This is a genomic window from Micromonospora sp. NPDC048930, assembly GCF_043197935.1.
Classification (GTDB): Bacteria; Actinomycetota; Actinomycetes; order Mycobacteriales; family Micromonosporaceae; genus Micromonospora.
This window is the reverse complement of sequence record NZ_JBICUB010000004.1, coordinates 480568-538238: the sequence shown is the minus strand read 5'-3', so window position 1 is coordinate 538238 and position 57671 is coordinate 480568. Positions and strand designations below refer to the sequence as shown.

Sequence of the window (57671 nt, the reverse complement as noted above, 5' to 3'; positions counted from 1 at the left end):
CAGCGCGTCCGAGGGCGTACGGATGCCGCCGGTGAGCACCACGGTCTGGTCGGGGCGCGGGTTCTGGTAGAGCACGTCGGCGACCGGGATGGAGTTGGTGACCACGGTGAGGCCACGGACGTCGGCGAGCCGGGCGGCCAGGGCGGCGGTGGTGGTGCCGGCGGAGAGCGCGATCGCCATGCCGGGCTCGACCAGGCCGGCGGCCCGCTCCGCGATGGCCCGCTTCTCGGCCTGCTGCCGGATCGACTTGGCGGCGAAGCCCGGCTCGTCGGCCGAGCCGGGGCCGGCCAGCGTCGCTCCCCCGTGGACCTTGTCGACCAGGCCCCGTTCGGCGAGCACCTCGAGGTCCCGCCGGATCGTCATGTCCGAGACGCCGAAGCGGCTGACCAGGTGGCTGACCCGGACGCCGCCGCGCTGGCGGATCAGCTCCAGGATGGCGCTCTGCCGTTGCTGGGCGAGCATGGACCCTCCTTTGGGTGCGCGGGGCACGATCAGGCGGCCTCGGCCGTCCGCGCCGTCGGGTCGTCGCCCGCCACCCCGGCCGGTACCGACTGGCGGGCGGCGCGGTCCGGCGTCTCGCGGACCACCGCCACCTCGCCGGCCGGGACGACCAGTTCGCCGTCGCTGCGCCCGCCGCCGAGCAGTTCGGCGCCAGTGACCGCGAGCCGGGCCTCGGCGTCGGTGTGGTTGACGACGAACAGCCAGCTCCGCCCGTCGTCGGCCCGGCGGCGGACCACCTCCACGCCGGCGGGGGCGGCCACCGGCGGGCGGACGCCGGACTCGGCGAGCAGCCGGGCGACGAGCCGGTCGGTGGCCGCGTCGTCGAGCCGGGTGCCGACGTACCAGGCGGCGCCGTCGCCGACCGCGTGCCGGGTCAGCGCGGGCACCCCGGGCAGCGGACCGTCGGCGTACGCGGCGAGCACCTCCGCGCCCTCGGCGTGCAGCCACTCGGTCCACACGTCGGCGGTCGCGCCGTCGTCCAGGCGGACCCGCTCGCCCGCGCGGAGCGGGAAGAACTCCTCGGTACGCACCCCGAGCAGGTCCCGGAACGCGCCCGGGTAGCCGCCCAGCCGGATGTGGTCGTGCTCGTCGACGATGCCGCTGAAGTAGGTGACCAGCGCCGTGCCGCCGGCTTCGACGTACCGGCGCAGCGCCGCGGCGTCGGCGTCACGGACCAGGTAGAGGGTGGGCACCAGGACGAGCCGGTACCGGGACAGGTCGGTGGACGGGTGCACCACGTCGGCGGTGCCCCCGGCCCGCCAGAGCGCGCCGTGCAGGGCGGCGAGCCGATCGGTGTAGGTGACGTCGACGCTGGGGTGGGAGTCGAGTTCGGCGCCCCACCAGGCCTCGTAGTCGAAGAGGATCGCCACGTCGGCCTCGACCCGGCTGCCGCGTACCTCGGCGAGGGCCTTCAGGTCGGCGCCCAGCCGGCAGACCTCGCGGAACACCTTCGTCTCCGGGCCGGCATGCGGGACCAGCGCGGAGTGGAACTTCTCCGCGCCGGCTCGGGAGGCCCGCCACTGGAAGAAGAGCACGCCGTCGGCGCCGCGTGCCACGTGCGCGAGGCTGTTGCGGCGCAGCTGGCCGGGCGCCTTGGCGACGTTGCGCGGCTGCCAGTTGACCGCGCTGGTGGAGTGCTCCATCAGCAGCCACGGCGCGCCGCCGGCGACGCCGCGGGTGTGGTCGGCGGCGAGGGCCAGGTCGACCTGCGGCTGCGGGTGGGCGGCGATGAGGTAGTGGTCGTTGGCGACCAGGTCCACATCGGGCGCCCACGAGTGGTAGTCGAGGTGCTTGATGCCGGTGCCGATCATGAAGTTGGTGGTGACGGGCTGCGGGGCGAGCCGGGCCAGCAGCTCCCGCTCGGCGCGCAGCTGGGCGCGCTGCTCGTCGGAGGAGAAGCGCAGGAAGTCGAGCTGCTGGGTCGGGTTGGCGAAGGTCGGGGCGGTACGCGGCGGGTTGATCTCGGCCCAGTCGTGGTAGCGCTGGCTCCAGAACGCGGTGCCCCAGGCGGCGTTGAGCGCCTCCAGGTCGCCGTAGCGGTCGCGCAGCCAGCGACGGAACGCCTCGGCGCTGACGTCGCAGTAGCAGTGCACGTTGTGGCAGCCCAGCTCGTTGGAGACGTGCCACATCACCACGGCCGGGTGCGCGGCGTACCGGCCGGCGACGGCCTCGACCAGGGCGAGCGAGCGCTCCCGGAAGATCGGTGAGCTGGGGCAGTACGCCTGCCGTCCGCCCGGCCAGAGCACGGTTCCGTCGGCGCGGCGGGGCAGCGTCTCCGGGTGCCGGTGGGCCAGCCACGGCGGCGGGCTGGCGGTGGCGGTGGCCAGGTCCACGCTGATCCCGCCGTCGTGCAGCAGGTCCAGCGCCCGGTCCAGCCAGTCGAACTCGAAGCGCCCGGGGGCGGGCTCCAGCAGTGCCCAGGAGAAGATCCCGACCGAGACCAGGTTGACGCCGGCCCGGCGCATCAGCGCGACGTCCTCGGTCCAGGTCTCCTCGGGCCACTGCTCCGGGTTGTAGTCGGCGCCGTACCAGATGCTCTCGCCGTGCCAGGTCCGCATGGGTGCAGAGCGTGCCCCCGAACACCACCCAAGTCAACGCTTTCCAACATCGACAGAAATTTCAACGTTTACTTGGTCGCGCCCTTGTCACAACTGGGTTATCGCTCTCCATCCGCCCTCTTGACAGGGCGAAACCAAGGGGTAGCTTCAACCGCCACCGGCTGCTTGTGTTCGGACATGTGGATTCACGGTGAATCTACCGCTGCCGGCACGAACACCGATCGCCGCCACCACTCACGGCCCTTGGGCGCAGCGCACCTCTTCCATGCAGGAGGCACAATGTCCCGTCCCCGCTCGCAAGCCGAGTACCTCGCCCGACTCGTACCCCCGTCCGTCGCCGGCCTGAACCGCCGCTCGCTGCTCGCCGGCGCGGCCGGCGCAGGTGCGCTGCTGGGCACGGGACTGCTGGCCGGCTGCGGCTCCGACTCCGACTCCGGCGCCGGCTCGAAGACGGTCTCGGTCGGCTCCAACGCCTCGGACCCGACGCCGAAGGACGTCCTCGCCAAGCTGGCGGCCGGCTTCCAGAGCTCCTCCGGGGTCCAGGTCAACATCAACACGGTCGACCACAACACGTTCCAGGAGAACATCAACAACTACCTGCAGGGCAAGCCGGACGACGTGTTCACCTGGTTCGCCGGCTACCGGATGCGGTTCTTCGCGGCGAAGGGCCTGGCCGGGGACGTCAGCGACGTCTGGGGCAAGCTCTCCGGCTTGTCGGACGCGTTCAAGAAGGCGTCGACGGGCGACGACGGCAAGCAGTACTTCGTGCCGGCGTCGTACTACCCGTGGGCGGTCTTCTACCGCAAGTCGGTCTGGCAGCAGCACGGCTACCAGGTGCCGAAGACGCTCGACGACTTCACCACGCTCGCGGGGCAGATGAAGAAGGACGGCCTGGTCCCGATCGCCTTCGCCGACAAGGACGGCTGGCCGGCGATGGGCACCTTCGACATCCTCAACCTGCGGATCAACGGCTACCAGTTCCACGTCGACCTGATGGCCGGCAAGGAGGCGTGGACCTCCGACAAGGTCAAGAAGGTCTTCGACACCTGGGCCGGGCTGCTGCCGCTGCACCAGCCCGACGCGCTGGGCCGCACCTGGCAGGAGGCCGCCCAGTCGCTGCAGCAGAAGAAGAGCGGCATGTACCTGCTCGGCCTCTTCGTCGCCCAGCAGTTCAACAACGACGAGCAGGACGACATCGACTTCTTCACCTTCCCCGAGATCGACTCGACCATCGGGGCCAAGGCCCTGGACGCGCCCATCGACGGCTACATGATGGCCCGCAAGCCGAAGTCCGAGGCGAACGCCAAGAAGCTGCTGGAGTACATCGGCGGCGTCGACGCCGCGAACATCATGGTGAAGGGCGACCCCGGCACCCTGGTGGCCAACACCGGCGCGGACACCAGCGGCTACACCGCGCTGAAGAAGAAGGCCGCCGAGCTGGTCGGCTCGGCGACCGAGATCGCCCAGTTCCTCGACCGCGACACCCGGCCGGACTTCGCCTCGACGGTGATGATCCCGGCGTTGCAGCAGTTCATCAAGAACCCGAAGGACATCGGCGGGCTGCTGACCAGCATCGAGAACCAGAAGAAGTCGATCTTCACCAGCTGACGGCGGAAAGGGGGAGGACACCATGTCCGACCTGCCCCTGATCCAAGCGGATCGCGCCGTACCGCCGCCGGCCACGACCACCACCGCGCGTGGTCGTGGCCGCCGGCTACGGCTCCTGTCCCGCACCGACCGCGTGGTGATCACGCTGATGGTGCTCGTACCCCTGCTGCTGGTGGTCGGCCTGGTCTGGCTGCCGGCGGCGGCAACGGTGCTGCTGTCCGGCACCAACTGGGACGGCATCGGCCCGCTCGGCGACATCAACTGGGTCGGCCTGAAGAACTACGACGACGTGGTGAACATCTACCCGCCGTTCGTGCCGGCGATCCAGAACAACCTGCTCTGGCTGGTCGCGCTCTTCGTGGTGGCCACGCCGTTCGGCATGTTCCTCGCCGTGCTGCTCGACAAGGAGCTGCGCGGCAGCCGGTTCTACCAGACCGCGCTCTACCTGCCGGTGGTGCTCTCGCTGGCCCTGATCGGCTTCGTCTGGCAGCTCATCTACAGCCGTGACCAGGGCCTGCTCAACGCGCTGCTCGGCGGCGACACCGACTGGTACGGCGACCCGCACGTCAACATCTGGGCGGTGCTCGTCGCCTCCGGCTGGCGGCACGTCGGCTACATCATGCTGCTCTACCTGGCCGGCCTGAAGGGCGTCGACCCGTCGCTGCGCGAGGCCGCCGCCGTGGACGGGTCCTCGGAGACCAGCACCTTCTTCCGGGTGGTCTTCCCGGTGATGCGTCCCATCAACATCATCGTGCTGGTGGTGACGGTGATCGAGTCGCTGCGCGCGTTCGACCTGGTCTGGGTCGTCAACAAGGGACGCAACGGGCTGGAACTGATCTCCGCGCTGGTCACCGCGAACGTGGTGGGCGAGGCCAGCCGGATCGGCTTCGGTTCGGCGCTGGCGACGATCATGCTGGTCGTCTCCCTGGTCTTCATCACCCTCTACCTGGCCACCGTGATGCGGGAGGACAAGCGATGACGGCCGCGACCCTGACCCGCGAGAGCTCGGCCGCCGCGCCGGCCGGGCGCCGCCGGCCGCTGCGGCCCGCCCGGGTGGTCCTGCACCTCTTCCTGGGTACGGTGGCCGTCGGCTGGCTCTTCCCGATCCTCTGGGCGGTGCTCACCTCGCTCCGGTCGTACGAGTACACCGCCAGCCACGGCTACGTCTCGCTCGGCGGCTGGACCGTCGACAATTACCTCACCGCCTGGCGGACCGCGGAGTTCGGCAAGCACTTCCTCAACTCGATCTACATCACCGTCCCGGCGGTGCTGCTGACGCTCTTCCTGGCCTCCTGCGTGGCGTTCGTGATCGCCCGGTTCAGCTGGAAGTTCAACATCGCCCTGCTCGGCCTCTTCACCGCGGCGAACCTGCTGCCGCAGCAGGCCCTGCTGATCCCGCTGTTCCGGATGTTCACCGAGATCCCGCTGCCCGCCTGGATGAGCGACTCCGAGCTGCTGTACGACAGCTACTGGGGGCTGATCCTGGTCAACGTCGCCTTCCAGTGCGGCTTCTGCGTCTTCGTGCTGAGCAACTACATGAAAGCCCTGCCGCACGAGCTGTACGAGGCGGCGATGGTCGACGGGGCGAGCGTCTGGCGGCAGTACTGGCAGGTCACCATGCCGCTGTGCCGGCCGGCCCTGGCCGCCCTGGCCACCCTGGAGGTGACCTGGATCTACAACGAGTTCTTCTGGGCCACCGTGCTGATGCGCACCGGCGACAAGTTCCCGGTCACCAGCTCGCTGAACAACCTGCGCGGCGAGTTCTTCACCGACAACAACCTGGTCTCGGCCGGCTCGGTGCTGGTCGCGATCCCCACCCTGGTGATCTTCTTCCTGTTGCAGAAGCAGTTCGTCCGGGGCCTGACCCTGGGGGCGTCCAAGGGATGACCATCGTCCACCTGCGCCGCGCGCGGACCAGCCTGGTGCTCGACGCGCGCGGGCCGGGACTGCCCCGGATCCTGCACTGGGGCGCCGACCTCGGCCCGCTGCCCGCCGACGAGCTGCCCGCCCTGGTCGACGCCACGATCCCGCCCGTGGTCCCGAGCAGCTTCGACGCGCCCACCGTGCTGTCGCTGCTGCCCGAGGCGAGCGCCGGCTGGAGCGGCCGGCCCGGCCTGGCCGGGCACCGCGACGGCCGGGACTGGTCCACCGCCTTCCGCCTCGACGGGGTGGACGTGGTCGACGGCGCCCCGGCACCCGGTCGCGTGGCGGTGGGCGGGGAGGCGGTGCGCGTATCCGATGAGGAGCGGGACCGCGACGGGGCCGGCGCCGCGCGGGTGACCGTGCGGGCGGCGGACCCGGGCGCGGGGTTGTCGCTGACCGTCGAGATCACCCTGGACGCGGCGGGGCTGCTGACCCTGCGGCACCGGCTGCGCAACGACGGCGACGCCCCCTACGAGGTACGGGAGCTGACCCCGGTGCTGCCGGTCCCGGCGGTCGCCACCGAACTGCTCGACCTGACCGGCCGCTGGTGCCGGGAACGGACCCCGCAGCGGCACCCGTGGCCGATGGGCGCCTGGGTCCGGGAGGGCCGGCACGGCCGCACCGGGCACGACGCCACGCTGCTGCTGGTCGCCGGCACGCCCGGCTTCGGCTTCGGGCACGGCGAGGTGTGGGCGGTGCACACCGCGTGGAGCGGCGACCACGTCACCGTCGCCGAGCGCCGCCCGACCGGCGAGTCCACCCTGGGCGGCGGTGAGCTGCTCGCCCCGGGCGAGATCGTGCTCGCCCCCGGCGACGAGTACGCCACTCCCCTGCTCTACGCGGTGCACTCCGCCGCCGGGCTGGACGGGCTCAGCGACGTGCTGCACACCCACCTGCGGGCCCGCCCGCAGCACCCGCGCACCCCGCGCCCGGTGACCCTGAACGTCTGGGAGGCGGTCTACTTCGACCACGACCTGGACCGGCTCACGGGTCTCGCCGACCGGGCCGCCGAGGTGGGCGTGGAACGCTTCGTGCTGGACGACGGTTGGTTCCGGGGGCGCCGGCACGACCGGGCCGGGCTGGGCGACTGGTGGGTCGACGCCGACGTCTGGCCCGACGGGCTGCAACCGCTGATCGACCACGTCCGCAAGCACGGGATGCAGTTCGGGCTCTGGGTCGAGCCGGAGATGGTGAATCCGGACTCGGACCTGTTCCGGGCCCACCCGGACTGGCTGCTCCAGACCCCCGGCCGGCTGCCGCCGGAGTGGCGGCACCAGCAGGTGCTCGACCTGGCGCACCCCGACGCGTACGCCCACCTGCTCGACCGGCTGGACGCGGTGCTGTCGGAGCACGACGGGATCGCCTACCTGAAGTGGGACCACAACCGGGACCTCACCGAGGCCGGGCACGCCGGCCGGCCCGGGGTGCACGCGCAGACCGTGGCGGTCTACCGGCTGCTGGACGAGCTGCGCGCCCGGCACCCGGGCGTGGAGATCGAGAGCTGCTCCTCCGGCGGGGCCCGGGTCGACCTGGAGATCCTGCGCCGCACCGACCGGGTCTGGGCCAGCGACTGCAACGACGCCCTGGAGCGGCTGTCGATCCAGCGCTGGACCGGCCTGCTGCTCCCGCCCGAGCTGATCGGCACCCACATCGGACCGGAGCGCTCGCACACCACCCACCGGGTGCACGACCTGGGCTTCCGGGCGACCACCGCGCTCTTCGGCCACCACGGCATCGAGTGGGACATCAGCGGCATCACCGCGACAGAGCGGGCCGAACTCGCCGCCTGGGTGGCGCTGCACAAGCGGCTCCGCCCGCTGCTGCACGCTGGCCGGGTGGTCCGGGTGGACCACCCCGACCCGGCCGTCCAGGCGCACGGCGTGGTCGCCCACGACCGCTCCCACGCCGTGTACGCGGTCTCCCGGCTGGCCACCTCGGTGGCGCAGACGCCGGGGGTGGTGCGCCTGCCGGGGCTGGACCCGTCCCGGCGTTATGCCGTACGACCGCCGGCCGGGGTGCCGGAGCCGGCGGTGCTCCAGTTCACCGAGCCGGGCTGGCTGGCCTCGGGCGACGGGGTGACGCTGAGCGGGTCGGTGCTGGGCGTGGTGGGGTTGCAGGTGCCCGCGCTGCATCCCGAACAGGCGCTGCTGCTGGAGGTCACCGCCGTCTGAGGGGCGGTCCGGGTGCGGTCGACGCGGGCGGCACAAGAATTTCGGAAATTCTTCCCCGGCGGATGTCGAGAACCGGGGTGGCGGCTTCTACCTGCGGGTGGAAGCACCGAGAATCGGTGCACGGACGTGAGGAGCGAACCGTGAAGTACATGCTGCTGATGCAGTTCAGCGCCGCCGGGGCCGACTTCCCGTCGATCGACACCTGGACGCCGGAGGAGATCCAGGCGCACATCGGCTTCATGCGGGAGGTCAACGCGAAGCTCGCCGCCGACGGGGAGTGGGTCCAGGGCGAGGGCCTGGGCGGCCCGCAGCAGGCGCGGATCGTCCGGGCCGGGGAGAACGGCGCCCCGGTGGTCACCGAGGGGCCGTTCGCGGAGACCAAGGAGTTCCTCGCCGGCTGGTGGATCGTGGACTGCGAGACCCCGGAGCGGGCGGTCGAGATCGCCGCGCACATCTCCACCGCGCCCGGGCCGGGCGGGCGACCGCTGAACATGCCGATCGAGGTGCACCCCGTCATGTCCGCCCCACCGCAGGAGATCTGACCTGGGCATACCGGATCACACCGTCGAGGACCTGCTGCGCGAGCTGGCGCCGCAGGTCCTCGGCGTGCTCGCCCGCCGGTTCGGTGACTTCGCCACCGCCGAGGACGCGGTGCAGGAGGCGCTGCTGGACGCGGCCACCCAGTGGCCGGCCGAGGGGCTGCCGGACAATCCGCGCGGCTGGCTCGTCCAGGTCGCGTACCGCCGGATGATCGAGCTGGTCCGGGCCGAGACGGCCCGCCGGGACCGGGAGGACCGCGCGGCCCGGCGGGAGGGCGACGACCGGCGGACCGCGCCGGCCGCGGACGAGCCGCTGGCCGCGGACCGGGACGACACCCTGGTCCTGCTCTTCCTCTGCTGCCATCCGACGCTCTCCACCGCGTCGGCGATCGCGCTGACCCTGCGGGCGGTGGGCGGGCTCAGCACGGCCGAGATCGCCAACGCCTTCCTCGTCCCCGAGGCCACCATGGCGCAACGGATCAGCCGGGCCAAGCAGCGCATCAGGAGTTCCGGGCTGCCGTTCCGGATGCCCGACGACGGGGAACGGCAGGCCCGGCTCGCCACCGTGCTGCACGTGCTCTACCTGATCTTCACCGAGGGGCACACCGCCAGCCTCGGCGCCGACCTGCGCCGGGTGGACCTGGCCGAGGAGGCGATCCGGCTGGCCCGGGCGATGCACGCGCTGCTGCCCGACGACAGCGAGGTGGCCGGCCTGCTCGCCCTGATGCTGCTCACCGAGGCCCGGGCCGCCGCCCGGACCGGACCGTCCGGCGAGCTGATCTCCCTGGCCGACCAGGACCGCAGCCGGTGGGACGCGGCGGCGATCGCCGAGGGGACCGCGCTGGTCACCCGGGCGATGGCCCGCGGACCGGTCGGGCCGTACCAGCTCCAGGCCGCCATCGCCGCGCTGCACGACGAGGCGCCGAGCGCCGAGCAGACCGACTGGCCGCAGATCCTCGCCCTCTACCAGGTGCTGGAACGGATCTCCGGCAACCCGGTGGTGTCGCTCAACCGGGCGGTGGCGACCGCGATGGTGCACGGCCCGGCCGCCGGGCTGGACGCCCTGGGCACGCTGGCCGGCGACCCGCGGCTGGCCGGGCACCACCGGCTCGACGCGGCCCGGGCGCACCTGCACGAGATGGCCGGCGACCGGGAGGCCGCGGTGGCGCACTACCGGGCCGCCGCCGGGCGGACCACCAGCCGGCCCGAGCAGGAGTACCTGCTCCTGCGGGCGGCGCGACTGGCGACCCGTTGATCCGCCCCACCTCGGCGAGGTGGCGGGGTCCGGGGGTGGATGGACACCGCCAGGTCGCCGAACCGGTGTCAGTGCACGACCAGACTGAGCCCGAAACCGGCGAGCAGCGCGGCCAGCATGATGCCGGCGACGGCCGCGACCACGCCGAGCACGGAGGGGTCCCGGTACTGCCGTTCGACGTACCGGACCGGCGCGCTCCGGTCGACCCGCTGCCACTTCTGGCCGTTGGCGTCGGTGAAGATGATCTCGATGGCGGAGAAGTCGTCGAGCGCCTGGAGCACCTCCGGCTCGAGTTCGTCGGGGAACCGGAGCTCGCCCTTCTCCTCACCCACCAGGACCGGAACGTGGTGGGTCGGTCCGATCGAACCGCCGGCCCACACGTACCGGATCAGCACGTCCAGGACCGGTGCGCCGCTGAAGTTCAGCAGCCGGTAGCCCACCTGGGCGGGGAGGGCCCGCGCGCCGGGGGCCCGGAACGGCTCCGGCTGGTCGAGGACGGCGAGGACCAGCCGCGCCTGGGCCGCCTCGGCGTCCCGCTTCTCCTCCCGGCGTACCCGCACCTCATGCCGGAAGAGCAGTCCGGTGAACAGCACGGCGACCGTCGACATCAGCAGGCCGGCCAGACTCCCCCAGGCCTGCATCCAGTCGGTGACCTTCGGCGCTTCCTCGGCGAGCACCGGGCCAGGGTAGAGGAGTCGATCACCTCGGTGCGTACCGCGGAAGGGGGGTGGCCGGGTCCGCGCGGACCCGGCCACCGGTGGTACGGCGGTGGTCAGCTCGCGGTGCAGGTCACCGCCGGCACCGCGTTGCTGCCGGTCCAGCTGCCGAGGAAGCCGAAGGTGGTGCTGGCCCCGGCGCCGAGCCGGCCGTTGTAGTCCACGTTGCGGGCGGTGTACGTCGACCCGCTGCTGCTGATCGTGGCGTTCCACGACTGGGTGACGGTCTGGCCGTTGGCGAAGGTCCACTTCGTCGTCCAGCCGTTGATGGCGGCCGCGCCGACGGTCACCTTGACCTCACCCTGGAAGCCGCCCTGCCACGAGTTGACGATGGTGTAGCTGGCGGTGCAGCCGCCGGGGGGCGGGGTGGTCGGGCTCGGGCTGGTGGTGGGGCTGGTCGTCGGGCTCGGCGAGGTGGTGCCGGAGTAGACCGACGCCTCCTTGGCGGTGGCCTTGATCCCGTTGGCGCCGTTGAAGATGCGCTGGCCCCAGCTGGTCAGCTGGTTCGGGTCGAAGTTGGTGGCCATGTCCAGGTACTCGACGCCACCGCCGTTGCCGCTCCACGACCAGCCGAGGTAGCCGATCCCGTTGGCCTGGCTGTACGCCATGATGGTGTCCTCGTCCGGGTTGCCGTCGGAGTGGTTGAAGCCGAACTCACCGACCACGATGGGCAGTCCGGCGGTGCGGAACCGGCCCAGGTAGTCGGTGATCTCCGCGGCGGTGTCGAAGACGCCGTACATGTGGATGGAGAAGACGGTGTTCTTCTGCGGGTCGGCGGTGAAGACGGTGCCGGCGTTGTCCCGCATGGTGAAGGACCAGTCCTGCCCCCAGTTCGGGCCGTCCACCATGATGGTGTGGGTGAGGCCGCCGGCGCGCAGCCGCTTGATGGCGTTGGCGGTGTCGGTGGCCCAGGTGGCGTAGCCCTGGTTGCCGTACGGCTCGTTGCCGATGTTGACGATGACGTACTTCTCCTGGCCCTGGAGCGCGCTGGCGATGCTCAGCCAGTAGTCCACCGCCCGGTCCAAGGTGATCGCCCCGCTCTGCTCGCCGTAGCCGGTGGTGTCGTGCACCTCCAGCACGCAGATCAGCTTGTTGGCCTTGCAGAGCGAGATGACGTTGGCGACGTCGGCGGTGTCGTTCTTGGCCCACCGGTCGCCGCTGGCCAGCACCACCCGGACGGTGTTCGCGCCGAGCCGCTTGATGTTGGCGAACGAGCTGGTCTGCTGCGGGTACCAGGTGTGCGCGTGGTTGACCCCGCGCATGACGAACTCGGTGCCGTTGGCGTCGTAGAGCCGCCCGTTCGAGACGGAGAACCCCGCGGCGGCGTGCGCCGGCTGCCCGTAGGCGAAGACGCCGGCGAGGACCGTCAGCAGGGCGGCGCCCGCGACGGAGAGCAACTTCTTCATGGTTGTCCTCAGGGAGGTCTCCCCCGTGCCCAGGTGGGGGTGCGGTGGTGGTGACGTAGGCGAAGGCGGCTGAGCCCGACAGCCGCCGCCCGACTCCCGGCGGACGCAGGCATCAGCGTAGGGCGATGGAACGCGGAAGGCAACCGGTTAAGTTCATCGATGGCCAAGGCGTTGTCCTGTGGCGACCCGTGTCGCCACGGGCCGCCACAGGGGCGGTCATCCCCACCACAGGATTTGCGCCACCCGGGTCTGAACCGGTTAAGCCCGGAACTGTAGGCATCCTCCCCCGCGCCGTCAAGACATCCGGCGGCAGCGGAAGTGGACACCAGGGTTGACCCCCACGGGTCGGGGTATCCGGTGACGATCCGCCCGGAAGGAGAAGCGCATGGTCCACGTCGGCTACACGCTCATGTGCGAACAGGCCGGCCCGAAGCAGCTGGTCGACTACGCCGTCCGCGCCGAGGCCGCCGGCTTCGACCATCTCGTGATCTCCGACCACTACAACCCCTGGCTCGACACCCAGGGTCACTCCCCGTACGCCTGGTCGGTGCTCGGGGCGGTCGCGCACGCGACCAGCCGGGCCGAGCTGCTCTCCTTCGTCACCTGCCCGATCCGGCGCTACCACCCGGCCGTGGTGGCGCAGAAGGCCAGCACGGTCGGGGTGCTCTCGGACGGCCGGTTCACCCTCGGTCTGGGCGCCGGGGAGAACCTCAACGAGCACGTGGTCGGCGGCTGGCCGCACGTCCAGCAGCGGCACGAGATGTTCGAGGAGGCGCTCCAGATCATCCGGCCCCTGCTGAACGGGGAGACGCTGACCTTCTCCGGCAACCACTTCGACGTGCCCGACGCGTACGTCTGGGACCGGCCGGACCGCCCGGTGCCGATGGCCGTCGCCGCGTCCGGCCGGCAGTCGGCCACCCTCGCCGCCGAGTACGCCGACGCCCTCATCGCCACCGACCCGCTGCCGCACCTGGTCGAGATGTACGAGGAGGCCGGCGGCGCGGGCCGCCCCCGCTACGGCCAGGTGGCGATCTGCTACGGCCCCGACGAGGCCGAGTGCCGCAAGATCGCGCACGACCAGTTCCGGTGGTTCGGCATGGGCTGGAAGGTCAACGCGGACCTGCCCGACCCGGGCGCGTTCGAGGCGGCCACCCAGTTCGTCCGGGAGGACGACGTGGCGCAGGGCATCTCCCTGGGGCCGGACGTGGACAAGCACGTCGAGGCGGTCAAGAAGTTCGTCGACGCCGGCTTCACCCACGTGGCGGTCGTGCAGATCGGCGGCGACAGCCAGCCGATGTTCCTCGACTGGGCGCAGGAGCAGCTGCTGCCCCGGCTGCGCGCGCTGTGACGAGGCCACCCGCCCGGCCCTCGCCGCCGGGCCGCTTCGGGCCGGCGGAACTCCGCCTCGCCCTGGCCGCGCCCCGGCCGGCCGCCGGGCTGACCAGCGAGTTCCGGCTCGTCGACGGGCTGCGGACGCACACCCGCCGCTCGGCCGACCCGGGCGGCGGGGCGCCGGCCATGGTGCTGGTGCACGGGCTCGCCGTCTCGCACCGCTACCTCACCCCGCTGGCCGTCGCCCTCTCCCCCACCCATCCCGTGTACGTGCCGGACCTGCCCGGCTTCGGCCTGACCGAGCGCCCCGGCACGGCGTACGACGTGCCCCGGCACGCCGCGCACCTGGCGGCCTGGCTGGCGACGTACCGCCTGGACCGGGTCTGCCTGGTCGGGCACTCGTTCGGCGCGGAGGTGGCGGCCGCCCTCGCCGCCCGCCGTCCCGACCTGGTCCGCGCCCTGGTGCTGGCCGGCCCGACCAGCGACCCGGCCGCCCGCAGCCGCCGTGGTCAGCTCGGCCGCTGGCTGGTGGACAGCCTGCGGGAGGCCAAGTTCCAGGCGCCGATCCTGCTGCGGGACGTGTGGGACGCCCGGCTCTGGCGGGTCCTCGCCACCCTGTCCCACTCGGTGCACAACCCGATCGAGGCGGACCTGGTCCGGGTCACCGCCCCGACGCTGGTGCTGACCGGGTCCCGCGACCCGGTCGTCCCGACCGGCTGGCGGGAGGAGGCGGCCCGGCTGCTCCCCGACGGCCGGTCGGCCGTGGTGCCGGGTGCCGCGCACAACGTCGCCACCACCGCGCCCGCGCAGGTCGCCGACGCGATCCGCACCCTGCTGGCGCCCGCCCTGCGAAGGTGAGTCCATGCGTATCGGGAACACCGAGATCCGTCCCGCCGGAGGCGGCCTCGGCTGCCTGCTGATGATCCTCTTCTCGATTCTGGCCTCGGTGGTGCTGACCGTGCTGCTGAACCTGATCCTCTGACCGCAGCGTCACCGTAGTCAGCGGCGGCAACGCGACGGTGATCGACTCGGGTTGCGGCATGGCGCGGGATCACCGGGCCGCAAGGCCGCCCCTTGCGGAATCCCGAGCCGGGCCACCGCCACCTGCCGGCGCCGCCGAGCCGGGCCAACGACGGCCCGGCCAGCTGTGACGCCGGTCAGGCCGGGTCCAGCGCCAGGTCGGCCAGGACCGGATAGTGGTCGGAGGCGGTGTCGGCCGGGTCGTCGCGGACCACCCGGACCGCGCGGGTCAGGGCCGCCAGCTCCGGGGTGGCGAGCAGGTAGTCCAGCCGCATCGCGGCGAACTCCGCCCCACCGTGCCGGGTCGGCACGGTCAGCCCGGCCGGCTCGGCCCCACCGGCGTACGGCCAAAGGTCGACCAGGCCGGCGTCGAGCAGCCGGGCCACCGCGCGGGTGTCGACGGTACGGCTGTCCCGGCGCAGGTGCCGCCGCCGGTAGAGATCGGCGAGGCCGGCCAGCCGGGCGGTGTGGTCGACGGTCGGCTCGAGGGTGTTCAGGTCCCCGACGAGCAGCGCCAACCGACCCCCGGTTCGCCGGAGGGTCGACGCCAGCCACTCGGCCTCCATCCGCCGCCGGCCGCCGGAGTACGGGTCGAGGTGGGTGCTGAACACGGTCAGCGGGCCCGCGGACGTGGCCACCTCGACCCGGATCGCGGCGTGGTGGAAGGGCCGGCGCACCCGGCCGGACCGGAGCACCCGCAGCGGCGCCCGGACCAGCACCGCCACCGGCTGCCCGAAACAGGACCGGGCCAGGTGGGGCAGCATGCCCACCCGGCCCGCCAGCTCGGCCATCCGCCCGTCCCGGTCGAGCCCACGCAGCTCCTGCAGGGCCAGCACGTCGGGGCGCTGGGCGGTGACGACCGCGACGATCCCGTCCCACCGGTCGGTCCCGTCACGGTCCCGCCCGCCGGTACGGATGTTCCAGGTCATCACCCGCAGCATCGACGCCAGGTCACTCCTCCCGGCCGGCCTTGGCCAGCTCGTCGTCCAGTTCGTGCACCTGGTCCGACTCGATGGCCGGCTTGTTGCCCTGCTGCACGTCGGCGTTCGGGCGGACCACCCAGTAGAGCAGGGAGATCCACAGCGCGCCGAGCAGGATCGCGCCCATGAAGTCGGTGGGGTGGTGCATGCCCCGGTACATCCGTGAGGTAGCCACCCCGACCGGCATGATCACGGCCATCGCCACGAAGAGCCACCGCCACCAGCGGTCCGTCCGGGCGAACACGATGATCGCCATCGCGCTCCACAGGCAGATGGTGGCCGCGATGTGCCCGGACGGGAAGGACGAGGTCGGCATGTGGCCGTCCAGGTTCGGCACCGGCGGGCGGGGCCGCTCGACCACCCGGGCGCTGGCGAGGAAGAGGCTCAGCTCGCCGAACATCGCCAGCACCACGAAGAGCACCGGCCGCCAGCGCTTCCAGACCGCCAGCACGAGGGGGCAGAAGACCAGCGAGACCAGCAGGATCGCGTGGGTGTCGCCGAACTTGCTCCACCACCAGCTCAGCTCGGTGAGCTGGTCGGTGCGCCGGGCGGCGAACCACTGCGGGACCTCGGTGTCCAGGGCGTCGAGGAAGGTGCCCTTGGCGTGGTAGCTGACGACCATGCCGAAGCCGTAGAGCGCGCCGAACACGATCACCCAGCCGACCAGCAGCTCGGCCACGGCGGAGCGGGGATGCTCCAGCACGTGCTCCTCGGCCGGCGCGGGCTTGATCTCCTGCCCCGCCTCCGGCTCCAGTCCCTCGCTGATCGGCGGCACCGGCCGGCCCCGCTCGCGCCGCCAGAGCCGGAAGGCGTACGCGGTGACGCCGAGCCAGGCCGCGCCGAGCAGCCAGCCGCCGAGCACGTCGGAGACGAAGTGCACGCCCAGCGCGATCCGGGTCAGCCCGATCAGGAGGACCAGCACGCCGACGATCGCGATGGCCGGCCTGCGCCAGCGGGGCGCCAGGGCCGGCAGGAAGACCAGCAGCAGCGCCCCGTACGCGACGAACGAGCCGAGCGCGTGCCCGCTCGGGAAGCTGTTGCCGGGGGCGTGGGTGATCGGCACGTCGACCACCGGGCGGAGCCGTCCGACCAGCGCCTTCAGCGACGGGTCGAGGATCAGCCCGCCCGCCCCGGTGACGATCAGGTAGGCCGCCAGCCGGGACTGGCGGCGGATGAGCAGGCTGATCACGGCGATGGTGACCAGCCAGATCAGCACCGGCCGGCCGCCCAGGTCGGTGATCGCCTGGAGCACGGTGACCAGGGGGTGGTGCGGGGCCACGAGCTGGTTGAACCACTCGGCGGCCTCGTGGTCGGCGTGGTAGAGCGGCCCCCAGTGGAACCGGACGAGCATGAGCAGCACGCCGAACCCGACGCCCGCGCCGGCGACGGCGAGCAGCCCCGCGACGCTGCGCTCGGCGAAATGGCCGAGTGGCCGGCGGGCCGTCTCCTTGACCGCGGTCACCGCAGCACCTCCCTTGTCGTCCGCGAGGCGCGCTGTACCCGATTCCGGGCCCGCGTACACGCGGGGGCGGCGTCAGAGGGCGGTCATGTCGCCGGTGTCGAGCAGTTCCTCCCGCTCGGCCTCCGGCTCCCAGAGGTCGGGCTGGGCGGGCTCCTCCACGCCGATCCGCATCGCCTCCAACTGGGCGGCGAAGGCCAGCCCGCCGAAGAGCGCCATCCCGGTCAGGTTGGCCCACAGCAGCAGCGCCATCATCCCGGTCAGCGCCCCGTACGTCTGCCCGAAGCCGGCGCTGTACTTGACGTAGCCGGCGAGCAGCACGCTGGCCAGCCACCAGAGCACGGTGGCGATGCCGGCGCCGAAGAAGAGCCAGGACAGGCCGGGCTGCTTGCGCCGGGGCGCGTGCCGGAACAGCACCGCCACGGCCAGCACGGTCAGGCCGAGGCTGAGCGGCCAGCGGACCACGTCCCAGGCGGCGTTGGCGAAGCTGCCCCACTCGTAGTGCCGCCGCACCGACTCGCCCATCGCCCGGCCGCCCACCAGGATCAGGAACCCGGCCAGCGCGGGCACGCCGGCGGTCAGCGCGAGGACGGCGGCGCGGGCGTACTTGGCCAGCGCGGGCCGGTCGCGCTCGACGCCGTAGATCCGGTTGGCCCCCCGCTCGATCTGGGCCATCACCGTGGTGAGCGCGACCAGCCCGGTGAGCAGGCCGAGGGTCAGCGCCAGCTCGCCGGCCCGCTCGGCGTGCTCGGAGTCGACGAGGAGCTCCTGCACCACGGACTCGCTCTGCCCGGGGGTGAGCGCGAGCACGGTGTCGGCGACCACCCGACCGCCCTCGTCGGCCCCGAGATCGGTGATCAGGCCGGTGAGCGCGATCAGGAACGGCACCACGGCCAGGCAGAGCTGCAGGGCGAAGGCCCGGGAGTGGCTGAAGCCGTCGCCGTAGCGGAACCGGATGAAGGCGTCCCGGAGCAGGCACCAGCCCCCGTGCCGGCGCAGGGTGTGCCAGGCGTCGTCGGCGGAGAGTTCCTCCGCCGCCATCAGCCGGGTCTCGGGCACCAGCTTGGTGCTACTCACGGCGAGTCTCCTCGACCAACCGTTCGCCGCGCTCGCCCGCCGCTTCGGCGTCCACGGACAGGTCGGGGTGACGCGCCGGTCGCGGCACGCAGAGCCAGAGCGACTCGGGCCGGATCTCGGCCTTCAGCGACCGGCCCGGCTCGATCAGGTCGCCGTCGAGCTGCCGGGGCTGGGCGCGGTTGCTGGTGATCTCGACCTTGCGCCCCCGGAGCACCTCCATCCGGGGCACGCTGCCCCGGCGGCGTACCAGGGCCCAGCCCATCGCCAGCCAGTGCCCGAGGGTCCGCGGGGTGAGCACCGCGACGTCGAGCCAGCCGTCGTCCGGCTCGGCGTCGCCGAGCAGGCGTACGCCGCCCTGGAGCCGGCCGACGTTGGCGACCAGGACCGAACGGGCCCGGCGGCGCAGCGGCGGCCCGCCGTCGATCCGGATCGACACCCGCATCGGCCGGTCCCGCAGGTGCCGGGCCGCCCCCACGAGGTACGCCGGCCAGCCGATCCGCTGCTTGGTCGTCTCGGAGGTGGAGTCGAGCATCTGGGCGTCGAAGCCCATCCCGGCCATCACCGCGAAGCAACTGTCGCCCACGACGCCGACGTCGAGCCGCCGCATGCCCCGCTCGATGGCGACCTCCAACCCGGCGGCCAGGTCGTTGGAGAGGCCGAGGTTGGCGGCGAGCAGGTTGCCGGTGCCCTGGGGCAGCACGGCGAGCGCGACTTCCGTGCCGGCGAGCGCGGTGACGCAGGCCATCACGGTGCCGTCGCCGCCACAGGCGAAGACCACCTCGGCGCCGGACTTGACGGCGGCCTCGGTCTGCCCGCGGCCCGGGTCCTCGACCGTGGTCTCGTACCAGCTCGGCGCGGGCCAGCCGGCGGCGTCGAGGGCGTCGTTCACGGTCCGGCGGAAGTCGTCGAGATCGGTCACCTTGGTGGGGTTGACCACCACCGCGGAGCGTGGCGCAGGGTTGTCCGCGGTCACCGGGCGCTTGTCCTGTCCACCGTCCACGGCGTCAGTGTGCAGCAACTCAGGCGGGTCAGCGAGCCGACGGAGACCGACGTTGCGTGGACCGCAAACAGGTTTGACCGCGGGCCGTACGGGTTAGCCCGGCCGGGCCGGGTGTCAGGCCGCCGTCCGCAGCGCGGCCTCCACCCGCCGGCGCAGGTCGTCCAGGTCGGCGCCGGCCTCGGTGAGCACCAGCGCGGCCAGGCCGTTCCCCTCCCGCAGCAGCCCGAGCAGGAGGTGTTCGGTGCCGATGTGGTGGTGCCGCAGCCGGATCGCCTCGCGCAGGGACAGCTCCAGCACCTTCTTCGCCCGGGGCGAGAACCGTCCGTCGTCGGGCCGGCGGCGCCCGCCCCACCAGCGCCGCGGGGCCGGTGACGCCTCGCGCAGCGCGTCGGGACCGAACGACTCCTCGATCCGCGCGACGATCGCGGCGAGGTCGATGCCGATCTCGCGCAGCGCCGCGGCGTCCGCCTCGCCGAGGCCGTCGACGCCGCCGGCGGTGTGCCGGGCCACGGCGGCGCGCAGTTCGTCGGCCCGCACGCCCGCCGCCGCCAGCACCCGGACGGCCAGGTTGTCGCCGTCGGCGAGGACGCCGAGCAGCAGGTGCTCGGTGCCGACCGGGCGCCGGCCCTCGGCTCGGGCCTCGTCGATCGCGTGCCGGACCACGGCCCGGGCCCGGTCGGTGAACCGTTCGAACATCACGCCTCCCAGCTTCCTCGGACCGCCGGTCGCCCGGCGTGCTTCTTGTGGACCGCCTGCCGGCTGACCTCGAGCGCGTCGGCGATCTCCTGCCAGGACCAGCCCTGCCGACGGGCGTTGTCCACCTGGACCACCTCGAGTCGCTCGAGCAGCCGGCGCAGGGCGAGCACCGCCCGGAGCCCGACCTTCGGGTCGGTGCTGCCGGCGGCCGCCGCGAGTTCCGTCGCCTGACTCATGCTGTCAACGTAGGTTGACATCGCTCTTCTGTCAACCCCGGTTGACAGAAGACACGAACTCCGACGCGCCGGGCGGCACCCGGAGCGGTGCTACGGTCCGCTGGTGTTCCGCCGTCGCCCCCCGGACCGACCCGTCGAGGCCCGCCGACCGACCGTCGGGCAGCTCACCCTGGAGATCGCCGGTGGCAGCGTGGTCGGGCACCGCTACCCGGAGAACTTCGACGTGCTGCACCTCGACCCGGAGCTGCCGTTCGCGGCGGTCGCCGACGGGATGGGCGACGGCGAGGGCAGCCGGGTCGCCGGCGCCACCGCGATGGGCACCTTCGTCGAGCAGGTCCGCGCCGGCTGGCCCGCCGTCGGCGCGGACCTGCTGCGCGCCGCCACGGCGGAGACCCAACTTCGGGTACGCCGGGCCGGGGCGGCCGTCGCCGGGCTCACCGGTTGCACGTTGACGGCACTGGTCGCCGAGCCGGAGGGCGGCCAGGGGTGGCTCGTCCAGCTCGGCGACTCGCGGGCGTACCGGCTGCGCGACGGGCTCCTGGAGCTGATCACCGTCGACCACACCATGGCCTGGCTGGGCGTGGTGCACGGCTGGTGGCCGGCGGACTCCCCGGAGGCAGCCCGGGCGCGGTACCAGCTGCTGCGCTACGTCGGCCACCCGGACAAGCCGGAACCGGACCTGCTGGCCGTGCCGCTGCGCACCGGTGACACCTGGCTGCTCTGCACCGACGGGGTGAGCGACCAGCTCGGCTACCACCGGCTGCGGGACCTGCTGGCGGCGCGGCGGGACCCGGCGCGGACCGTCGAGGCCCTGCTCGCCGCCACCCTCGACGAGGGCGGCGATGACAATGCCACCGCGGCCGTCATCCGCGTCCACCCCACGCTCCCCACCCCCCGCTGACCGGCCCGTCCGGTTCCCCGCCGCGGTGAACCGGCTCCAGTTCCGCCGACCCGGTCCGGGCCGGGCCGGGCCACGACTACCGTGAGTGAGGGCTACGCGGTCGGGAGGTGAGGCGGGATGGCCGCACCCACCCACGGCGCGGTGGTGGTCGGCGTCGGCCGGTCGGAGGAGGACCTCCAGGTGGTCCGGACCGCCGTCGGGGAGGCGGCCGCCCACGACCGCCCGCTGCACCTGCTGCACGCCTTCAACTGGGCGGCGGCCCTGGAGGCGGCCACGGTCGGCGCGCCGCGCGACGCCGCCGAGGAGCTGCTGGAGCGGGCCGGGCAGATGGCCCACGACGCCGAACCGGCGGTGCCCGTGACGTCCGAGATCGTCGAGGGCTCACCGGTCGAGGCGCTGGTCCGGGCCGCCGATTCGGCGTTCCTGCTGGCGATCGGCGACGGCGGCATGGCCGACTGCGCGACCTGCGTACCGAGCGACGTGCCCGCCGTGCAGCTCGCCGCCCGGGCCGGCTGCCCGGTCCTGGTCGGCCGGTCCACGCCTCCGCCGCAGGGGCCGCTGCTGGTCGGGTTCGACGGATCGGAGAGCGGCCGGGCGGCGCTCGGCTACGCCTTCGACTGCGCGGAGCGGCGCGGCACCCGGCTGCTCGCCATCCGGGTCGTCGAGCCCGACCACCCGGACGACGACCGCCTGCTCGACGAGGCGGTGGCCCGGTACGCCCCGCGACACCCGGCGGTGGCCGCCGAGTGCCACACCGTCCGCGGCGATCCGGGCACCGTCCTGGTCGAACAGTCCCGCTCGGCGCAGCTGGCCCTGGTCGGGGCGCGGGGCGAGGAGCCGTGGCGGGGCATGCTGGGCGCGGTCAGCCAGTCCCTGCTCTACCACTCGCCCGCCCCGGTGATCGTCGTCCGTGGACTCGACCCCGAAGGCGAGGACGGGCCATGACGCCCGCGGGTACCGGGACCAACGGCCCTGATCGATTCCGGTCCGAGCGACGAGGCTGGACTTGCCCGGGGCGGAAATCCGCCTCCCGGGTGGCAGAAGACCCCGAGCCGCGAGAGGCTAATGCAGCATGGACACCGCTCTCGACCTGCACAGCCCACTGACCGAAGACGAGCTGCGCCGGCTTGACGCCTACTGGCGAGCGGCCAACTACCTCACCGTCGGGCAGATCTACCTGCTCGACAACCCGCTGCTGCGCGAACCGCTCAAGCCCGAGCACGTCAAGCCGCGCCTGCTGGGGCACTGGGGCACCAGCCCCGGCCTCAACCTCATCTACGCGCACCTCAACCGGGTCATCGTCAACCGGGACCTGTCCGCCATCTTCGTCACCGGTCCGGGGCACGGCGGACCGGCGATCGTCGCGAACACCTGGCTGGAGGGCACCTACAGCGAGCTCTACCACTCCGTGGGCCGGGACGAGACGGGGATGGCCCGGCTGTTCCGCCAGTTCTCCTTCCCCGGGGGCATCCCCAGCCACGTCGCCGCCGAGGTGCCGGGGTCGATCCACGAGGGCGGTGAGCTGGGATACGCGCTGAGCCACGCGTACGGGGCCGCGTTCGACAACCCGGACCTGCTGGTGGCCTGCGTGATCGGTGACGGCGAGGCGGAGACCGGCCCCCTCGCCGGCAGCTGGCTGTCCAACGTCTTCCTCAACCCGGCCCGGGACGGGGCGGTGCTGCCCATCCTGCACCTCAACGGCTACAAGATCGCCAGCCCGACGGTGCTGGACCGGATCCCCGCCGAGGACCTGCTCGGCATGATGCGCGGCTACGGCTACCAGCCGTACATCGTCGAGGGCGACGACCCGGCGCGGGTGCACCAGGACCTCGCCGCGACCCTGGACCGGGTGCTCGACGAGATCACCGAGATCCAGCGCCGGGCCCGCTCCGGGGGCCCGGTCGAGCGCCCCCGCTGGCCGATGATCGTCCTGCGTACGCCGAAGGGCTGGACCGGCCCGAAGCAGGTCGACAACAAGCAGGTCGAGGGCACCTTCCGCGCCCATCAGGTGCCCATCGACGAGGTACGCGACAACCCGGCGCACCTGGCCGAGCTGGAGCGCTGGCTGCGCAGCTACCGGCCGGAGGACCTCTTCGACGCCACCGGCGCCCCGGTCGCCGAGCTGACCGCCCTGCCGCCGAAGGGTGACCGGCGGATGAGCGCCAACCCGGTGGCCAACGGCGGCCGGCTGCTGCGCGACCTGGAACTGCCCGACTTCCGCGACTACGCGGTGGACGTGAGGCAGCCGGGCGAGCCGGTGGCCGGCGCGGCCGGCGCGCTGGGCCCCTGGGTACGCGACGTGATCGCCCGCAACCCGCAGACGTTCCGCCTGTTCGGGCCGGACGAGGTCGCCTCGAACCGGCTCGGCGCCGCCTTCGAGGTCACCGACCGGGCCTTCGTCGGCAGCGAGATCCCCGGCGATGACCATCTCTCCCCCGACGGCCGGGTCATGGAGGTGCTCTCCGAGCACCTGTGCCAGGGCTGGCTGGAGGGCTACCTGCTGACCGGCCGGCACGGCATCTTCACCAGCTACGAGGCGTTCATCCACATCGTCGACTCGATGGTCAACCAGCACGCCAAGTGGCTGAAGGTGACCCGGCACATCCCCTGGCGGGCGCCGGTGGCGTCGCTGAACTACCTGCTCTCCAGCCACGTCTGGCGGCAGGACCACAACGGCTTCTCGCACCAGGACCCGGGCTTCATCGACCACGTGGTGAACAAGAAGGCCGAGGTGGTCCGGGTCTACCTGCCGCCGGACGGCAACACCCTGCTCTCCACCATGGACCACTGCCTGCGCAGCCGGCACTACATCAATGTGGTGGTCGCCGGGAAGCAGCCGGCGCCGAACTGGCTGGCCATGGACGAGGCGATCCAGCACTGCCGGCGCGGCCTGGGCATCTGGGACTGGGCCAGCAGCGACGACGGCAGCGAGCCGGACGTGGTGCTCGCCTGCGCCGGCGACGTGCCGACGCTGGAGACCCTCGCCGCCGCCGACCTGCTCCGCCAGCACCTGCCCGAGCTGAAGGTGCGGGTGGTCAACGTGGTCGACCTGATGCGCCTGCAGCCGCCGTCGGAGCACCCGCACGGCCTGCCGGACAGCGAGTTCGACACCATCTTCACCCGCGACAAGCAGGTCATCTTCGCCTACCACGGCTACCCGTGGCTGATCCACCGGCTCACCTACCGGCGCACCAACCACGACAACCTGCACGTACGCGGGTACAAGGAGGAGGGCACCACCACCACGCCGTTCGACATGGTGATGCTCAACGACCTGGACCGCTTCCACCTGGTCATCGACGTCATCGACCGGGTGCCGGGGCTGGCCGCGCGCGCCGCGCACCTGCGCCAGGAGATGGTCGACGCCCGCCAGGCCTGCCGCGACTACACCCGCCAGTACGGCGAGGACGACCCCCGGGTCGCCGAGTGGCGCTGGATCCGGGAGACCGATCCCGCGGTACGGAGCGGGCGGTGACCACCGACGAGATCCTGGTCGGCTACGACGGCTCCGCCGACGCGACGGTCGCCCTCGACTGGGCGCTGGACGAGGCGGGCCGCTCGGGCCGGCCCGTCCGGCTGGCGTACGTCTTCGAGTGGCTGACCGTGGCCGGCTGGATCGGCCCCGGGGTGGCGCCCGGCATCTGGCCGGACGAGACCGCGCGCCGGCAGGTGGAGGACCTGGTCCGCAAGGCGGCGGCGGACGCCGCCGCCGAGCGGCCCGGCCTCACCGTGCAGGGCGAGGTCTTCGACGGGCCGCCCGCCCTGGTGCTGCAGGAGCGCTCCGCGGAGGCGGGGATGCTGGTGCTCGGCAGCCGGGGGCACGGCGGCTTCGGCGGCCTGCTCGCCGGCTCCACCACGGTCTCCGTCAGCGCCCACGCCCACTGCCCGGTCGTGGTGATCCGGGACGGGCAGGTACCCACCTCCGGCCCGGTGGTGGTCGGCGTCGACGGCTCCGAGACCTCGCTCCGGGCGCTCAGCTTCGCCATCGAGCGGGCCGCGCAGCGGGACGTGCCACTGCGGGTGCTCCGGGTCTGGGAGGCGCCCGGCGAGCGCTGGGTGCCGCCGGGCTTCGACCCGGAGGAGACCACCGTCCGCGAACGGGCCGCCGCCGAGGCGGACCTCGCCCAGTGGCGGGCGGCCTTCCCAGACGTACCGGTCGAGGTCCAGGTGAGCCCGGGCAACCCGGCCGCGCTGCTGGTGGAGGCGAGCCGGCAGGCCCAGCTCGTGGTGGTCGGCACCCGGGGCCGGGGCGGGCTGCGGGGCATGCTGCTCGGGTCGGTCAGCCAGCAGCTCATCCACCACGCGCACTGCCCGGTCGCGGTGGTCCGGGAACGCTGAGCCCGCGCCCCGAGCCGGGCTGCCGCTCAGCTCCGTGACGCTGGGTGCCGGCAGCTGGCGGCGAAGCCTTCTCGTTTCGATATGCCTCCGAGGCATGGATATGCCTGAGAGGCATATCGCTCAAGAGGAGTTGGCCGGGTGGCCGCCGACACGCGCCCCGACCCCGACAAGCGGGGCTGCCGCAGCCGGGCTGCCGCAGCCGGGCCGCCCGCCGGGCCACGGCCCCGGTCACCGGCCGGCGGCCTGCCCCTCCTCGGGGTTGAGCGAAAAGTAGTCCTCCTCTTCCTGGGCGAGATGCAGCCGCAGCACGGCGTCCAGGCCGTACAGGGCGGCGAGCAGGTCCGGGAGCTCGTCGCGGCGCAGCCGGCCGTCGGGGTGCTGGGCGAGGTGCCCGCCGATCCGGTCCACCAGGCGGCTGATCTCCACGTGCGCGCGGCTCATCGTCGAGGTCGCCTCGTCGCTGCCGAGCGGGCCGGCCAGGGCGGGGTAGAGCTGCCGTTCCTCGGCCGCCTCGTGCGGCAGCACCTCGTCGACCAGCCGGCGGTGCACGTCCCGCAGGGCCGGTACGCACTCCGCCGCGTCCGGGCGGGTGGTCACCAGGTCGGCGGTGTCCCGCAGCCGGTCCAGCACGTCACGCACCCCGCCGTGCTCGCCGGCGTACCGGTCGAGGAGCGCCCGGGTCTCCGGCGTGACGTCACGGCGGCGCACACCGCCCCCGAGGGCGCGCAGCGCGTTGAGGATCACCAGCACGTCGATGCCCTCCTGGAGGAAGGCACCGGCCACCGGGGGCAGCCCGCCGGCGGCGGCGACCACCATCGCGACGACGGCGAGGCCCATCCCGGCGGTGGCGCTCTGCACCGCGATGCGGCGCGCGTACCGGGCGATCTCGACGGCGTCGGCGAGCCGGTCCAGCCGGTCCACGGTGAGCACCGCGTCGGCCACGTCGGCGGAGGCGGTCGCCCCGGTCGCGCCCATCGCCACCCCGACGTGCGCCTCGGCCAGCGCGGGCGCGTCGTTGACCCCGTCGCCGACCATCACCGTGACCGCCTGGCCCGACTCCTCCTTCACCCGGTCGACCTTCGTCTGCGGCGAGCACTGCGCCCAGACGTCGTCCACGCCGACGGTCTGCGCCACCTGCCGGGCGGTGCGCGGCCGGTCCCCGGTGACCATGACCAGGCGGTTCAGGCCGGCCTCGCGCAGCCGCCGGACGGTGCGCCGGGCGTCGGGGCGCACCGGGTCCTCGAGCAGGATCGCGCCGAGCGGGCCCCGGTCGTCGCTGACCCAGACGGTGGAGCGGCCGGCCAGCTCGGCGCGCTCGCGGACCCGGTGGGCCCACTCGGGCGGCTCGCCGGGGAGCTGGCCGACCCGCACCCGGCGGCCGTCCACCCGGCCGGTCACCCCGCGCCCCGGCTCCTCCGTCACGTCGGTCGGCTCGGCCAGCGGCAGCCCCTGCTCGCGGGCCTGCCGGACCAGGGCGGCGGCCAGCACGTGCGGGGAGAGCTGCTCGACCGAGGCGGCCAGCCGCAGCACCTCGTCCCGGTCGCCGCCGGGCGCGACCACCGTCTCGGCGGCGCGCGGGCGGCCGGCGGTGAGCGTGCCGGTCTTGTCCATCAACAGCGTACGGGCACGGCCCAGCAGCTCAAGCGAGCCGCCGTCGCGGACCAGCACGCCGCGCCGGGCCACCCGGGACAGCCCGGAGACGATGGCGATCGGGGTGGCCAGCAGCAGCGGGCAGGGGGTGGCCACCACCAGCACCGCCACCGCCCGGATGAACTGGCCGGTGAGCAGCCAGGCCGCGCCGGCCAGCAGCAGCGTGAACGGCACGAACGCGGCCGCGTACCGGTCGGCCAGCCGGACCATCGGGGCCTTGCGCGCGGTGGCCTCCTCGGCCAGCCGGACGATCCCGGCGTACGTGCTCTCCGCCGCGTTCTTCCGGGCCCGCAGCCCGAAGCCGGCGCCGGCGTTGACCACGCCGCTGGCCACCGGCTCGCCCGCGGCCCGGGTGACCAGCTGCGACTCGCCCGTGACCACCGACTCGTCCAGCGTCGCGGCCGCCTCGACCGTGCCGTCCACCGGCACCACGTCGCCGGGGCCGACCACCAGCCGGTCCCCCACCGCGACCCGGTCCAGCGGCACCACCTCGATCCCGCCGTCCGGGGTCCGCCGCCGGGCCTGCCGTGGCGCGCGTTCCAGCAGCGCCCGCAGGTCCCGGGTCGCCCGGCGCTGGGCGTAGTTCTCCAGCGCCTGCCCGGTGGCCACCATCACGGCGATCACCGCGCCGGCCAGGTACTCCCGGACCAGCAGCGCACCGACCAGCGCCAGCACGGCGATGACGTCCACCCCGAACTGCCGCCGCCGGAGCTGCCGCAGGGTGGTCCAGACGGCGGGCACCAGGGCCACCAGGGTCACCGCCGCCCAGACGGACTGGGCCGCCCCACGCAGCCCGGCGAACCACAACCCGGCGCCGAGCAGCACGGCCAGGGTGAGCAGGGTCAACGGCGCCCACTGCCGCCAATCCACCCGATGCCCCGGCACCGGCCGCTCCGGCACGCACTCGCGCGGTTCCACCCCCACCTGCGGATCGTCTCAACGGCGGAGTGGGACGGGTAGGGCAAACCCGGGTAATCCGAGAGGCCGAAGGACCCGGGCGTACGGGGCGAGCGACGCCTGCGGCCGGACCGGGGATGCCCGAGGATGGAGCGGCAACCCCGCCCGGCCCGCCCCCGCGTGGGGCACGATGGGGAGAAACAGGAAAGGTCGTGACGATGAGCCACGAGACGTCGGCTGCGGAGCGTTCGCTGACCACCGCCCTCGCGGAAGCCGCCGGGATGGCCGGCCACGCCCCCTCGGTGCACAACACCCAGCCATGGCACTGGAAGGTGTTGCCCGACGCGCTGGAGCTGCGGGTGGTCCGGGAGCGTCACCTCAGCGCCATGGACCCGGAGGGCCGGCTGCTGGTGGTCAGCTGCGGCGCCGCGCTGCACCACGCCCGGATGGCGCTGGCCGCCGAGGGCTGGACGGCGATGGTGGACCGGCTGCCCGATCCGGCCGAGCCGGACCTGCTGGCCCGCCTCAGCGGCTTCCGGCACACCGGCGCGGACCCGGACGCGATGCACGTGGTGCAGTGCATGCGGGTGCGGCACACCGACCGACGCCCGGTCAGCGACGAGCCGGTGCCCGCCGCCGCGCTCGCCGAGATCGAGCAGGCGGCCACCCGGGAGGGGGTGAACCTCCAGGTGCTCGACAGCACCCAGAAGATCCAGTTGGCCAGCGCGGCCCAGCAGGCGGCGGCGGTCGAGGCGGAGAGTCCGGAGCTGCAGGAGGAGCTGGCGTACTGGACCAGCCGGGCCGGCACCGGCACCGGGCTGCCGCCGGAGGTGCTGCCGCAGGAGGCTCCGCAGACCACGGTGCCGGCGCGCGACTTCGGGCGGACCGGCACCCTGCCGGTGGGTCCGGGGCACGACCGGGCCGCCGCCTACGGGATCCTCTGGGGCACCGAGGACGAGCCGGACAGCTGGCTGCGGGCCGGCGAGGGCCTCTCCGCCGCCTGGCTCGCCGCCACCCGGCTCGGGGTGTCCGTGGTGCCGCTCAGCGGCGTGGTGGAGGTCGAGACCACCCGGCTGGCGCTCCGGCGCATGCTCTCCGAGCTGGGTTACCCGTACATCTCGATGCGGCTGGGCATCGCCGACCCGACGCACGCCGGCCCCCCGCACACCCCGCGGCTGGACGCCGCGGAGACCGTCGACACCTCGGCGGTCCGCGGTCACCTCGCGTAACCAGGCTCGTCCGGTCCGGCCAGCGGGCGATAAGATCGCCTGGTGGCCAGCGCACCGAATCCCCGGAACGAGCACGTCACTCCGTCGCTCGGCCTGACCCCGCTGTCCCGGGTGCGGCTCGACGAGCTGCTGCAGGAGATGCTCGACCGGGTCGGCGAGGTGGTCACCAGCCGGGAGCGGCTGCGGGCCCTGCTCGATGCCGTGGTCGGCATCGGCTCCGACCTCGACCTGCGCAGCACCCTGCAACGGATCGTGGAGTCGGCGTGCGAGCTGGTCGGCGCGAAGTACGGCGCGCTCGGCGTGATCGGCCCCGACCGGATGCTGCACGACTTCATCATCCACGGCATCAGCGAGGAGCTGCACGCCAAGATCGGTGAGCTGCCGCACGGGCGGGGCGTGCTCGGCCTGCTCATCGACGACCCCCGCCCGCTGCGGATGCCGGACATCACCCAGCACCCCAAGTCGTACGGCTTCCCGAAGCACCACCCGCCCATGCACAGCTTCCTCGGCGTGCCGGTCCGCATCCGCGACCACGTCTTCGGCAACCTCTACCTGGCCGAGAAGCAGGGCGCGGCGGAGTTCACCGAGGACGACGAGGAGATCGTGGTGGCGCTGGCCGCGGCGGCCGGCGTGGCGATCGAGAACGCCCGCCTCTACGCGCTCGCCCACCGGCGGGAACGCTGGCTGGCCGCAACCGCCGAGATCACCTCCGTGCTGCTCGGCGAGGTGCGCCGCACCGACGCGCTGGCCCTCGTGGCCCGGCGGGCCCGCGAGGTCGCCGAGGCGGAGCTGGCCCTGGTGCTGCTCTACGACGAGGACGAGGGTCAGTTCACGGTCGAGGTGGTAGACGGCGCCGACGAGGCCGCGCGGGAGCTGGTCGGCACGGTGCTGCCGGCCAACGAGACCACCTTCGCCGGGTCGGTCACCGAACGCCGACACGAGATGGTGGAGAACCTCGCCGAGGCGGCGCCCTGGCCGCGGCCGGTGATCGCCGGGCCGGCGGTGGTCTCCCCGCTCGCCGCGGCGGACGTCCTGCACGGCGTCCTGGTGATCGCCCACCGGCCCGACCGCGGTCCGGCCGCCGAGGACGACGTGGCGCTGCTGGGCAGCTTCGCCGGCCAGGCCGCGCTCGCCATGGAACGGGCCCGCGGCCAGGAGGAGCGGGAGCTGCTGGTGGTCCTGGAGGACCGCGAACGGATCGCCCGCGACCTGCACGACGTGGTGATCCAGCGGCTCTTCGCCACCGGCCTGCAGTTGCAGAGCGGGGCGATGAACACCCGCCCCGAGGTGGCCAAGCGGATCAACCAGGCCGTCGACGACCTGGACGCCACCATCCGCGACATCCGCCGGACCATCTTCGAGCTGCGCACCCCGATGAGCGCCGCGCTGCGTACCGAGATCCGCGAAGCGATCGAGGTGGCCGCCGAGTCGCTGGGCTACCGCCCCGACCTGGAGCTGGTCGGCCCGATCGACAGCGCCGTCCCGGACGCCCTGCGGCCCGACCTCACCGCCGTGCTCCGCGAGGCGCTCTCCAACGCCGTACGCCACGCGCACGCCGACCGGGTGGCGGTGACGGTGAAGGTCGAGGCCGGCTGGGTCACGGTCACCGTCACCGACGACGGGGTGGGCTGCGACCCGGAGGCGGCCCGCAGCGGCCTGGTCAACCTGCGCGAGCGGGCCGAACGGCTCGGCGGCGACTTCCAGCTCAGCCGGGGGGTCCCGCGCGGCACCGAGCTGCGCTGGAGCGTCCCGCTGCGCGACTGAGCGGGCGGGGCGCTCCGCCCCGCCTCGCCGCCTCAGTGGGTCTTGCCGAGCAACCGGGTGGCGAGCACCGCGGCCTGGGTACGCCGCTCCAGGCCGAGCTTCGCCAGCACGCTGGAGACGTAGTTCTTCACCGTCTTCTCGGCCAGGAACATCCGGCCGGCGATCTCCCGGTTGGTCAGGCCCTCGGCCACGTACTCCAGGATCCGCCGCTCCTGCTCGGTGAGGCTCTTCAACTCGCGCGGCTGCTCCACGCCGCTGCGGATGCGCTCCAGCACCCGGGTGGTGATCGCCGGGTCGAGCAGGGACTGCCCGGCCGCGACCCGGCGAACCGCGTCCACCAGATCGGTGCCGCGGATCTGCTTGAGCACGTACCCGGCGGCACCCGCCATGATCGCCGCGAAGAGCGCCTCGTCGTCCTCGTACGAGGTGAGGATCAGCCCCTTGATCGAGGAGTCCACGGCGCGGATGTCCCGGCACACGTCGATGCCGTTGCCGTCGGGCAGCCGGGCGTCGAGGATGGCCACGTCGGGGCGGAGCGCCGGGATACGCCGGGCCGCCTCCTGGGCGGAGCCGGACTCACCGACCACCTCGATGTCGCCGCTGCTGGTGAGCAGGTCGGCAAGGCCACGACGGACGACCTCGTGGTCGTCGAGCAGGAACACCCGGATCATTCGTCCTTTCTACCCCCTGCCCGCGGGGTCGTGCAGGGGCCGAAGGTCCCTACCGCGACGCGCCGCCCCGGGTAGACGGGCCCGGCGAGGAGGGGACCTCCGGCCCTGCGCGCGAAGTCCCTGGTTGACGCACCGTGGGAGTACACCAACCGGGGGGCGGCACGGCCCGCACGGAAGGAGCAGCACCATGACCACCGGCTTCACCGTCGCGCAGCTCAGAGCCGCCGCGACCGACGCCGTCCGGGCGCCGTCCCTGCACAACACGCAGCCCTGGCGGTTCCGGCTGCGCGACGGCGGGATCGAGGTCGCCGTCGACCCGCGGCGGCGGCTCCCGGCCACCGACCCGACTGGCTGGGGCACCCGGATCGCCTGCGGCGCGGCACTGTTCAACCTGCGGCTGGCGCTCGCCGTCGCGGCCACCCCGGCCACCGTCCGGCTCCGCCCGTACCCGGCCGACCCGGACGTGGTGGCCCGGCTCGTCCCGGACCTCCCGCGCCGTCCCACCCCGACCGAGCAGAGCCTGCACGCCGCCATCGACCGCCGGTTCAGCAACCGGGCCCCGTTCTGGCCCGACCCGGTCCCCGCCGACGCCCGCTGGCGCCTCGGCGAGGCGGCCCGGGCCGAGCAGTGCTGGCTGGAGCTGCTGATCGGCACCAGCGCGGTGAACGCATTCGCCGAGATCGCCCGCAGCGCCCACCGGGTGCTGGAACGCGACCCCGCGTACGTGGCCGAGCGCACCGCCTGGATCCGCTCCGAGCCCTCGCCCGACGGGGTGCCGGCGGCGGCCGGCGGGCCGCAGAGCGAGCCGCAGGACCTGCTGCCGCAGCGCGGCTTCGGCGGGCGCAACCGCGCACCCGGCCGCGACTTCGAGCCGGAGCCGCTGGTCGCGGTGCTGGGATCGGCGGGGAACACCGCGACCGACCAGATCATGGCCGGTCAGGCCCTGCAGCGGGTGCTGCTGACCGCCACCGACGCGGGGCTGGCCGTGTCGATGATCTCCCAGCCGATCGAGGTGTCCGGGGCCCGGGAGGCGCTGCGGCTGTCGCTGGGCCGGTTCGGCACGCCGCAGATGGTCATGCGGATCGGATACGGCCAGCCGGGCGCCGCCACCCCGCGACGGGCGGTGGACGAGGTGCTCGACCTGCCGGTCGCGGCAGGCGTGAACGATGTCGGAGCGACGGAAGTGGCGCCACCACCGGCTCGGTGATGACGCCACTCCGGCTGGGTTACGTCGCGCTCATGCAGCTCGGCTGTCAGTCGCCGATGGCGCTACTCGACCAGTGTCACCGTCTGGCTGGACTCGGAATCGGAGAGCGTCTTCACCGCGGCGTCGGTGAGTGCGCCCTGGTACAGGCGAAGGTCGTCGACCCCGCCGAACCAGCGGTTCGTCATGGCGGGCGTACCACCCGACGAGGTGTACAAGGCACCGCCGACGGTCAGCGAACCGGTGGCGTCGAAGGCGCCGGCAAAGGTGCCGAACGGCACCGTGGACTTCAGGTCGCCATTGACGTAGAGACGGACCTCCCGACGGGCCACGTCGTACACACCCACCAGATGGGTCCAGGCCGACGTAGTTTCATCAGTCACCGGGGTCTGGAACACCACATTCCGGTTGTTGCCGTTGACTACGTCACTGTCCACGCCGTAGACGTTGAAGGTCCAGATGATCTCGGTGGCGCCGTTGACCGTGGTGGCCGTCTGGCCGAGGTAGAAGGAGGACTGCTTGAGGCCGCGCTGGGCGACCGCGGTCTGCGAACCGCCGATGGCGCTGGGCTGCACCCACACCGACACGGTGAACGACTGGTCGGTACGCAGCACCCGCCCGTCCTGCCAGACCGGATTCTGCGGCTCGCCGGTATTGTCCTGCGACCGCCCGTACTCCCGCGTGGCCAGGCCGTAGTACGGATCGGCCGGGTCCTCCACGAAGTGGCGATCGTCGAACTGGAGGCCCGTGTCCCGGTTGCCGTTGCCCACGTTGGTGCCCTGGGTGAGCGCCAGTCTGCGGCCGAACTGCCCCGCCTCCGGCGCGCTACACAGGGATGGGTCGGTCGACACCTCGTAGCACGGCGTGGCTCCCTCGAAGAGCCACTGCCCGACCTGCACCGGCTGGAGCATGCCCGGCTCGTCAAAGCCGCCGGAGTCGGGATCCGATGCGAGTTGACCGGTGAAGTCGTGCGGCACCAGCACCCGGTCGTAAACCTGGAGGTCGGCGATGTTGCCCTTCCAGAAGTTGCCGGGGGCGCCGAAGGAGAAGCCGCGACCGGCCACGAAGTTGCCGCCTGCGCTCCACGGCAGCTCCACCGGCCGGTCGATCTCTGCGGCGAGCACGCCGTTGACGTAGAGCCGCAGCTTGGCCGCGTCCGCGTCGTACACGCCGGCCAGGTGCGTCCACCGGTTGACGTCCGCCGAGGTCAGCGCGGTGCTGCTGTACGCCGCCCGGGTGGTGCTGGACTGGAGGTCGGAGTCCTTCATCAGGAAGGACCAGCGCGGGGTGGCGGGCGAGCCGATCAGCCGGGTGCCCAGATGGAAGCCGGCCGCATTGACGCCTTCCTGGGCAGCCATGACCGAATCGTCGGCGGTCGGCAGGGCGGTGAGCCGCACCCATCCGGCTACGCTGAAGGATCGGGAGGTGTCGATCACCGGACCGGAAGTGGTCAATGCGGTGGAGGATCCGTTGAAGGTGGCGGTCTGCCCGCCCACCAGGTGGACGTCGTTGCTCCAGGTGACGTTGGTCTGGGTCAGTGGGGTGTTACCGGCCAGGGCGGGCTGGCTGTCCTCCGTCGGCGCTGGGTAGACGCCGGGGTAGCTCTCGAGTCCCCAGCGGGCGACGGCTGGATTCGGGCGACCAGCGATGATCTCCGTCGAGGTGGTACCGATGTTGCCCGCGGTGTCGATCGCCGAGGCGTAGAAGATGTTCCGGCCGTACTTCGGCACCGTCACCCTGACGGTCGCCATCACGTATGCCACCGTCCCGTCCGGGTTCCACCTCACCAACGCCCCTACCTCGGTCGTCGGAGACGACCAGCCGTAGCGGAACTTCCTGACGTTGCTGTCCGTCGACATGAGCGTGAAGGAGGCCAACGTGCCGGGCGTACCGCCACTCTTGGCAGAAATGGTGACCGGCGGCACGGTGGTGTCCACCTTGAACCTGCACCAGTCCGACCACGTACTGGTCAGGCTGTACGGCGCGGGGTCGGTGGCCTTGGCGCGGAAGGCGTAGGTGACGTTCTGCGCCATGCCGGAGACGGCGGCGGTGGTGGACCGGCCGTTAGCGGGCACGGACGCGCCTGCTGGGGCGGTCTTGCGTGGGGTGGTGGAGTCGATCACGCCACTGCTGGGCACCTGTACCCACTCGTAGGCGGTGGCGAGGGACTGGCCGGTGTCGGCGTCGGGGAAGATCGCCGAGAACGTCGGGGTCAGGGTGCCGACCGGCAGGGCGCCGCCCGGCGTGCAGGCCACGCCCGCCACCTGCAAGTTGTTCGGGGCGCCGGGGATGGAGTCGTAGTCGACGACCAGCTTGGCGTTGTCGGGGAACCACTTCTTCCACCGGTCGGTGGTCGACTCGCCGGTGCCGTCGGTGGCGCTGCACGCGCAGAACCCGAACGTGATGTTCCCCAGGCCGCTGGTGGCGTGACTCTGCACGATGCCCGTGACCCCCGAGCCGGTGAAGTTCACCGTCATGTCCGGCTGCGGCGAGTCCGCGCACCCGTATCCCTCGTTGGCGTGCGACTGGGCACTGGACTTGAGGCTGTTCAGCTTCGGCGCCCAGGTGGTGCGGGGCGTCGTGGAGATACCGGCGGAGTGGTACATGTAGGTCGGCGTGTTGTCGCAGGACCAGGAGTGGTCCAGCTTCATCTGCACGTACGCCGACTCGATGTGCTTGCCCTTCATCGACGACAGCGGGAAATCGAAGTACGAGCGGTAGATCTTCCCGCTGTCCGGGTCCCTGCCGACCCGGGCCACCGAGGTGTCGGTGTTGTTGGTGTTGTTGTTCGTCGCGTACGCCCACCGGGACTTGCCGGTGGACCAGGCGGGGTCGATGAACACCGGGTAGGCGGCGGCCCTGGACAGCAGCGCGGTGTCCGGCCGCAGCACCAGTTCGCCACCGGCCACCTCGACCCCGACCGCAGCGGTCTTCGCCACGTCCCCCGGCGCCGCCGCGGTCGACCGGCTCGGCCGGCCACCGCCGTGGCTCTCGCCGTCGGCCGCTGGGTGCGCGGCTGGCGTTGGGGTGGTGTTCGAGTCCCACATCACCGCCGGCTCGGCCTTCGCCAGAACCTCGGTGCCGGCGACCGCGGTGAGCCCGCCGTCCGGGCCCCGCACCACCCGGGCGTCGCCGCCCAGGTCGAAGCGGAGCGTCCGCAGCGCCGGGTTGGCGGCGGCCTGCGCGGTCTTCACCGCGAACACATGCGTGAACCCGGTCCGCGTCGCCCGCAGCACCAGATCCGCCCCGGGCAGCACCTCCGGATACGTCGCCGAATCGCCGGACACCGTCGGCTTCGGCAACCCACCCGGCCACGACAGCGTCAACGACTTGCCCTGCCGGACCAGGGTCACCGCCGGACCCTTGCCACCGGCCGAGAACCGCACGTCCGCCACGGCGGCGACCGGCCGCAGGACACCAGCAGCCGGCCGCAACGACAGGTCGATGTCGGCCCAGGAACCGTCGGCGCGGCGGACCCGCTGCGGCACCACCGCCGACTCGGCCGTGAACCCACCAGAGGGGTTGGCGAACACCTGCGTCAACTCGGTGCGCGCCGAGGCCACCTCCACCCGCTGACCCGAGCGCTTCGCCTGCGCCGCGGCCGAGGCCGCGTCCGGCGCGACCGCCGGGCTCGGGGGTGCAGCAGAGGGCGCCGCCGCCTCGACGGACGGCGGCGCCACCAGCAGGGAACTCACGACAACAGCCGCAGCACCTGCGGCGGTGACCCGGGAACGTCTCAGGATGAAGGCAGGCAGCATCCAGCGGCCAGGCGCCATCTCAACCCCCGTGATTGAAAGATGTGAACCAGTCGCGCGAACTCTAGAGCCAAAAGTTCACACCTGTCTATCCCGGTCACACCGAGTGAGGAAGCGGCCGGACAACCACCCCGGCCAGGCACGTCACCTGCCGAAACGGCACGCCCACCACGGCGGCCGGCGTACGGAGTGCTCGACTACCGGTCGGTACCCGGCCACCGGCCGTGGGATGACCCGCCGAAGTGCTGGCCCGACGTGACGGGTCCGGTCCGGCAGAGCGGCGAGCTGTCCGAGGTCAACCGGTCGGGCCGGGCGGTGGGCACCGACGTCCCCACCGCCCGGCATGGCTCACCACGTGCAGACGAAGGTGAAGTCCTTTCCGTCGTTCACTTCTTCGAAGCCCATTGCCTCCGGCGTCCTGTCCTCGGGCGCACGGCGGATGAATCGCGCGAGCGAGTCCGCTCCGCGGCCGTAGCGCTCGGCCGCCGACGCGAACTCCACAGCGGGTTCCGCGCCGATCCTCTCCGCTGCCCGGTACAGCAGGGCCAGGGCGGGAAGCACGTCCCGCTCATCGGCCGAAGCCGCCTGTGCGAGAGCCGCGGCGAAGAGCCCGGTCCGAAGGTCGTCCATGCTCCGTTCCCGTACGGCGAGCGATGCCGCCCGTTCCGCGAACGCGCCGAGGACCTGATCGGCCTTTGGCGGGAGACAATCCCGCACCTCGGTGAACGTGGCCCTGGACGCTGCGGCAGCCAGGAGTTCCCTGATCCGGTGGTCCTTCGGGGAGGGCAACTCCTCTCGCCCGTAGTTGACGTTTCGTGCGGGCTCCAGAACCTTGAACGGCTCCGGATCGAGGCGCTCGTGCAACCTGATCAACTCCTCGGGGCACGCATGTAGTCACCGTCAGCCGTGTATCCAGCATCCCTGAGCATCCTCAGTTCCCGAGCGAACACCGTTTCACGCGCCTTCGTGGCGTCCCAGAGGTTGCTCGTGGTTTGTGGCGAGGCCAGGTAAACGTCCTGCTTGTTGTCGATCACCGCCTGGACCCAGGCGTCGTTCTTCTTGATTGTCCAGTCCGGGATGTTCAACACGTCGTGCCCCGGCCAGCCCCGCGCGACGGCGGTGTCCTCAAGACGTCCGATGACGGCGATGTTGCCGGGTGACGGCGTCCCGGGACCGAGATTGACGACCGCCTCCTCCGCGGTGGCGCCCTCGCGGGCCGCCAGCCGCTGCATGAAGCCCAACCCGGTTGCCGAGCCGGTGACGAGCCGGCCGTAGGCGGCGAAGGCCAGCTCGCCTTCGGCCATCGCGGGAAGACATTCGAGGACCACCAGGGCGCACCCGATGACAGCGATCATCCCGGCGGCCAGGGTGAGTTCCTCCAGAACCGTCCGCTTGGGTCGGAGCGGGTTGTGCAGGTCGCACTGGAAGGAGTCTCCGCCCATGATGCTGGCGCAGAGGAAGACCCAGTTGTCGCCGTTCTGGCCCGCCCATTCGAGCATCTCCCGCCAGGTGAACTGAGCCGAACCGCCGTAGCCACGAATGACGAGCTCGTTCTTGAACTTCTTGGCGTCGGGGACCGGCGAGCCGAGGACGTCGTTGATCGTCGGCGGCTTCTTGTGCTCGTACGGGTCCTCGGTCTTGCTGCACCCGTTGCAGCCGTCGTTGTGCCCCTCGGTGTAGTGATAGTTGCCGTTGACGTCCTCGTAGTCGGCTCCTGGGGCGCAGCGGTCGTCGGAGCAGGACTTGAGCCCGGTCGGGTCCGAGAAGGTGATCGGGTTGTTGTTGCTGTAGGCGTAGGCGTTCCACTGCTGGGGGTCGGCCGCGTCCTGCACCGGGTCGACGGAGATGAACCGGCCGAGTTGCGCGTCGTACTCCCGGGCCCCGATGTGGGTCAGCCCGTAGCTGTCGATGTCACCACCGACGAAACCCTTCTTGTTGACCCACGCCGGCTGCGTGCCACGCGGCACGCCGTACGGGGTCTGCCGCCGCACGGTGACCGTCTGCCGGAGCGCGTCGACCGCGACGCTCTGGGTGCCCTGGTGGTCGTCGAAGAGCCAGCTCAGGCCACTTCCGTTGCGCGAGGCGACGACACCGCCGCCGAACCCGTAGTAGCGGGTGCCCGAGGTGAGGCCGCCCTCCAGCCGCACCTCCTGCTCGGGCAGGTAGAGGGTGCTGCCGGTGGCGTCCCGGTGGATCAACCGGGTGCCGTCGGCGTCGTAGACGTTGCTGCCGGCCGTGCTGCCGTTGCCCGAGACCGAGACCAGCCGCCCCTCCGCGTCCCAGCTCAGCGACTGGGAGTTGGCGTCCGGCGGGCAGGCGTTGGCCGCCGTACCTGCGGGCCGGCAGGTGGTGTTGCCCGCCTTGTCGTAGCCGTAGCGGGTGGTCACCGGGCTCTTGCCCGGCTCGGCGACCGTCACCGAGGTGAGCGCGTGGGGACGGGCCACTCCCTTGCCCGGGTCCGGTACCGCGTAGGTGCGGGTGGTATCGCCGGCGAGGGCGTGCGAGATCTCCTTCGTCCGGTTGCCGATGTCGTCGACGGTCCAGTCGTGCCAGTACGGCGCCGGCCCGCCCAGGTTCGCCACCGTCGGGTCGGTGTCGCAGGTGACCCCGGCCTTGGGCGTCCAGGCCGAGGTGAGGCGGCGCAGCCCGTCGTACCGGAAGCACTGGGCGTCGGCCTGGCCCACGGCGGGGGCGTCGGTGATCGAGGTGATGTTGCCGGTGTCGTCGTAGCCGTAGCTGACGTCCGCGACGGTGCCGGCGGCGGTCTCCGGCTGCACCCGGCTGTGGGTCATCCGTCGGGTGGTGAGGTCATAGTCGAACGCCTGCTCGACGTAGACCCCGCCGTCGATCTTGCGGGTGTTGATGCTCGGCTCGCCGTACGCGGTGTACTGCTGGCCGATCACATACCGACCGACGTTGATCAGGTTGGTGTTCAGCGCCGTCGGCAGGCCGGTCACCGGGTCGAAGTCCGTACTGACCGTCTCGGTGGTGAGGTTGCCGGCGGCCGGGTAGGTGATCGACGACGGCGAGCCGTCGTACGGGGAGTAGCCGTAGCCGTAGCCCCAGGTGCCGGCGAGGCCGGTGCCCTCCACCGCCGGGATCACGTACTGGACGCCGGTCGGCTGGTAGCGGGTGTTGAAGCCGGTCGGCCGGACGGTGTAGGCGTTGGCCGAGCCCGGCGGGTCGTACCGGGTGCTCTGGGTGAGCTGCCCGCGCAGGGTCTGCCCGGTGTACAGCCGGTCGTACTTCCACTCGGCGCGCTTGGTCGAGGCCGACTTGCTGCCGTCGTACAGCCCGATCTTGCGGCCGGACTTGTCGTAGTCGTACACCAACACCTTGCCGTTGGCATCGGTGACCTGGTCGATGTCGCCGTAGTCGTTGTACTTCGTGGTGGTCAGGCCCTTGTCCGGGTCGTTCACCGAGTCCTGGCGTCCCTGGACGTCATAGGTGTACGTCCACTCATCGCCCTTGGTGTCCCGGACGGTGACCAGCTGCCCCTTGCGGTTGTAGACGTAGCTGGTCGAGTGCACCGGCGAGACGTGCTGGCGCAGCTCCACCGTCCGACCGTGCGCGTCGGTGACCGTGGTCGTGGGCGCGTTGGTGGCCGGCGGGGTCACCTTCGTCGAGTCACCGAAGTACTCGGTCGTGGTCCGCCACTTCTCCACCAGGTTGGTCACGCCGTCGGTGCCGTAGAAGATCGAGGCGGTGGCCCGCCCGGTGTCGTCGTACACCGTCTTGGTGAGCGCCGGCACCGACCACTCCGGCTCCCACCAGAGGCCGCCCGCCGCGGTGCCCGGCTCGACGTGCGGCGCGTAGCTGGTCACCGCCCGGCCGGCCTTGTCGTAGAGGGTGTCGGTGATCACCCGGCCGCCGCCGACCGCCGCGCTCTGCGTCTGGCGGGGACGGAACAGAGCGTCCTGGATCTGGTACGAGACCAGGTAGCCGCCGCCCGCGTGCAGGGTCTTCGTCATCGTGTACGGGTACGCGTCCCGGTTCGGCGCGATGGCGTAGGTGTACTCCAGCGACGGGCTGGTCGGGTGGTCGGCCTTCAGCCAGCCCACCTGCCACACCCGGGCCAGCCGGCCGAACGGGTCGTACTCCCGCTCGCTGACGCGGCCGTTGGGGTCGGTGCTCTTCGTAGGCGCGCCCCGGTACGGCTCGGTCTCCACCGTCGAGGACCAGGCGGTGCCGCCGTTCGGGTCCGGGACCGTGGTGGTCACCTTGAGCAGCGGACCGCCGGTGGCCGGCGTGTACGCCGTGGTGGTGATGTTGCCCCGGATGTCGGTGGCGGTCAGCTGCCGTCCGAACGCGTCGAAGGTGCCGGTGCTGACCACCTGCCACGTGGTGCCGGCGGCCTGGCTCCAGTCCTTCAGCTTCTCCTTCCGGGTGATGGCACCCATGGTGGGCGCCGTGTCGACGCTGGTGGCGCCGTCGTAGTAGAGGCGCTCGTCGGACACGATGTCGTCGGTGGTCTGCGGCGCGCTGCCGCACGCGAGGGCGGTGACGGTGGTCTGCTTGACCAACGTCGTCAGGTTCGCACCGGTGTTGCGGTTGTAGCTGTAGGTGGTGCACTGCTCGTCGCCGGGCGTGGCCAGGTCGCCGTCGTCCTGCGACTTGGATGTGGTGCCGTACGTGTCGTCGAACCACGACTGGGTCCGGGTCACCCGCCAGCCGGAGGCGCCGTTCACCCCGAGGGCTGTGCCGGTGTACGTGGCCCCGGTGTTGGTGAACCGGGCGGTGACCGTGTCGCCGTTGATCGTTCGGGTGGCCAGCGCCGGCGACATCCACGGCACGTTGACGGTCTTGGAGACCGGCCTGGTGATGTCGCCGTTGTACGTCACCTGTTCGCGGACCATGCCGGCGAACTGGTCCTCGTCCTTGACGGTCTCGCCGCCGAGGGAGGCCGGCACGGTGACGTCAAGGGTGCCGCCCGAAGTGGATGCCTTGTCGCCGTGCATGCCACGCAGGTACGTGGTGCGGGTCAGGGTCTGGCTGGGCGCGTCACCGACCCGGGTCTCCACGGTCGCGTAGCCTCGGAACTGGTTCCAGGTCTTGCGCTTGGGCTTGATCAGGCCGTTGTCGTCGGCGTAGTGCCAGGCCGCACCGCCCAGGTAGGTGTAGTAGGTGTTCTTGACGGGCTGGCCGTGGTCGGTGCCGCCGACCATCACCATCAGGTCGGACTCGGAGACCTGGGTGACCACGTACTTGTGCCACCATTCGGTGATGTCCGGGCCTTGGGGGTCGTACGGGTCGGGCCCGACCACCGGGTAACAGCGCTTCGTATTGCCGTAGGTGGTGGCTGGCAGGCTGCTCGAGGTGCAGTCGGGCAGGCTGTAGGTCACCTGGATCTTGGCGCCGGTCTCGGTGATGATGTTGCCGATCCGCATGCGGTTGTTGGTGGTGTTGTTCTTGGTCAACACCCGGTTGGGCAGGGACACCGGCTCGAAGGTCACCGGGGGCATGGTGATCGTGCTGCCGACGTGCCCGGCGTGCACCACCGAGGTGAGGAACATGCCGGCGTAGTCACTGCCGTCGCCGACCGCCGGCCAGGCGTGATCCAGCGTCCAGGAATCCACCGGCTGCCAGGCCGGGGTGGGCTTGGTGGTGTCCCAGACCTGGCTGGTGACCTTCGTCAGCCGCTTGGTGGACCAGTAGGTGGGGGCGTAGTTGGTGCCACAGTTCGCCGCGGTGGCGGTGCACTCCTGGTCCCAGGGGACGTCCTTCCAGTGCGCGGCGTCGTGGATCGAGCAGTCGGCGGCGCACCGGTCGGCGACGGTGAACAGCACTTGCGCGGTCGGCGTGACCGATCGGTCGGTGGAACCCCGGTCCCAGGTGCCGTAGTCGATCCGCTTCAGGGTGCCGCCCCGCACGTAGGAGGCCTTGTCGGTCGAGGTGTAGTTCCGCGCGTAGTAGTTGCTCTCCGGGGTGTACCAGTACGACATGGTGTTGCCGCGTGGGTCCACCACGTAGTCCAGGTTCCAGCGCCACGCCTGGCTGCAGAACGAGGCTGTGAAGCTGGTGTTGTAGCAGGGCTCGCCGGAGTGGTTGCCGGAAACAGGGGTGGTCCACGTCGAGCTGGTTGTCTCGGTCTCTCCGGGGAGGTTGTGCAGCCCGAAGAAGTACTGCATCCCGTCGTTGGTGGTGACCTTCCAGTACTCACCGTTGTTGTCGCCGTTGCCGGCGCCGGTGAGCTTCTCGATCTTCGAGCCGTCCTCGCTGCGCCCGTGCCAGCCCTTGCCCGACTCGTAGACCAGCTCGGTGCCCCGGCCGTTGAGCGACATGGTGGCGTTGTCCGACCGCCAGCACTGGTCGCCGGTCTTCAGGGTGTTGTTCGCGCCGTTGCCCATGTCGTCGGCGCAGGGCATGTAGCTGCGCTCGATGTAGCCGGGCCAGTACTCGAAGCCCTCACCGATCCAGGAGGGCTGGTTGTTCGACGCGTCCGACTTCCCGTCCACCCCGCTGCTGGAGTACCCGAGCGTGATGGAAGGCTGGGGGCCCGCGATCGCCGGCGGGAACTGCAACGGGTAGGACCACGAGAGGTCACCGGTCGAGCCGCCGGCCGACCAGGTGGAGGACGGCGACAGCGGGGTGGCGGAAAAATCGCCCTCGTCGCCGGACGCACTCGCCGCGAGCGCAACGAGCGTCGAGGCCGTGGTCAAGGAAGCGCTACGGGCTCCGCTGTCCGCCGAGGACAGCGGCACCTCGGCGCTGACCGCGCCGCCGTCGTTGCGCGAGTCCAGCGGCGTGGCCGAACAGCCCGCCTTCCCCGGGCTGGTCAGGGCGCACTCGGGCACCTGCCACAGCTTGAGGCGGGAGGACCAGTTGCCGCCGTACGCGTTCTTGAAGCTGCGGTAGTCCACCGAGACAGTCGCCGCACCCGGCCCGGTCGCCGCCGTCGTCGTTCCGGCCGCCTCAGGCGCGACCCGCAGCAGCACCCCGTCACGCCAGAACTCCGGCACCGCCGCGCGGTCCAGCACCTCGACCGTCACCGCCCGGGTACGCGCGCCGGCCGCGCCCGCGGCCCGGCTCACCGACACCGGCAGGTTGCCCGCCTTTGTCGCCGGCGCCGCCGCCCGCCGCTGGCCGGTCGCCGCCACAGGCAACGTCACCGATGCCTTGCCCGGCGCCGGCCACACCGGTGCCGCCAGCTCCGCGCTGCGGACGTCCTTGGTCGGCCACCCCCGGCCCTTCGCCGGCGCGCCGTCGGAGTCGAGCTTCTCCTGCTGCGCCGCCAGATGCGGCTTCGGCTTCGCCGCCGCCTGGGCCGGCACGGTCAGGACCGAACCAACCAGCGCCCCGGTCAGCAGCGCGGCGACTGCGGTACGGGTGCGGCTTGCGGGATCTCGGAGGGACTTGAGGGGGTTGATGAAGAGGACAGGCTTCACCCATGTCTCCTGACTTATGGTCGAACCAGAGGAATCGGGATCAATCCGGTGCGCCGGCGCACCGTGTCAGTCGGTCGGCGTGACGTCCGCCAGGGACTGCTTCTCGGAGAACTGCTCGACGTCGACGTCGGTCAGTGCGCCCTGATAGAGGTTGAGGTTCGAAATGTCGCCGTGCCACGGGTCGACGATTTGTATGGCCCCCGCTGACGAGCGTCGCCAGCCACGTCGAAGTGGAGTGTCCGCAGCGCCGAACTCGCGGCGGCCTGCGCGCTCTTCACCGCGAACACGTGCGTGAATCCCCGTCCGCGTCGCCGCAGCACCAGATCCGTCTCGGGCGGCGCCTCCGGATAGCTCGCCGAATTGCCCTCGACCGTCGGCTTCGGCAACCCACCCGACCACGACAGCGTCAACCATCTGCCCTGCCGAACCAGGGTCACCGCCGGACCTTTACCACCGGCCGAAACCGCACGTCCGCCACCGAGGTCGCGTCCGGCGCAACCGCCGGCTCGGGAGGGCAGAAAAGGGCGCCGCCGCCTCGACGGACGGCGGCGCCACCAGAAGGGAACTCACCACCAGAGCCGCAGCACCTGCGGCGGTGACCCGGGAACGCCTCAGAAAGAAGGCAGGCAGCATCGAACGGCCAGGCGCCATCTCAACCCCCGTGATTGAAAGATGTAAACCAGTCGCGCGAACTCTAAAGCCCCAGGTTCACACCTGTCTATCCCCCTCGCATCGAGTGAGGAAGCGGCCGGACAGCCCCCTCCGGCCAGGAACGCCACCCCGAAACGGCACGCACAAAGGTCATCCTTGCCTGGCCGCCCGCACCTTGGATCAAAAGTCCCGCCAGCAGTCAAGAGCACGAGCTGGTGCGGACAGGCCTGCTGCCGCAGCGCGGCTTCGGCGGGCGCAACCGCGCACCCGGCCGCGACTTCGAGCCGGAGCCGCTGGTCGCCGTGCTCGGGTCGGCGGGGAACACCGCGACCGACCAGATCATGGCCGGTCAGGCCCTGCATCGGGTGCTGCTGACCGCCACCGACGCGGGGCTGGTCGTGTCGATGATCTCCCAGCCGATCGAGGTGTCCGGGGCCCGGGAGGCGCTGCGGCTGTCGCTGGGCCGGTTCGGCACGCCGCAGATGGTCATGCGGATCGGATACGGCCAGCCGGGCGCCGCCACCCCGCAGCGGCCGGTGGACCAGGTACTCGACCTGCCCGTCCCCGCGGGCGTGAACGATGTCGGAGCGACGGAGGTGGCGTCACCGCCACTGTGATGGCCCCACCCTGGCCCGTCGTGCGGCAGGAGAGGTGCCTTGAAGCACCCCTCCTGCACGCACTCAAACTCGAAAAACGGCGAGACTTGTCTTGAAATCTGCTTCAGATTGCGTAGGTAACGTCGTCGACCTTACGTATCAGACCCTCCGCCCCGCACCTGTCGCAAATTTCGGAGATAGTCGAGATCGAGGGCAACTCGTCAACGAGTTCCGACAGGTACATTCGAATGTCATACACATTGAAGCAGTCGAGTTGATCGCAGCTGTCGATATGCACTTGGGCACCATCCGCCCCGACCACGGTGAAGCCGACGCCGTGGACGGCGTAAGCAACCCCCTGGCCTAAAGATCCCTCTCGAGGAATCTCGCCACGAATCACCCGCTGGACGAGTTCAGCAGCCGACGCCGTTGCAAAAACGTCGTGGACGAGCCTTCTTGCATCCACGAAAGCATGCACGGCCGCTCGAATCGCCGACTCTTCGCTGGCACTCACCCCTACCGCCGCTTCATCTTGTACGGATTCAGCTTGTTACCCATGTACCCTTCGGCGGTACGTAGGACATCATTCATGTCGGCATAACCACGGAATCCTCCGTTGTTCAACTGCTCGGTGACATCGTTGATTCGCACCTTCTTGACGCCGGCCCACCTCGCCGCCGCGAGGCGGTGGTGGCCGTCAAGGACGTACGTGGTTCCCTCGTGCCGCACCACCGAGATGGGGCTACGTTCCCAGTCGAATGTTCCGTCGATCATGTCGTTGCCGTACTGGGCGACCTTCTTCGAGGACGAGTCCCCGCGAATGCCATGAGTCGGCGTCAACTCACTCGGACTGACCCAGTCACAGTTGTGCACCAACACCTGCGCTTGGCCAACAACCACATAGTAGGTGTGGATGTCGGCCACTGTCAGGTCGTGCATGACCTTGCGCCCGGCGTACGACCGCACAGCCTCGACCGTCACCCGACTACCGTCAAGCGCTCGCAACTCCTCGCCGACGCGAAGATCAGCGGCGTATATCCACTCGTCGCGATCCTCGCTCCAGAAAGGGTGGTGCTGGGTGGTCTCGACCATCGATTCGTCGCCATCCTCAGCGACCACAACCAGGTCGGTCGGATCTTCGTCGTTGTTAATGTGCGTTCTGGTTACGGCGCGTGCCTCGGTCGTGCCGCTTTCCGGATCAGTGGCGAGAACTTCATCGCCGACCTGCAGCGTCTCGATTGGCTTCTGTTCTCCGCTCGCCATTTCGATCTTGGTGCCTGGTGCGAAGCTGTGCCTCTGGACCATGCACTTTTCGGCTTGTTCGAGGACGTCGTCGGCCCACTTGACGTCGTCGGACCACTTCATCAACGCCTTGGCGGCCCTGCCGAGCGTCTTGGCGATCGGCTTGACCTTCTTGGCCAGCTGCAGCGCCTTGCCCCACGGCAGCATGCCGACGAGGGTCCAGGCGCAGGCCATCAGGTCGCCGTGGATGCAGTCGAGGATGTCGTTGATGCCGAAGAAGTCGAGGAGAAGCTGCCCGCCGGCCTTGATGATGATCGAGATGGCGTTCTGCTTCTTGACCTCCTTGGCGCGCTTGATGTCCTCGTCGCTCGGGCCGCCCTTGCCGCCCTTGCCGCCGCCGTTGCCGCCGTTACCGCCACCGGCTTCGTGGGCGGCGCGGGCCTCGGCCCAGTCGTCGTCGCCGCACTTGCCGTTGCAGCCGTCGTTGTCGCCCTCGACCTCGACGTAGTTGCCGTTGAGGTCCTCGTAGTCGGCACCCGGGGCGCAGGCGTCGTCGGAGCAGGACTTCAGACCGGTCGGGTCGGCGAAGCTGATCGGGCTGTTGTTGCTGTAGGCGTAGGCGTTCCACTGCTGCGGGTCGGACAGGTCCTGCACCGGGTCGACCGAGATGAACCGGCCGAGCCCAGGGTCGTACTCCCGGGCCCCGATGTGGGTCAGGCCGGTCGGGTCCTTGTCGCCGCCGACGAAGCCCTTCTGGTTGCTCCACTGCGGCTGGCTGCCGCGCGGGTCGCCGTACGGGGTCTGCCGCCGGACGCTCACCTGCTGGCTGTTCGCGTCCACGCCGACCTGCTGCGTGCCCTGGTGGTCGGAGTAGAGCCAGGTCAGCGTGGTCGGGTTACGGGTGGCGACGGTCTTGCCGGCGAAGCTGTAGTAGCGGGTGCCGGTCAGGACGGAGGTGTTGTCCCGCCGGATCTCCTGGCCCGGCAGGTAGAGGGTGGTGCCGGTGGCGTCCCGCCGGACCAGGCGGGTGCCGTCGGCGTCGTAGATGTTGGTCTCGACGTTCTGGCCGCCGGCGGTGACGGTGGCGAGCTTGCCCTCGCTGTTCCAGGTGAGGGCCTGCGAGTTGCTGCCGGTGCCGCAGTCGTTGGCCGCGGCCCCCGTCGGCCGGCAGGTCATGTTGCCGGTGTTGTCGTAGGCGTACTTGGTGGTGACGGCCGACTGGCCCGGCGCCTGGGTGGCGACGGAGGTGACGGCGTGCGGGCGGACCACGTCCTTGCCGCTGGTGGGTGCGGAGTAGGTACGGACCGTGTCGCCGAGGCTGGTGTGGACCGTCTCCGTCTTGCGGTTGCCGACGTCGTCGATGGTCCACTCGTGCCAGTAGGGCGCCGGGCCGCCGAGGTTGGCGACCGACGGGGCGGTGGCGCAGTCGACCCCGGCCTTGGGCGTCCAGGCGCTGGTCAGCCGGCGCAGCGCGTCGTAGCCGAAGCACTGGGTGTCGGCCGTGCCCACCTGCGGGGCGTCCTTGATCGAGGTGATGTTGCCGATGTCCTGGTACTGGTACGTGGTGTCCTGCACCGTGCCGGCGGCCGTCTCCGGCTGGACCTTGTACTGGTTGACCCGCCGGGTGGTCAGGTCGTAGTACGTGGCGTCCTCGACGTAGACCCCGCCATTGATCTTCCGGGTGGTGATCGTCGGCTCGCCGAACGCGGTGTAGAGCTGGCCGATGACGTACGACCCGACGTTGATCAGGTTGGTGTCGAGCCCGGTCGGCAGCCCGGTGGTCGCGTCGTACTTCGTGGTGACCGTCTCGGTGGTGAGACCACCACCGGCCGGGTAGGTGAGACTGGTCGGAGCACCGGTGTACGGCGAGTAGCCGAAGCCGTAGCCGTACGTGCCGGAGAGGCCGCTGCCCTCGACGGTCGGAATGACGTACTGGACGCCGGTGGGCTGGTAGCGGGTGTTGAATCCGGTGACCCGGTTCGTGTAGGCGTACGTGGTGCCGGAGGTCGCCTCGTAGCGGGTGCTCTGGGTGAGCTGACCGCGCACGGTCTGCCCGGTGTAGAGCTTGTCGTACTTCCACTCCGCCCGCTTGTTGGCGGCGGTGATGGAGCCCTCGTAGAGGCCGATCCGGCGGCCGATTGAGTCGTACTCGTTGAGCAGGACCTTGCCGTTGGCGTCGGTGGTCTTGGTGGGCTCGTCGTAGTCGTTGTACTCGGTGGTGGTCAGGCCCTTGTCCGGGTCCTTGGCGGTGACCTGCCGGCCCTTGACGTCGTAGCCGTTGACCCACTCGTTCCCGAGCGAGTCGGTCACCTTCTCCAGCTGCCCCTTCTTGTTGAAGGCGTAGGTCGTGGAGAGGTCGGGCTTGACCTGCGTGGGGTCGATCCGCTGGAGCAGTTCCACCACGCGGCCCTGGGCGTCGGTCCTGGTGGTGGTCACCGTGCCACCCGCCGGCGGCGTGACCTTGCTCGAGTCACCGAGGTACTGGGTGGTGGTGCGCCACTTCTCGACCAGGTTGGTGACCCCGTCGGTGCCGAAGTAGATCTGGTCGGTGGCCCGGGACGCGTTGTCGTAGACCGTCTTCGTCAACGCCGGCACGGACCACTCCGGCTCCCACCAGAGGCCGCCGACCGGCGTGCCCGGCTCGGCGTGCGCCTGGTAGCTGGTCTCCGCGCGGCCGGCCTTGTCGTACAGGGTGTCCGTGATGACCCGGCCACCGCCGACCGCCGCCGACTGCGTCTGGCGCGGCCGGAGGAAGGCGTCGAAGATCTGGTACGAGGTCAGGTAGCCCCCACCGGCGTGCAACGCGGTGGTCTTGATGTACGGGTAGGCGTCCCGGTTCGGGGCGAACGAGTAGGTGTGCTCGACCGACGGGCTGGTCGGGTGGTCCGCCTTGGTCCACCCGGCGTCCCAGCCGCGGGCGAGCCGGCCCGACGGGTCGTACTCGGTCTCGGTGACCCGGCCGTTGTAGTCGGTGGTCCGGGTCGGCGATCCCCAGTACGGCAGCTGTTCGATGGTGGTGGTCCACGGCGTGGTGCCGCCGTTGGGGTCGGGTGAGCTGGTGGTCACCTTGGTGACCGGTCCCCCGGAGGCCGGGGTGTAGGTGGTGGTGACGGTGTTGCCGCGGGTGTCCGTGGCGGTCGCCGGGCGGCCGAAGCTGTCGAAGGTGGCCTGGCTGGTGGTCTGCCACACCGTCCCGCCGGACGCGGACCAGTCCTTCAGCTTGTCGACCCGGGTCACCGCACCGTAGGTCGGCGCGGTGTCGACGCTGGTCGCGCCGTCGTAGAACTTCTGCTCGTCGGCGAGGACGTCGTCGGTGCTCGCCGGCGTCACACCGCACTTCAGCGCGACAGCGGTGGTCCGCTTGACCAGCTGGGTGAGGTTCTTGCCGGTGTTCCGGTTGTACGAGTAGGTGTAGCACTTCTCGTCGCCGGGCTTGCTGAGATCCCCGTTGTCCTGCGCGGAGACGGTGGTGCCGTAGGTGTCGTCGAAGGTCGACTCGCTGCTGGTCACCCGCCAGCCGGACGCGCCGTTGACGCCGAGCGCGGTACCGGTGTAGGTGACCCGGGTGTTGGTCCAGCGGGCGGTGACCGTGTCGCCGTTGACGGTGCGGCTGGCCAGCGGTGCCGACATCCACGGCACGTTCACCGTCTTGGAGACCGGCTTGGTGTCGTCGCCGTTGTAGACGACCTGCTCCCGGACCATGCCGGCGAACTGGTCCTCGTCGTACACCGTTTCACTACCCAGCGACGCGCTCACCGTGACGGTCCGCGTGCCACCCGAGGTGCTGGCCTTGTCGCCGTGCATGCCGCGCAGGAAGGTCGTCCGGGTCAGCGTCTGGGACGGCGCGTCTCCCTTGCGGACCTCGACCTGGGCGTAGCCGCGGAACTGGTTCCACGTCTTGCGGCGCGGCTTGATCAGCCCGTTGTCGTCGGCGTAGTGCCAGGCAGCCCCACCAAGGTAGGTGTAGAAGGTGTTCTGCACCGGCTGGCCGTGGTCGGTGCCGTTCACCACGACCATCAGGTCGGACTCGGAGACCTGGGTGACCACGTACTTGTGCCACCACTCGGTGATCTCCGGCCCGTCGTAGTCGTACGGGTCAGGGGTGATCACCGGGTAGCAGCGGCGGGTGTTGCCGTAGGTGGTCGACGGCAGGCTGCTGGAGGTGCAGTCCGGCAAGCTGTAGGTGACCTGGATCTTCGCACCGGTCTCGGTGATGATGTTGCCCATCCGCATGCGGTTGTTGGTGGTGTTGTTCTTCGTCAACACCCGGTTGGGCAGGGACACCGGTTCGAAGGTGACGGGCGGCATGGTGTCGGTGCCGCCGACCAGGCCGGCCCGTACGAGCGAAGTCAGCCACATGCCGGCGTGGTCGCTTCCGTCACCGACCGCCGGCCAGGTGTGGTTGAGCGTCCAGGACTCCACCGGCTGCCACGCGGGAGTGGTCTTGGTGGTGTCCCACACCTGGGTGGTGATCTTCGACAGCCGCTTGGTCGACCAGAACGTGGGCGCGTAGTTCTCCCCGCAGTTCGCCGCGGTGGCGGTGCACTCCTGGTCCCAGGGGACGTCCTTCCAGTGCGCCGCGTCGTGGATCGAGCAGTCCGCGGCGCACCGGTCCGCGACGGTGAACAGCACCTGCGCGGTCGGGCTCACCGAACGGTCGGTCGAGCCCCGGTCCCAGGTGCCGTAGTCGATCCGCTTCAGTGTGCCGCCACGGTCGTACCGGGCCTTGGTGGTGGAGGTGGCGTTGCGGGCGTAGTAATTGGTCTCCGGGGTGTACCAGTACGACATGGTGTTGCCGCGCGGGTCCACCACGTAGTCGAGGTTCCAGCGCCACGCCTGGTCGCAGAAGGACGACGCGAAGCTCGTGTTGTAGCAGGGCTCGCCGGACTGGTTGCCGGACACCGGCACGGTCCAGGTGGAGTCGGTGACGGCACTCTGGCCGGGCAGGCTGTGCAGGCCGAAGAAGTACTGCGTGCCGTCGGTCGTGGTGACCTTCCAGTACTCACCGTTGTTGTCGCCGTTGCCGGCACCGGTGAGCTTCTCGATCTTCGAGCCGTCCTCGCTGCGCCCGTGCCAGCCCTTGCCCGACTCGTACACCAGTTCCGTGCCGCGACCGTTGAGCGACATGGTGGCGTTGTCCGACCGCCAGCACTGGTCACCGGTCCGGTTCGTGCTGTTGTTGCCGCCGGTCATGTCATCCGAGCAGCCGACGTAGCTGCGCTCGATGTAACCGGGCCAGAAGTCGAAACCCTCACCGATCCACGACGGCTGGCTGTTCGACGCGTCCGACTGACCGTCCACCGCGTCCGAGGAGTAGGAGAGGCCGAGGCTCGGCGCCGGGCCACCGATGGACGGCGGCACCCGCATCGGGTACGACCACGAGAAGCCACCCGTGGAGGTGCCGGCCGACCAGGTCGAGCTGACCGACAGCGGGGTGGCCCCGAAGTCGCCTTCCGTGCCGGACGCGCCGGCGGCGAGGGCGACCAGGGTGGAGGAGGTGGCGGTGGTCCGGGCGCCCGAGTCCGCCGTCGGCAGGGGCACCTCGGCGCTGACCGCGCCGCCGTCGTTGCTGGACTTCAGCGGGGTGGCCGCGCAGCCGGCCCGGCCCGGTGTGGTCAGGGCGCACTCCGGCACCTGCCACAGCTTGAGGCGGGAGGACCAGTTGCCGCCGTACGCGTTCTTGAAGCTGCGGTAGTCCACCGAGACGGTGGCCGCGCCCGGCCCGGTCGCCTTCGTCGTCGTCTCGGCGGCCTCGGGCGCCACCCGCAGCAGCAGCCCGTCACGCCACTGCTGCGGCACCACGGCCCGGTCCAGCACCTCGACCGTCACCGCCCGGGTACGCGCCCCCGCCGCGCCGGCCGCCCGGCTCACCGACACCGGCAGGCTCCCGGCCTTCACCACCGGCGCCGCCGCCCGCCGCTGACCCGTCGCCGCCGCCGGCAACGTCACCGGCGCCTTGCCCGGCTTCGGCCATACCGGCGCCGCCAACTCGGCGCTGCGGACCTCCTTCGTCGGCCACGCCCGGCCCTTCGCCGGCGCACCGTCGGAGTCGAGCCTCTCCTGCTGCGCCGCCAGATGCGGCTTCGGCTTCGCCGCCGCCTGGGCCGGCACGGTCAGCATCGAGCCGACCAGCGTTCCGGTCAGCAGCGCCGCGACGGCCGCACGGGCGCGACCTGTCGGATTACGGAAAGCCCCGAGGGGTTTCCAGAGGGAGCGTTTCACACGTGTCTCCATCTGTTGGGAATGGGGGAAGAGGGGTCTTGGGTCAGTGGGTGCGCCAGCCGACCTGGTCCGGGCAGGCCGAGGCACAGCCGGATGGCTCAGCTCGAGACGTCGGCGTTCTGTCTCACGGGCGGGGTGGTCGGGCAGCCGATGCGACAGTTGCCGCGCCAGCTGCTCCCGTCCTGCCGGCCGAGGTGATCGGTTGCTACTCCGTCGGGGTCACCGGATCGGTGGACTCCGAGTCGGAGAGGGTCTGCACTGCGGCGTCCGTCAGCGCGCCCTGGTACAGCCGAAGGTCGTCGATACCGCCCAACCAGCGGTTCACCATCGCCGGGGTGCCACCGGTGGGGGTCCAGAGGGCACCGCCCACCGTCAGGGGACCGGTGGCGTCGAAGGCCCCAGTGAAGGTGTCGAACGACACGGTGGACTTGAGCGACCCGTTGACGTAGAGGCGGATCTGCCGCTGGCTGGCGTCGTACACGCCGACCAGATGGGTCCAGGCGGAGACCTCGACGTCATCGGTCACCGGGACCTGGACCGCGGCCTCCCGGTAGCTGCCGCCGCTGCCGCCGTCGCTGTCCGCGCTGTACACCGTGAAGGTCCAGGTCAGCTGCGTCGCACCGTTGACCGTGGTGGCCCGCTGGCCGAGGTAGAACGAGGAGATCTTGGCGCCGCGCTGGGCCACCGCCGTCTGCGTTCCACCGAGAATGCTCGGTCGGACCCACACCGACACCGAGTACGACTGGTCGGTGTGGAGCACCCGGCCGTCCTGCCAGACCGGGTTCTGCGGCTCGCCGATGTTGTCCTGTGACCAGCCGTACTCCCGAGTGGTGAGCCCGTAGTAGGGATCCGACGGGTCCTCGACGAAGTGACGATCGTCGAGCAGGAGGAAGTCGCCGCGGCTGTCGGAGCCGACCTCGCTGCCCTGGGTGAGGGCCAGCCGGCGCCCGAACTGTCCCGCCTCGGGAGCGCTGCACAGGGTCGGATCGGTGGACGCCTCGTAGCACGGCGTCGTGCCCTGGAAGTCCCACTGCCCCACCTGTACGGGCTGGAGAATGCCGGGCTCGTTGAAGCCGCCGGAGGCCGGATCGTCGGCGCGCTGGCCGGTGAAGTCGTGCCCGACCAGCACCCGGTCGTAGGCCTGCACGTCGGCGATCTGCCCGACACCGGTATTACTCATCCCGCTGCCCCACTTGGCCCAGCCGACGTGGAATTTGCCGGTGGCGTTCCAGGTGGGTGTCCGAGTCGCGGTCCCGGCAAGCGTCCCGTTGACGTACAGGCGCATCTCACCCGACGTCGAGTCGTAGACGGCCGCGAGGTGGGTCCAGACATTCGGAGTAGCCGGGGCGAAGACGAACGAACCGGCAGTGCTGGTCCCGTCCGTGTTGTACATCGAGAAGCCCCACTGCTTGGTGCTCGGGACGTAGTAGAGGCTAAAACCGTTGGTCGTGACGCCGTCCTGCGAGACAACGCTCTTGCAGCACGCGGTGTCCGTCGCGGTGGCCCGCGCCCAGGCGGCAACGCTGAATGACGTGGTGGTGTTGACCACCGGTCCGCTCGTCTCAGCCTGGCTGCCGCTTCCGACCATGGTCGCGGTCTCGCCGCGGATCAGGCGCGCGTCCCTGCTCCAGGCGACGTTCTGCGCGGTCAGCGGGGTGTCACCGCCGAGGGTCGGCTGGGTGTCGGCCAAAGCCTGCGCCTGCGTCATCCCCGGATAGCTCTCCAGGCCCCAGCGCGCCACCGCCGGGGTCGGCCGATCCGCCTTGAACTCCACGGAGCTGTAACCGACGTTGCCGGCCATGTCCACTGCGGACACGTAGAGGATGTTGAGACCGTACTTGGGCACGACCAGCGACGCGCCGGCCCTCATGGAGCAGGACGGCTCGGCCGGCGGCCTCAGCGCACACGCCTTGACGGCGGTCACCTCGGTGGTCGCGGACGTCCAACCGTAGCGGAACTTCGTCACGGTCGTGTCGGATGAGCTGAGCGAGAAGGTCGCAACCGTGCCGGGAAGCGGGTTGGGGCTCGAGGTGAGCGACGCTGTCACCGGAGGGATGCCGGTGGCGACGGTGAACTCGCACCAGGCGGACCAGGCGCTGGTCTTGTCGTACGGCGACGGGTCGGTCGACTTGGCGCGGAACGCGTACGACTTGCCGTCGACCAGGCCGGAGAGCGGGAAGGTGGTGGAGCGGTCGCCGGCAGCCACGGACGCGCCGGCCGGCGGGGTCTTGCGCGGGGTTGAATCGTCGTACCCCCGGTCGGGGATCTCCAGCCACTCGTACGCGGTCGTCAGGGCCTGGGTGGTGTCGGCGTCGGGGAACTTCGCCGAGAAGGTCGGGGTCAGGGTGCCGATGCCGATGCGCTGCCCGCTCAGGCAGGCCACCCCGGACACCTGGAGGTTGTACGGGGCGCCGGGGATGGAGTCGAAGTCGACGACCAGCTTGGCGCTGTCGGGGAACCACTTCTTCCACCGGTCGGTGGTCGACTCGCCGGTGCCGTCGGTGGCGCTGCACGCACAGAACCCGAACGTGATGGTGCTCAGTTCGCTGGTGGCGTGGGTCTGGATGATGCTGGTGACCGCGGAGCCGGTGAAGTTGACCGTCATGTCCGGCTGCGGCGAGTCCGCGCAGCCCGAGCCCTCGTTGGCGTGCGACTGCGCGGTCGACCTCAGGCTGTTCAGCTTCGGCGCCCAGTTGGTGCGCGGCGTCGTGGCGATACCCGCCGAGTGGTACATGTAGGTCGGCGTGTTGTCGCAGGACCACGAGTGGTCCAGCTTCATCTGCACGTACGCCGACTCGATGTGCTTACCCTTCATCGACGACAACGGGAAATCGAAGTACGAGCGGTAGATCTTCCCGCTGTCCGGGTCCCTGCCGACGCGGGCCACTGACGTGTCGGTGTTGTTGGTGTTGTTGTTCGTCGCGTACGCCCACCGCGACTTGCCGGTGGACCAGGCGGGGTCGATGAACACCGGGAACGCCGACGACTTCGCCAGCAGGGCGGTGTCCGGCCGCAGCACCAGATCACCACCGGCCACCTCGACCCCGACCGCGGCGGTCTTCGCCACGTCACCCGGCGCGGCGGCCGTGGACCGGCCCGGCTGGCCACCACCCTGACCCGCACCGCTGGCCGCGGCCCGCGCCGCCGCCGACGGGGTGGTGTTCGAGTCCCACATCACCGCCGGCTCCGCCGACGCGAGCACGTCGGTACCGGCGACCGCGGACAGCCGTCCATCCAGGCCACGCACCACCCGGGCGTCACCACCCAGCTCGAACCGCAGCGCCCGCAACGCCGGATTCGCCGCCGCCTGCGCGGTCTTCACCGCGAACACATGCGTGAACCCGGTCCGCGTGGCCCGCAACACCAGATCGGTACCCGGCAACACCTCGGGGTACGTGGCGGAGTCGCCGTTGACCGTCGGCTTCGGCAACCCACCCGGCCACGACAACGTCAACGACTTGCCCTGCCGGACCAAGGTGACGGCCGGGCCCTTGCCACCGGCCGAGAACCGCACGTCCGCCACCGACGCCACCGGCCGCAACGACCCACCCGCACCCGCACGCAGCGACAGGTCCACATCCGCCCACGAACCATCCGCACGCCGAACCCGCTGCGGCACCACCGCCGACTCCGCCGTGAACCCACCCGACGGATTCGCGAACACCTGCGTCAACTCGGTGCGCGCCGACGCCACCTCGACCCGGTGGCCGGAGCGCTTCGCCTGCGCCGCGGCCGACGCGGCGTCCGGCGCAACCGTCGGAGTCGCTGAGGCAGAAGCAGGCGCCGCCGCCACGACCGGCGACGGCGCCACCAGAAGGGAACCCACGACCACAGCCGCAGCACCGGCGGCGACGACCCGGGAACGTCTCAGTAGGAAGGCAGGCAGCATCCAGCGGCCAGTCGCCATCTCAACCCCCGTGATTGGAAGATGTGAACCAGTCGCGCGAACTGTATGGCCTGCGGCAACACCTGTCTATATCCATCACGATCAGTGAGGAGGTAACGGACACCCACCACGCAAACGGATCGACGGGCAACTGCCCGTGACGCTCTTCAGCCGGGCCTCCGGTCCCGCCGCCGTGCGTCCGGTGCGACCCTCCGGATTCCCGGTCAGCTCCGGGTCACGGTGCCGGCCAGCAGTGCCGCCTCCCGCTCCGGGTCCAGGCCCACCGGTGCCCGCGCCGGCCGGCCCGCCCGCGCCGGCACCCGGCCCACCTCGCGTAGCCAGCGCCAGGTGTCCTCGACCGTCTCGGCCACCGGCCGGCAGACCAGCCCCGCCGCGTACGCCCGCTCGACGCCTCGCTCCTGCAACCAGCGGTACGGGTGCCCCTGCGGGACCCAGATCGGCAGGTCGTTCCACGGCTCCACCCCGGCCGCCAGGATCGGCTCCGGGTCCGTCCACCGCAGCGTCGCGGCCGACCCGGTCGCCGCGACCGCCGCGTCGAGCAGCTCGCCCATCGTCGCGTGCCCGGTCCGACTGATCACGTTGTACGCCCCGCCGACGCCCTCGCTTCCCCGGTCCAGCAGCCAGTTCGCCAGGTCCCGTACGTCGATGTACTGCAGCGGCAGGTCACGCGGCCCCGGGGCGAGCACCTCGCCGCCCCGGGCGACCCGGTGCAGCCACCAGGGGAGCCGGCCGATGTCCTCCCCCGGCCCGAGGATCAGCCCGGCCCGGACCAGCAGCGCCCGGTCGCCGTAGACCGCCGCCGCGGCCCGCTCCCCGCCCGCCTTGTTCCGCGGGTAGTCCCCGTCGCCCGCGTCCGCCTCGGCGTCGACCGTCGGTGCCTCCTCCCCCACACCTGAGGCCACCGGTTCGGCATACACCGAACCGCTGGAGACGTAGACGTAGTGCGGCACCGCGTCGACGAGGGTCCGGGCGGCGTCCCGCACCGCCCGGGGCGCCCCATCCCAGGTGTCCACCACCAGGTCCCACTCGCCGCCGCTGAGCGCCGCCAGCCCGTCCGGCGCCGTCCGGTCCCCCCGCAACCGGTGCACGCCCGCCGGCACCTCCCCGTGCATCCCCCGGTTGAACACCGTCACGGACCAGCCCCGACGCACCGCCTCCCGCACCGTGGCCCCACCGACGAATCCCGTCCCGCCAAGCATCAGCAGTCTCATGCGTCCCACCCTGCCCGCCGCCATCCGCTTCCAGGAGCCCTGTTCACCGGGAGCGGATCTGCCGTGGGCAGA

At 71.5% G+C, this 57671-nt stretch carries 35 protein-coding genes and 1 pseudogene (1 of these 36 running past the window's edge); 16 read left to right on the top strand and 20 right to left on the bottom strand.

The genetic code is table 11. The features are described from left to right. Both ACGFI9_RS14550 and ACGFI9_RS14545 read right to left on the bottom strand, forming a co-directional pair. Positions 1-462 carry the 5' portion of a DeoR/GlpR family DNA-binding transcription regulator gene (locus ACGFI9_RS14550; RefSeq protein WP_393178441.1) on the bottom strand. The gene continues 315 nt to the left of window position 1, outside the view, so 462 of the gene's 777 nt are visible here — the first part of the coding sequence; the start codon lies at positions 460-462; the stop codon falls past the left edge of the window. Between the two features lie 29 nt (positions 463-491). Further along, the gene (locus tag ACGFI9_RS14545) at positions 492-2558 is read right to left on the bottom strand and encodes a beta-galactosidase (RefSeq protein ID WP_393178440.1); all 2067 of its coding nucleotides are present in this window, start codon (positions 2556-2558) and stop codon (positions 492-494) included. A gap of 279 nt (positions 2559-2837) precedes the next feature. Here ACGFI9_RS14545 and ACGFI9_RS14540 point away from each other — a divergent pair, with 279 nt between their 5' ends. The 6 genes from ACGFI9_RS14540 to ACGFI9_RS14515 all read left to right on the top strand — a co-directional run bounded on the left by ACGFI9_RS14540 (position 2838) and on the right by ACGFI9_RS14515 (position 10054). Beyond that, positions 2838-4166: an ABC transporter substrate-binding protein gene (locus ACGFI9_RS14540; protein WP_393178439.1), complete on the top strand. Its 1329-nt coding sequence runs from the start codon at positions 2838-2840 to the stop codon at positions 4164-4166. A gap of 22 nt (positions 4167-4188) precedes the next feature. Beyond that, complete coding sequence (locus ACGFI9_RS14535; RefSeq protein ID WP_393178438.1) at positions 4189-5145, top strand: carbohydrate ABC transporter permease; 957 nt, start codon at positions 4189-4191, stop codon at positions 5143-5145. Next, positions 5142-6053 (top strand): carbohydrate ABC transporter permease, encoded by a 912-nt coding sequence (locus ACGFI9_RS14530; protein ID WP_393178437.1) that lies wholly within the window; start codon positions 5142-5144, stop codon positions 6051-6053. The genes ACGFI9_RS14535 and ACGFI9_RS14530 overlap by 4 nt, the downstream gene beginning before the upstream one ends. Beyond that, positions 6050-8260, top strand: coding sequence for an alpha-galactosidase (locus ACGFI9_RS14525; protein WP_393178436.1), 2211 nt, complete (start codon positions 6050-6052; stop codon positions 8258-8260). The genes ACGFI9_RS14530 and ACGFI9_RS14525 overlap by 4 nt, the downstream gene beginning before the upstream one ends. A gap of 149 nt (positions 8261-8409) precedes the next feature. Next, complete coding sequence (locus ACGFI9_RS14520; RefSeq protein ID WP_393178482.1) at positions 8410-8802, top strand: YciI family protein; 393 nt, start codon at positions 8410-8412, stop codon at positions 8800-8802. Positions 8803-8866: 64 nt separating this feature from the next. Next, positions 8867-10054, top strand: coding sequence for an RNA polymerase sigma factor (locus ACGFI9_RS14515; RefSeq protein ID WP_393178435.1), 1188 nt, complete (start codon positions 8867-8869; stop codon positions 10052-10054). Positions 10055-10122: 68 nt separating this feature from the next. Here ACGFI9_RS14515 and ACGFI9_RS14510 read toward each other — a convergent pair whose 3' ends face one another. Further along, on the bottom strand, positions 10123-10731 hold the full coding sequence (locus ACGFI9_RS14510) for a hypothetical protein (protein WP_393178434.1): 609 nt from the start codon (positions 10729-10731) through the stop codon (positions 10123-10125). A gap of 95 nt (positions 10732-10826) precedes the next feature. Continuing rightward, complete coding sequence (locus tag ACGFI9_RS14505) at positions 10827-12176, bottom strand: cellulase family glycosylhydrolase (protein WP_393178433.1); 1350 nt, start codon at positions 12174-12176, stop codon at positions 10827-10829. 385 nt (positions 12177-12561) lie between these two features. Between ACGFI9_RS14505 and ACGFI9_RS14500 the strand changes: the two genes are divergently transcribed. Together ACGFI9_RS14500 and ACGFI9_RS14495 are read left to right on the top strand one after the other, a co-directional pair. Further along, complete coding sequence (locus ACGFI9_RS14500; protein WP_393178432.1) at positions 12562-13524, top strand: TIGR03557 family F420-dependent LLM class oxidoreductase; 963 nt, start codon at positions 12562-12564, stop codon at positions 13522-13524. Then, on the top strand, positions 13521-14366 hold the full coding sequence (locus tag ACGFI9_RS14495; RefSeq protein WP_393178431.1) for an alpha/beta fold hydrolase: 846 nt from the start codon (positions 13521-13523) through the stop codon (positions 14364-14366). The genes ACGFI9_RS14500 and ACGFI9_RS14495 overlap by 4 nt, the downstream gene beginning before the upstream one ends. Before the next feature lie 299 nt (positions 14367-14665). On the opposite strand, the gene ACGFI9_RS14490 is transcribed toward ACGFI9_RS14495, so the two are convergent. From ACGFI9_RS14490 to ACGFI9_RS14465, 6 genes are all read right to left on the bottom strand, one after another. After that, entirely contained in the window at positions 14666-15469 is an 804-nt protein-coding gene (locus ACGFI9_RS14490; protein WP_393178430.1) for an endonuclease/exonuclease/phosphatase family protein, read from the bottom strand. Between the two features lie 10 nt (positions 15470-15479). After that, positions 15480-16970, bottom strand: coding sequence for a phosphatase PAP2 family protein (locus tag ACGFI9_RS14485; protein ID WP_393178429.1), 1491 nt, complete (start codon positions 16968-16970; stop codon positions 15480-15482). A gap of 72 nt (positions 16971-17042) precedes the next feature. Continuing rightward, complete coding sequence (locus ACGFI9_RS14480) at positions 17043-18044, bottom strand: YihY/virulence factor BrkB family protein (RefSeq protein WP_393178428.1); 1002 nt, start codon at positions 18042-18044, stop codon at positions 17043-17045. Further along, a complete protein-coding gene (locus ACGFI9_RS14475; RefSeq protein ID WP_393178427.1) occupies positions 18037-19044 on the bottom strand; it encodes a diacylglycerol/lipid kinase family protein in 1008 nt (335 codons plus the stop codon). The genes ACGFI9_RS14480 and ACGFI9_RS14475 overlap by 8 nt, the downstream gene beginning before the upstream one ends. A gap of 114 nt (positions 19045-19158) precedes the next feature. Then, the gene (locus ACGFI9_RS14470; RefSeq protein WP_393178426.1) at positions 19159-19740 is read right to left on the bottom strand and encodes a Clp protease N-terminal domain-containing protein; all 582 of its coding nucleotides are present in this window, start codon (positions 19738-19740) and stop codon (positions 19159-19161) included. Then, positions 19740-19976 carry an HTH domain-containing protein gene (locus ACGFI9_RS14465; protein ID WP_089010418.1) on the bottom strand — a complete coding sequence of 79 codons (237 nt, stop codon included), beginning with the start codon at positions 19974-19976 and terminating at the stop codon, positions 19740-19742. Before ACGFI9_RS14465 ends, ACGFI9_RS14470 begins: the two co-directional genes overlap by 1 nt. 103 nt (positions 19977-20079) lie before the next feature. Here ACGFI9_RS14465 and ACGFI9_RS14460 point away from each other — a divergent pair, with 103 nt between their 5' ends. From ACGFI9_RS14460 to ACGFI9_RS14445, 4 genes are all read left to right on the top strand, one after another. After that, positions 20080-20877, top strand: coding sequence for a PP2C family protein-serine/threonine phosphatase (locus ACGFI9_RS14460; RefSeq protein WP_393178425.1), 798 nt, complete (start codon positions 20080-20082; stop codon positions 20875-20877). A gap of 117 nt (positions 20878-20994) precedes the next feature. Continuing rightward, complete coding sequence (locus tag ACGFI9_RS14455) at positions 20995-21822, top strand: universal stress protein (RefSeq protein WP_393178424.1); 828 nt, start codon at positions 20995-20997, stop codon at positions 21820-21822. A 127-nt stretch (positions 21823-21949) separates the two neighbouring features. After that, positions 21950-24352, top strand: coding sequence for a phosphoketolase (locus ACGFI9_RS14450; protein ID WP_393178423.1), 2403 nt, complete (start codon positions 21950-21952; stop codon positions 24350-24352). Next, positions 24349-25215: a universal stress protein gene (locus ACGFI9_RS14445; RefSeq protein ID WP_393178422.1), complete on the top strand. Its 867-nt coding sequence runs from the start codon at positions 24349-24351 to the stop codon at positions 25213-25215. Before ACGFI9_RS14450 ends, ACGFI9_RS14445 begins: the two co-directional genes overlap by 4 nt. Positions 25216-25443: 228 nt before the next feature. On the opposite strand, the gene ACGFI9_RS14440 is transcribed toward ACGFI9_RS14445, so the two are convergent. Then, complete coding sequence (locus tag ACGFI9_RS14440) at positions 25444-27789, bottom strand: heavy metal translocating P-type ATPase (protein WP_393178421.1); 2346 nt, start codon at positions 27787-27789, stop codon at positions 25444-25446. 191 nt (positions 27790-27980) lie between these two features. Between ACGFI9_RS14440 and ACGFI9_RS14435 the strand changes: the two genes are divergently transcribed. Further along, positions 27981-28991, top strand: a complete 1011-nt coding sequence (locus ACGFI9_RS14435) for an Acg family FMN-binding oxidoreductase (protein ID WP_393178420.1) — start codon at positions 27981-27983, stop codon at positions 28989-28991. Positions 28992-29084: 93 nt separating this feature from the next. After that, the gene (locus tag ACGFI9_RS14430) at positions 29085-30755 is read left to right on the top strand and encodes a GAF domain-containing protein (protein ID WP_393178481.1); all 1671 of its coding nucleotides are present in this window, start codon (positions 29085-29087) and stop codon (positions 30753-30755) included. Between the two features lie 32 nt (positions 30756-30787). Here the strand turns inward: ACGFI9_RS14430 and ACGFI9_RS14425 are convergent, their stop codons facing one another. After that, on the bottom strand, positions 30788-31426 hold the full coding sequence (locus ACGFI9_RS14425; protein WP_393178419.1) for a response regulator: 639 nt from the start codon (positions 31424-31426) through the stop codon (positions 30788-30790). Between the two features lie 187 nt (positions 31427-31613). Between ACGFI9_RS14425 and ACGFI9_RS14420 the strand changes: the two genes are divergently transcribed. Next, the gene (locus ACGFI9_RS14420) at positions 31614-32633 is read left to right on the top strand and encodes an Acg family FMN-binding oxidoreductase (protein WP_393178418.1); all 1020 of its coding nucleotides are present in this window, start codon (positions 31614-31616) and stop codon (positions 32631-32633) included. Positions 32634-32695: 62 nt separating this feature from the next. Here ACGFI9_RS14420 and ACGFI9_RS14415 read toward each other — a convergent pair whose 3' ends face one another. The 4 genes from ACGFI9_RS14415 to ACGFI9_RS14400 form a co-directional block, all read right to left on the bottom strand. Next, positions 32696-36325: a LamG domain-containing protein gene (locus tag ACGFI9_RS14415; RefSeq protein WP_393178417.1), complete on the bottom strand. Its 3630-nt coding sequence runs from the start codon at positions 36323-36325 to the stop codon at positions 32696-32698. A gap of 408 nt (positions 36326-36733) precedes the next feature. Next, positions 36734-37249: a hypothetical protein gene (locus ACGFI9_RS14410; protein WP_393178416.1), complete on the bottom strand. Its 516-nt coding sequence runs from the start codon at positions 37247-37249 to the stop codon at positions 36734-36736. A gap of 5 nt (positions 37250-37254) precedes the next feature. Continuing rightward, positions 37255-43770: an RHS repeat-associated core domain-containing protein gene (locus ACGFI9_RS14405; RefSeq protein ID WP_393178415.1), complete on the bottom strand. Its 6516-nt coding sequence runs from the start codon at positions 43768-43770 to the stop codon at positions 37255-37257. 66 nt (positions 43771-43836) lie between these two features. Further along, positions 43837-44184, bottom strand: coding sequence for a hypothetical protein (locus tag ACGFI9_RS14400; RefSeq protein WP_393178414.1), 348 nt, complete (start codon positions 44182-44184; stop codon positions 43837-43839). A 464-nt stretch (positions 44185-44648) separates the two neighbouring features. On the opposite strand from ACGFI9_RS14400, the pseudogene ACGFI9_RS14395 reads away from it, so the two are divergent. Beyond that, a pseudogene (locus ACGFI9_RS14395) lies at positions 44649-45038 on the top strand (hypothetical protein); the annotation flags it as partial. 103 nt (positions 45039-45141) lie between these two features. On the opposite strand, the gene ACGFI9_RS14390 reads toward ACGFI9_RS14395, so the two are convergent. The 4 genes from ACGFI9_RS14390 to ACGFI9_RS14375 all read right to left on the bottom strand — a co-directional run bounded on the left by ACGFI9_RS14390 (position 45142) and on the right by ACGFI9_RS14375 (position 57599). Further along, the gene (locus ACGFI9_RS14390; protein ID WP_393178413.1) at positions 45142-45531 is read right to left on the bottom strand and encodes a DUF6896 domain-containing protein; all 390 of its coding nucleotides are present in this window, start codon (positions 45529-45531) and stop codon (positions 45142-45144) included. A gap of 2 nt (positions 45532-45533) precedes the next feature. Beyond that, on the bottom strand, positions 45534-52481 hold the full coding sequence (locus ACGFI9_RS14385; RefSeq protein WP_393178412.1) for a polymorphic toxin-type HINT domain-containing protein: 6948 nt from the start codon (positions 52479-52481) through the stop codon (positions 45534-45536). Between the two features lie 205 nt (positions 52482-52686). Next, a complete protein-coding gene (locus ACGFI9_RS14380) occupies positions 52687-56004 on the bottom strand; it encodes a LamG domain-containing protein (protein WP_393178411.1) in 3318 nt (1105 codons plus the stop codon). Between the two features lie 587 nt (positions 56005-56591). Continuing rightward, entirely contained in the window at positions 56592-57599 is a 1008-nt protein-coding gene (locus ACGFI9_RS14375) for an NAD-dependent epimerase/dehydratase family protein (protein ID WP_393178410.1), read from the bottom strand. Between the last annotated feature and the right edge of the window lie 72 nt (positions 57600-57671).

Bases quoted from the DNA above. Each gene is read 5' to 3' on its own strand.
- ACGFI9_RS14505 (WP_393178433.1), bottom strand. From the start codon at position 12,176: ATGAAGAAGTTGCTCTCCGTCGCGGGCGCCGCCCTGCTGACGGTCCTC.
- ACGFI9_RS14540 (WP_393178439.1), top strand. From the start codon at position 2,838: ATGTCCCGTCCCCGCTCGCAAGCCGAGTACCTCGCCCGACTCGTACCC.
- ACGFI9_RS14400 (WP_393178414.1), bottom strand. From the start codon at position 44,184: ATGGTTGACGCTGTCGTGGTCGGGTGGGTTGCCGAAGCCGACGGTCGA.
- ACGFI9_RS14545 (WP_393178440.1), bottom strand. From the start codon at position 2,558: ATGCGGACCTGGCACGGCGAGAGCATCTGGTACGGCGCCGACTACAAC.
- ACGFI9_RS14500 (WP_393178432.1), top strand. From the start codon at position 12,562: ATGGTCCACGTCGGCTACACGCTCATGTGCGAACAGGCCGGCCCGAAG.
- ACGFI9_RS14520 (WP_393178482.1), top strand. From the start codon at position 8,410: ATGCTGCTGATGCAGTTCAGCGCCGCCGGGGCCGACTTCCCGTCGATC.
- ACGFI9_RS14375 (WP_393178410.1), bottom strand. From the start codon at position 57,599: ATGAGACTGCTGATGCTTGGCGGGACGGGATTCGTCGGTGGGGCCACG.
- ACGFI9_RS14525 (WP_393178436.1), top strand. From the start codon at position 6,050: ATGACCATCGTCCACCTGCGCCGCGCGCGGACCAGCCTGGTGCTCGAC.
- ACGFI9_RS14435 (WP_393178420.1), top strand. From the start codon at position 27,981: ATGAGCCACGAGACGTCGGCTGCGGAGCGTTCGCTGACCACCGCCCTC.
- ACGFI9_RS14450 (WP_393178423.1), top strand. From the start codon at position 21,950: ATGGACACCGCTCTCGACCTGCACAGCCCACTGACCGAAGACGAGCTG.
- ACGFI9_RS14535 (WP_393178438.1), top strand. From the start codon at position 4,189: ATGTCCGACCTGCCCCTGATCCAAGCGGATCGCGCCGTACCGCCGCCG.
- ACGFI9_RS14490 (WP_393178430.1), bottom strand. From the start codon at position 15,469: ATGCTGCGGGTGATGACCTGGAACATCCGTACCGGCGGGCGGGACCGT.
- ACGFI9_RS14470 (WP_393178426.1), bottom strand. From the start codon at position 19,740: ATGTTCGAACGGTTCACCGACCGGGCCCGGGCCGTGGTCCGGCACGCG.
- ACGFI9_RS14425 (WP_393178419.1), bottom strand. From the start codon at position 31,426: ATGATCCGGGTGTTCCTGCTCGACGACCACGAGGTCGTCCGTCGTGGC.
- ACGFI9_RS14455 (WP_393178424.1), top strand. From the start codon at position 20,995: ATGGCCGCACCCACCCACGGCGCGGTGGTGGTCGGCGTCGGCCGGTCG.
- ACGFI9_RS14420 (WP_393178418.1), top strand. From the start codon at position 31,614: ATGACCACCGGCTTCACCGTCGCGCAGCTCAGAGCCGCCGCGACCGAC.
- ACGFI9_RS14530 (WP_393178437.1), top strand. From the start codon at position 5,142: ATGACGGCCGCGACCCTGACCCGCGAGAGCTCGGCCGCCGCGCCGGCC.
- ACGFI9_RS14465 (WP_089010418.1), bottom strand. From the start codon at position 19,976: ATGAGTCAGGCGACGGAACTCGCGGCGGCCGCCGGCAGCACCGACCCG.